Here is a 57,671-nt window from a genome sequence, read left to right on the forward strand (position 1 = left end):
CGACGCCGACGCGCAGCGGCCGCATGATCGCTGAGACGTCGCGCCACGACTCGATGCGCTGCAGTCGCGCCGACTCCGGCACCCGCACGCGGTCGAGCACGATGTGGGAGTTCTGCATGGGGCGCAGGGCGATCTTGCCGCGCAGCACCTCCTGGCGCACGCCCTCCGCTTCGCGCGGCACGAGGAAGCACTTCACCTCGCCGTCGGAGGTGTCGCGGGCGAAGACGGCGAGCACGTCGGCGCCGATCGCCCCGCCGATCCAGCGCTTGGCTCCGGTGATCACCCACTCCTCGCCCTCGCGGCTCGCGGTGGTGGCCATTCCGCCGGCGATGTCGGAGCCGTGATCGGGCTCGGTCAGGGCGAAGGCGCCGCGGTAGGCGAAGCTGCGGATCCGCGGGTCGAGCGCTGCCGCCTGCTCGGGTGAGCCGCCCATGAGCACCGTGGAGCGGAACAGCCCCGACTGCGCGTTGTACAGCGTCACCACCGAGGCGTCCGTGCGGGCGAGCACGAAGTTGCGGAAGCCGCTGAACATGGTGGAGCCCGCTTCCGCGGAGGAGACCCCGTCGGGCTCCATGAGGCGCAGCGGGGCGAGGGCGTCGAGCACCGCACCCGGCATCGTCGCGGTCTCCCACGCCTCGTCCACGAGCGGCCGGATCCTGCGGTCCAGCACGTCCTGCAGCTGCCGCAGCGCGGCGATCGCTGCGGGGCTGAGGTGGGTGCGTGCGAAGTCGAAGGGGTCGATGCCGAAGACGGCGTCGGGCGCGAACTCGGGCTCGCGGGGCGGCTTCTGGGGAGCGCTCACGGTGTTCCTCCGGTGTTCGGCTCGGCTCGGGGTCAGCGGCCGAGGCCGAGCAGGCGGATCGCGTTGCCCTTCAGGATGCCGGGCAGGGCCTCCGGCTTGAGGCTCGTGCGACTCACGTCATCGAGCCAGCGGTCGGGGCTGATCATGGGGTAGTCGCTGCCGAAGAGCACGCGATCCTTCAGGTAGCTGCCGGCCGCGCGCACCAGGGCCTCGGGGAAGTACTTCGGGCTCCATCCCGAGAGGTCGATCCAGGTGTTGTGCTTGTGCGTGGCGACGGAGAGCGCCTCGTCCTGCCACGGCACCGAGGGGTGGGCCATCACGATCTGCAGATCGCCGAACTCGGCGGCCACCTCGTCGAGCAGCATCGGGTTCGACAGCGCCAGGCGCAGCCCGCGGCCGCCCTTCATGCCTGCGCCGATCCCGGTCTGCCCCGTGTGGAAGAGCGCGATCACCCCCGCTTCCTCGAGCGCGGCGAACAAGGGGAAGAAGCGCTCCTCGCTCGGGTCGAAGCCCTGCACGGTCGGGTGGAACTTGAAACCGCGCACCCCGTGCTCCTCGATGAGCCGGCGGGCCGCGTCGACGGCCTGCTGGCCCTGCCGCGGGTCGACGGAGGCGAAGGGGATCAGCACGTCGTTGTTGCGGGCGGCGCCCTGGGCGATGTCGGCGCTCGACACGGGAGTGTGCTGGAGCTGCGTGCTCGCGTCGACGGTGAAGACCACCGCGGCCATGTCGCGCTCGCGGTAGTAGGCGGCGATCGCGTCGAGCTCGGGCTGCAGGCCGCCGTTCTTGAAGTAGGCGGCCGCTGCGGCTGCGAGGTCGTCCGGCAGCGAGTTGTGGCCGTGCGCGTCCATCTCGACGTGCACGTGGAAGTCGATCGCCGTGATGCGATCGAGGTCGATCGCCGGTTCGTAGCGGGTCATTGCTGCGTCCTTCCGGGGGGCGTCGCCGCTGCGGTGCGGCGGCTCGCTGGGTACGGTACCGGGGACCTCCGACATGCCGCGATTCGGGGTCCCCGGGGGCGGGGGCGGATCAGGCCTGGGGCGGCTGCAGCTCCTCGGGGAGCGGCGGGGACTTCTCACCCACCGACTGCAGATTGGCGGCGATCACGGGGCCGGCCTCCGCGATCAGCGCCTCGGCGTCCCAGCCGCCCTCGTGGAAGAGGCTCTCGACGGGCTCCGGGTGCGACCACAGCTGGAGGCGGTCCCCGCCGACGCCGATGGCCTGGCCGCTGATGCCCGCGGCCTCCTCGGAGGCGAGGTAGGCGATGAGCGGCGCCACGTCGGCCGCGGTGCCGAAGCCGAGCCCCGAGCGGAAGAACTCGGGCATGGGCTCGCCCTTCGCGTCGGCCTCGACGGCGGCGTGGAAGTAGGGCACGGTCGCGGTCATGGCGGTGGCGGCGACGGGGATCACGGCGTTGGCGGTGATGCCGGCCTTCTTGAGTTCGAGGGCCCAGGTGCGGACCATGCCGACGATGCCGGCCTTGGCGGCGGCGTAGTTGGTCTGGCCGAAGTTGCCGCGCTGGCCGGTGGGGGAGCCGATGCAGATGATGCGGCCGCCCTCGCCCTGCTCGCGCATGCGGATCGCGGCCTCGCGCACGCAGGTGAAGGTGCCGCGCAGGTGCACGTTGATGACGGTGTCGAAGTCGTCGTCGCTCATCTTCCAGAGCACGGTGTCGCGCAGCACGCCGGCGTTGGTGACGAGGATGTCGAGGCGGCCGTAGGCGTCGAAGGCGGCGTCGACGAGCTGCTTGGCGGTCTCGCTCGGGCCGACGGGGGCGACGACGGCGGTGGCCTGGCCCCCGGCGTCGGTGATGCTCGCGACGGCCTCGGCGGCGGTCGCCTCGTCCACGTCGTTGATCACGACGGACGCGCCCTGGCGTGCGAGCTCCTGCGCGTAGGCGAGTCCCAGGCCGCGGCCCGACCCCGTGACGATGGCGACTTTCCCTGCAAGTGACATGGCAACTCCTTCGTGGTGGCTGCCCCCAGTAGAGCACCATTTCATTGAGAAAGTCAACTATACACTTTCCCATCGTTTGCTACGCTGGCTGCATGACGGACTCCGAGGCGCAGGACACGGCTGCATCGTGGCAGCTGAACTCCGTCACCGAAGACCCCAGCTTCCTGCTGGCGCGCGCCAACGCCCTCTCGCTCGGAGCGGGCAACGCCGCGCTGCGCCCGCTCGGGCTCAAGGTCCGCTCCTATTCGGTGCTCGCCCTCGTCTGCGATGGCCTGTATCCGACGCAGCGCGAGCTCGCCGACTATCTGCGTCTCGATCCGAGCCAGGTGGTCTCGCTGATCGACGACCTGGAGAGCCGCGACCTCGTCGAGCGCCGCACCGACGAGCGTGACCGCCGCTCGAAGGTGATCGCCCCCACCGGGGAGGGGCAGCGCGTCCGCGCCGAGGCCCGCGAGCGGGTGCGTGCGGCCGAGGAAGCGCCGCTGGCGGTGCTCAGCCCCGAAGAGCGCGACACCTTCTCCGCCCTGCTCGCCCGCGTCGCCTTCCCCCCGCAGCGCTAGTCAGCGTGCGGTGTACGGCTATGCCGGAGCTCGGAGCGGCCGGTTCGCGGGGGCGGGTAGCCTAGGGGCATGAGTGAGACGGTTCCGGATCCCGCGAGCGGCTGGGAGGCCATCGATGCCTCCGCGGTCGCCGCACTGCTCGCCGGCGTGCCCGTGCGCTGGTGGCTCTCGGGAGGGGCCGCGCTCGACCGCTGGCTCGGCGAGCCGATCCGCGAGCGGGCCAACACCGATGTGAGCGTCGTGCGGGCCGATCTGCCCGCCTTCGTCGACGCGCTGCCGGCGGGAATCGAGGCCTGGGCGCAGCTGGACGAGGACGAGGATCCCGTGCCGTTCGACGCGGCCCCCGCGGACGAGGAGGTGCAGCCGGTGCTGCTGCGCGACGCCGCCTCCGGTCGCTGGCTGCTGCGCGTGAACGTGGAGGACGGTGCCCCCCGCGCCTGGGTCTACAAGCGGGATCCGCGGCTCACGCTGCCGTGGGAGCGCGCCGTGCTCGACCTCGACGGCGTGCCCACGGGCGCCCCCGAGGTGCAGCTCGTGTGGAAGGCCCTGCGGCCCCGCCCCGAGGACGACGTGGACATGCACGCCGTCGTGCCGAAGCTCTCCGAGGAGGCCCGCGCCTGGTACGAGAAGTGCATCCTCTCCATCCACCCGCACTCCTCCTGGTCGATCCACGTGCGCAGCCCGCTCACCCCCGCCAAGGCGAGCTGGAACCGGGGTCGCGGCTGAGCGCTGCACCCAGAGCCCGCTGAGTTCGCAGAGCCCGCTGAGTTCGCAGAGCGCGCTGAGTTCGCAGAGCCCGCGCCGCGCTCAGGGCCGCGTCGCCTCCAGCACGAGGGTGCGGAACCAGCGCTGCGCCTGCGTCAGGCTGCCCTCCCGGCGGGTGTAGAGCGACACCGGGGTGCTCTGCGCCGGCCACGGCAGCTCGGCCACCCGCAGCGCCGGATACCAGCCGCAGAACACCTCGGCGACGTGCCGGGGCAGCAGGACGACGAGGTCGGTCGTCTCGAGCACCGCGGGCACGGTGGCGTACTCCTCGACCGTCAGCGCGACCTGCGGCATGAGCCCGTGCTCGGTCAGCGCCTGCAGCGGGTAGACGTGCCCGCCGCGGGCGGAGACCCGCAGGAAGCGCCGCCCCGCGAACATCCCGGGCCCGGTGGGCGGCAGGGGGTGCCGCTCGCCGGTGAGCGCGACGTACTCGACCGCGCGCACGTGCGAGCGCCACACGCGCGGGCTCCCGATCATCGAGACGGTCATCGCGAGGTCGATGGTGCCCCGCGCGAGCCCCTCCTCCACCTGGTCGGAGTCGAGCCGCTCGACGCGCAGCTGCGGCCGAGAGGCCTCGCGCTCCAGCGCGGCGAGGATCGGCGGCAGGAAGGTCTGCTCGCCGATCGAGGTGAGGCCCAGCATCAGCTCGCCGCTGAAGCTCGCGGGATCGAACAGCTCCGAGTCCTCCACGGTCGCGTCGATCTGGGCGAGCGCCTCCTGCAGCGGGCCGAACAGCCGGGTCGCCCGCGCCGTGGGCACCATGTCGTTGCCCTCCCGGCGGAACAGCTCGTCGCCGAAGCGCTCGCGCAGGCGGCGCAGGGTGTAGCTGACGGTCGGCTGGGTGACGTGCAGGCGCTCGGCGGCGGCGGTGACGCTGCGCGCCTCGTAGAGCACCACGAAGGTGCGCAGCTGGTTGAGATCGGTGAGGGCCACGCATAGAGAGTATCGATGCACCGACGATCCCGCATCTATTCGACTTAATGTGCCCCGCGACCTACCATCGGAGGAGATCAACCGCCGAATGACAAGGACGACATCCGTTGATTATCGACATCCACGGCCACTACACCACGGCCCCCGCTCAGCTGGGCGCCTGGCGCGATCTGCAGATCGCCTTCGCCGAGGGGAAGGGCGAGGCGCCGGATCCCGCAGAGCTCTCGATCTCCGACGACGAGATCCGCGAGACGATCGAGGCCAATCAGCTCCGCCTCATGAACGACCGCGGCAGCGACATCACCGTCTTCAGCCCGCGCGCCTCCTTCATGGCGCACCACATCGGCGACTTCGCGGTCAGCGAGACCTGGGCGCGCATCTGCAACGACCTCTGCGCGCGCGTGAGCGAGCTGTTCCCCGACCGCTTCCTCATGGGCGCCATGCTGCCGCAGTCGCCGGGCGTGGACCCCGCGAGCACCGTCGCGGAGCTCACCCGGGCCGTCGAGGAGCTCGGCGCGGTCACCGTGAACCTCAACCCCGATCCCTCCGGCGGCAAGTGGAGCGCCCCGGCCCTCACCGACCGCTCCTGGTACCCGGTCTACGAGAAGCTCGTCGAGTACGAGATCCCGGCGATGGTCCACGTCAGCACCTCGTGCAAGCCCGTCTTCCACACCACCGGCGACCACTACCTCAATGCGGACACGACCGCCTTCATGCAGCTGCTCAAGGGCGACCTCTTCCGCGACTTCCCCGAGCTGAAGCTCGTGATCCCGCACGGCGGCGGCGCGGTGCCCTACCACTGGGGCCGCTTCCGCGGGCTCGCGATGGCCCTCGGCAAGCCCGAGCTCGAAGAGCACCTGCTCGGCAACGTCTTCTTCGACACCTGCGTCTACCACCAGCCGGGCATCGACCTGCTCACCCGGATCGTGCCCACGGACAACATCCTCTTCGCGAGCGAGATGATCGGCGCCGTGCGCGACGTCGACCCCCGCACCGGCCACTACTTCGACGACACGAAGCGCTACGTCGACGCAACGCCGAACCTCAGCGACGCCGAGCGCGCTCAGGTCTTCGAGGGCAACGCCCGCCGCGTCTACCCCCGCCTCGACCGCGCCCTCACCGCCCGCGGGCTCTGATCCCGAACCGACCGCAGAAAGAACCCACCATGCGCCTGAACAACCTCGGCCTCGTCCGCACCCGGATCGAGCGGCCGGATCCCGCGGACGTCGACCGCCTCTCGCAGTTCGGGGTGGCCACCATCCACGAGGCGATGGGCCGCGTCGGCCTCATGCGCCCCTACATCCGCCCCGCCTACCACGGCGCGAAGCTGTGCGGCCCCGCCATCACCGTGCTCCTGCAGCCCGGCGACAACTGGATGCTCCACGTCGCCGCCGAGCAGGTGCAGGCGGGCGACGTGCTCGTCGCCGGCTGCACCACCGAGAGCGAGGACGGCTTCTTCGGCGAGCTGCTCGCCACCTCGCTCACCGCCCGCGGCTGCAAGGGCCTCGTCATCGACGGCGGCGTCCGCGACGTCGCGGATCTCGAGGAGATGGACTTCCCCGTGTTCTCCCGCGCGATCAACGCCAAGGGCACCGTGAAGGCGACGCTCGGCTCCGTGAACGTGCCCGTGGTCGTGGCGAACGCGCTCGTGAGCCCGGGCGACGTGGTCGTGGCCGACGTCGACGGCGTGGTCGTGGTGCCGCGCGAGCACGTCGCGGCGGTCGCCGACGCCAGCCAGAAGCGCGAGGACAACGAGGAGGCTAAGCGCCAGCAGTTCCGCGAGGGCGTGCTCGGCCTCGACATCTACGGCATGCGCGACCCGCTCGCCGCCGCCGGCCTCGAATACGTGGAGGACTGAGCATGGCGCACGGCGACACCTCGGGCGGCTTCGAGAAGACCCCCGGCTGGCTGGACTGGTACGACGGGCCCTCGAAGCCCGCGTTCCGGCTGCCCGCGGGTGCCGTCGACGCGCACTGCCACGTCTTCGGCCCCGGCGCGCAGTTCCCCTACGCGCCCGAGCGCAAGTACACCCCGTGCGACGCCTCGGCGGAGCAGCTCTTCGCGCTGCGCGACCACCTCGGCTTCGACCGCAACGTGATCGTGCAGGCCACCTGCCACGGCGCCGACAACCGCGCCCTCGTCGATGCGCTGCGCCGCAGCGACGGCCGGGCCCGCGGCGTCGCCACCGTGCGCCGCGACGTCACCCCCGAGCAGCTCGCCGAGCTGCACGAGGCGGGCGTGCGCGGCGTGCGCTTCAACTTCGTGAAGCGGCTCGTGGACCGGGTGCCCACGGACTCGCTCGCGGAGATCGTCGAGAAGATCCGGCCGCTCGGCTGGCACGTCGTCATCTACTTCGAGGCCGAGGACCTGCCCGAGCTCTACGACTTCTTCTCGCAGATCCCCACCGACGTGGTGGTCGACCACATGGGTCGGCCGGACGTCACGAAGGACCCCGACGGCCCCGAGTTCGGGCTGTTCCTGCGCTTCATGCGCGAGAACCCGAACGTCTGGACCAAGGTCTCCTGCCCCGAGCGCCTGAGCGTCTCGGGTCCCCGCGCGCTGAACGGCGAGCGACACGCCTACACCGACGTGGTCCCGTTCGCCCGTCGCGTGGTCGAGGAGTTCCCCGACCGCGTGCTGTGGGGCACCGACTGGCCCCATCCCAACCTCAAGGACCACATGCCCGACGATGGGCTGCTGGTCGACTACATCCCGCAGATTGCGACGACGGACGAACTGCAGCGCAAGCTGCTCGTCGACAATCCCGCACGCCTCTACTGGCCCGAAGGAGCATAGTCATGGCACTCGACAAGCCCTACAAGCAGGTACCCGGAACGATCATCTTCGACGCGGAGATGGCGCGGAAGGGCTACCACCTCAATCAATTCTCGATGTCCCTCATGAAGCCCGAGAACCGCGAGCGCTACCTCGCCGACCGCGAGGCATACCTCGACGAGTGGCCGCTCACACCGGCGCAGCGCCAGGCGGTGCTCGACATGGACCTCAACGCCATGATGGCCGAGGGCGGCAACATCTACTTCCTCAGCAAGATCGGCGCGACCCACGGCCTGAGCTTCCAGCAGATGGCCGGCTCGATGACCGGGATGTCCGAGGCAGCCTACCGCGACATGATGATCGCCGGCGGCCGCAGCCCGGAGGGGGTGCGCGCCAAGGACCTCGACGGCTGGGTGCCGCCGAAGCCCGGCGAGAAGTCCGAGGTGATGCGCGAGAACGCCCCCGCATGCTACACCTCGGCCCTCTTCACCTCGCACGTGCCCGCGATCGGCGCCGCGATGGATCTCGGCAAGACCGAGGAGCCCTACTGGAAGAAGGTGTTCGCGGGCTACGAGTGGACGCGCAAGTGGGCGAAGGAGCACACGCCCGACGTCGTGATCCTCGTCTACAACGACCACGCGACCGCCTTCGACTCCTCGATCATCCCGACCTTCGTGCTCGGCACCGGCATCGAGTACCCCGTCGCGGACGAGGGCTACGGCCCCCGTCCCGTGCCCGATGTGCAGGGCTATCCGGAGTTCGCCGCGCACCTCGCGCAGTCGATCATCCAGGACGACTTCGACCTGACGCTCGTGAACGAGATGGTGGTGGACCACGGCCTCACCGTGCCGCTCTCGCTCGTCTTCGGCGACGTGGAGGAGTGGCCCTGCAAGGTGATCCCGCTCGCCGTCAACGTGGTGCAGTACCCGGTGCCCTCGGGGCGCCGCTGCTACGAGCTGGGCAAGGCGCTGCGCCGCGCCCTCGACAAGTGGGACGGCCCGGAGCTGAACGTGCAGATCTGGGGCACCGGCGGCATGAGCCACCAGCTGCAGGGTCCGCGGGCCGGCCTCATCAACCAGGAGTGGGACAACGCCTTCCTCGACCACCTCATCAACGATCCGCTGGGCCTCACCGAGTGGCCGCACATGGAGTACGTCGACGAGGCGGGTTCCGAGGGCATCGAGCTGGTCGACTGGCTGATCGCCCGCGGCGCCATGGACGACCAGTTCGGCGGCGAGGCCCCCACGGTCGATCATCGCTTCTACCACGTCCCCGCGTCGAACACCGCGGTCGGCCACCTGGTCATCTCGAACCCGGTCGCCCCGCACCTCGCGAAGGCCGCGGCGGCCGAGCGCCCCGCAGACACCGAAACCGCAGCCCAGCCCCTTGAGGAGGTCCCCGTTTGAGTGACAAGACCCGCATCGCCGTCGTCGGAGCCGCAGGCGCCTTCGGCATGAAGCACCTGGACGGTCTCGCCAACATCCCCGACGCCGAGGTGACGGTGGTGGCCGGCACCCGGCCCGAGCCGACGCAGGCGGTCGCCGAGAAGTACGGCGTGCCCAACGCGGTCGTCGGCTTCGAGGAGGTGCTGCGGCGCGACGACGTCGATGCGGTCATCCTCGCGACACCCACGCAGCAGCACGCGGCCCAGACCCGGGCCGCTCTCGCCGCGGGCAAGCACGTGCAGGTGGAGATCCCGCTCGCCGACTCGCTCGCCGAGGCCCAGGAGACGCTCGCGGCCGCCGAGGCGTCGAGCCTCGTGTCGATGGTGGGCCACACGCGCCGCTTCAACCCCTCGCACCAGTTCGTCCACAACCGGATCCAGGCGGGCGAGTTCGCGGTGCAGCAGATGGACGTGCAGACATACTTCTTCCGCCGCACGAACACGAACGCGAAGGGCGAGCCGCGCTCGTGGACGGATCACCTGCTGTGGCATCACGCCGCCCACACGGTCGACCTGTTCGCCTACCAGGCGGGCAGGATCGTGCAGGCGAACGCCATCCAGGGGCCGATCCATCCGGAGCTGGGGATCGCGATGGACATGTCCATCCAGCTGAAGAGCGAGACGGGCGCGATCTGCACGCTGTCGTTGTCGTTCAACAACAACGGTCCCTTCGGCACCTTCTTCCGCTACATCGGCGACTCGGAGACCTACATCGCCAACTACGACGATCTGGTGACGGGCCGAGGCGATGAGATCGACGTGTCGCAGGTCGCGGTGAGCATGAACGGCATCGAGCTGCAGGATCGCGAGTTCGTCGCCGCGATCCGCGAGGGCCGCGAGCCGCTGACCTCGGTGCGCCGCGTGTTCGACTGCTACCGCGTGCTCGGAGAGCTCGAGGAGCAGCTGGCGTGATCCTGCCCCGCATCGGCCTCGGCTGCATGTCGCTGAGCCACGCCTACGGCGTGCCGCCCTCGGAGGAGGACGGCCTGGCGATGCTGCGCGCGGCGCTCGACGAGGGCGCCGGGATGCTCGACACCGCCACCCTCTACGGCGGCGGCCGCAACGAGGAGCTGGTGGGCCGGGCGATCGCGGGCCGCCGCGACGAGGTGGTGCTGGCGAGCAAGTGCGGCATGGCGATGGTCGACGGGGTGAAGACGATCGACGGCCGGCCCGAGACGCTGCGCGCGCAGCTGGACGCCTCGCTGCAGCGTCTCGGGGTCGAGCACATCGACCTGTACTATCTGCACCGCTGGGACAAGCGGGTGCCCATCGGCGAGAGCGTCGGCGCGCTCGCCGAGGCGCAGCGGGCGGGCAAGATCGGCGCGATCGGGCTTTCCGAGGTGTCGGTCGCGCGGCTGCGCGAGGCGCAGGCGGTGGCCCCGATCGACGCGGTGCAGAACGAGTACTCGCTGTGGAGCCGCAACCCCGAGCTCGGCATGCTGGAGGCGACGCGCGAGAGCGGTGTGGCGCTCGTGGCGTTCTCGCCGCTGGCCCGCGGCTTCCTGAGCGAGGGGATCGCGGATCCGGCCGAGCTGGCGGAGAAGGACATCCGCCGGGGGATGCCGCGCTTCCAGCCGGAGCACTGGCCGGCGAATGCGGCGCTGCTGCCCGCCTGGCGTGCGCTCGCCGCAGAGGCGGGATGCACGCCGGGGCAGCTGGCGCTCGCCTGGGTGCTCTCGCGCGGCGAGCACGTGGTGGCGATCCCCGGCACCACCTCGCTCGCGCACTTCCGCGAGAATCGCGCGGCCGCCGATCTGCTGATCGACCCGGCGCTGCTGGCGCGGGCCGGGGAGCTGATCGACACGGCCACCGTCTCGGGCCCGCGCTACAACCCGGCCTCCGAGGCGGAGGTCGACGCGGAGTCCTTCGCCGCGGCGGGGGAGGTGTAGGCGTGCGCGCGATCTCGTCGATGGCGACCCGCCAGGTGCTCGCGGATCTGGCGGAGGCGGCTGAGGCCGCCGGCCTGCCCCGGCTCGGCATCGAGTCGGTGGGCGGCGTGGACGCCGCGCGCCGGGTCGCGGATGGCGAGGCATTCGATCTGGTGTTCCTGGCGCGCGGCGCACTGGAGAAGCTGCGCGCCGGAGCGCACGTGGGCGCGGTGACGCCGCTCATGCGATCGCAGACGGCGGTCGCGGTGCCCTCGCGCGACGACGCCCCGGCGGTGTACGAGGCTGGCTCGGTGGCCTTCGCCGATGCGGCGGCGCTGCGCGAGGCGCTGCGCGGTGCGGACCGCATCGGCTATTCGACCGGGCCGAGCGGGGTCGCGCTCGTCGAGATGATCGAGCGCTGGGGCCTCGCCGCGGAGCTGGGCGAGCGCCTGGTGCAGGCGCGTCCGGGGATCCCGGTGGCCCGCTCCCTCGCGGAGGGGGAGGTGGATCTCGGCTTCCAGCAGCTGAGCGAGCTGGTCGGCCAGCCCGGGGTGCGCATTCTCGGCGTGCTGCCGCAGGACTGCGCCATCGACACGGTCTTCTCGGGCGCCGTGGCGGAGACGGCCGAGGATCCCGAGGCCGCTGCCGAGGTCCTGCGCTTCTTCGCATCGGACCGCGCGGCCCCCCTCATCGCCGCCCGCTCCTTCGGCCCAGCGGGCTCCTGAGCCGCCCGCACCTTCGGCCCGCGGCTGCCACTCGCCGCCGGCCCCTTCCCGGGCGGGCTGCCGCTGACAGGACCGCGCGCGCCACAGCGGGCGCGCACGGTAGCTCGTTTCCTCGCACCGGTCAAGAGCCCCTCGCTGGGCCGCGGCACCTCTCGACAGAAGCGCGGAGCGGACGTATATTCAGAATTAGTTCTTAATTTCTCGGAATCGCCGCAACGGAGGGCACCATGGTCACGAATACGCGCCGCGCACAACGTCACGCAAGCGAGCCGGACACGGTCGAGCTCAACCCGATCTTCGCCAGGCCGGGCGAGGCCACCGCGGTGCCGAAGTTCCGCTTCCCCGACGACGAGTCGCTCCAGCAGACCGCATACCAGATCGTCCACGATGAGGCGATGCTCGACGGCAACGCCCGGCTCAACCTCGCCACCTTCGTCGGTACCTGGATGGACGAGTACGCGGGCCGCCTCGCCCTCGAAGCCGCCGACAAGAACATGATCGACAAGGACGAGTACCCGCAGACCGCCGCGATCGAGACGCGCTGCTGGACCATGCTCGCCGACCTCTGGCACGCGCCCGACCCGGAGCACACGATCGGCACCTCGACCATCGGCTCCTCCGAGGCGGCCATGCTCGGCGGGCTCGCGCTGAAGCGCCGCTGGCAGCAGCGCCGCCGCGCCGCCGGGCAGTCCACGGAGCGCCCCAATCTCGTGATGTCGAGCGCCGTGCAGGTGTGCTGGGAGAAGTTCTGCAACTACTTCGAGGTCGAGGCGCGGTACGTGCCCATCTCCGAGGAGCACAAGGTGCTCGACGGGCACGACCTCGAGTCGTACGTCGACGAGAACACCATCGGCGTCGTCGCGATCCTCGGCGTCACCTACACCGGCATGTACGAGCCGGTGGCGCAGATCGCGCAGGCCCTCGACCGGATCCAGGAGTCCACCGGGCTCGACGTGCCGATCCACGTGGACGGCGCCTCCGGGGCCATGATCGCGCCGTTCATCCAGCCCGATCTGGAGTGGGACTTCCGGGTGAAGCGGGTCGCCTCCATCAACACCTCCGGCCACAAGTACGGCCTCGTGTATCCCGGCCTCGGCTGGGTCGTGTGGCGGGACCTCGACGCCCTCCCCGAGGACCTCATCTTCCGGGTCTCGTACCTCGGCGGCGATATGCCGACCTTCGCGCTGAACTTCTCGCGCCCGGGGGCGCAGGTGCTCCTGCAGTACTACGTCTTCCTGCGGCTCGGCCGCGCCGGCTTCGAGGCGGTGCAGGGCACCTCCCGCGACGTGGCCCTCTACCTGTCCGGGGAGATCGCGAAGATGCCGGCCTTCGAGCTGTGGAACGACGGATCCGACATCCCGGTCTTCGCCTGGCGGCTGCGCGCGGGGCACTCCGAGAACTGGAACCTCTACCACCTCTCGGATCGGCTGCGCACCAAGGGCTGGCTCGTGCCCGCCTACCCCATGCCGGACGATCTCGCCGATCTCACGGTGCAGCGGATCGTGGTGCGCAATGGCTTCAGCCACGACCTGGCCTCGGCGTTCCTCGCGGATCTCGCCGAGGAGGTCGACTACCTCGACTCGCTGTCGGGGCCCATGCCGATGCCGAAGCGCGGCAGCGGCTTCCACCACTGAGCACGGACCAACAACACGCAGGGGGGCGGGACAATGGCAATGCAAGGCACACCGTCGGAAGGGGCCCCGGCGCCGCGCACCGGGGGGACCGGTCGCAGGGGAGACGCCGGCGGAACGCGGAACGGCGGCGGAACGAGAAGATTCCTCCGAGCAGACGGCACGCACGCGCCGTCGCCCGAGCACGTGGCACCGCATCCCTACGGGGATCCCGGGAACCGCAATCCACCCGAGCACACCGGCCCGGCCATCGGGGCGCCGGCCGCCAGTGCCAGGGTCGCCATGTCGGTCGCGCAGCTGGCGATGCTCACGGTCGTCGTCGTCGCCTCGCTGCGCTCGCTGCCCGCGATGGCGCTCTACGGCCTCGGGGCGGTGACGCTCTTCATCGTGCCGGCGATCCTCTTCCTGATCCCGACCGCGCTCGTGGCCGCCGAGCTGGCGACCGGGTGGAAGGGCGGCATCTTCACCTGGGTGCGGGAGGCCTTCGGCGCGCGAGCCGGTTTCGTGGCGATCTGGCTGCAGTGGATCCAGAACGTCGTCTGGTATCCCACGCAGATCGCCTTCATCGCGGCCAGCCTGTCGTTCGTGATCGGCGATCAGGGGCTCGCGCAGAACGGCGTCTACACGGCGGTCGTGATCCTCGTCCTGTACTGGGGATCGACGCTCATCACGCTCGCCGGAGGCAACCTGTTCGCGAAGGTCGGCTCGTGGAGCGGCATCTTCGGCACGCTCCTGCCGGCGGCGCTGCTCATCGTGCTGGGCGCGATCTGGCTCGGCACCGGCGAGCGCTCGGAGACGCCGCTCGAAGCCTCCGCCGTGATCCCGCCGTGGACGGGCATCGCCTCGATCGTGCTGATCGTGTCGAATGTGCTCGCCTACGCGGGCATGGAGGTGAACGCCGTGCACGCGAACGATCTGAAGAACCCGGGGCGGGGATTCCCGCGCTCCATCGTGATGGCGACCGTGCTGATCCTCGCGGTCTTCATCCTGCCGACGCTCGCCATCGCCGTCGCGGTGCCGAAGGACAAGCTGGGGCTCACGACCGGGATCAACCTCGCGTTCCAGGAGTTCTTCGAGCACTGGGGCGTGGGGTGGGGCACCCCGGTGATCTCGCTGCTCATCGCCCTCGGCGCCTTCGCCTCGGTGGTGACGTGGATCGCCGGCCCCTCGCGCGGCCTCCTCGCCGCCGCACGCACCGGGCTGCTGCCGCCGGTGCTGCAGCGCCGCAACAAGGCGGGCGTGCAGGTCGGGATCCTGGCGGTGCAGGGCGTGATCGTGACCCTGCTGGCGCTGCTGTTCGTGCTGCTGCCGAACGGCAACACCGCCTTCATCGCGCTCGTCGACATGGCTGCGGCGCTCTACCTCATCATGTACATGATGATGTTCGCGGCGGCGATCCGGCTGCGCAAGACCCAGCCGAAGGTGGTGCGCACATACCGCACGCCCGCGATGGCCTTCGTCGCCGGGCTCGGCTTCGTGGCCTGCGCGGTGGCGTTCGTGCTCGCCTTCGTGCGCCCGTCCGGGTTCACCGGGCTGTCGGAGGGGGCGTACCCGCTCGTCGTGCTGGCGGTGGTGGTCGTGCTGGGAGCTCCGCCGCTGCTGTTCTACGCCCTGCGCCGGCCCCAGTGGGATCGCCGCTCCCCGGAGGAGCAGGCGACCGCCGAGACCGTGCTCGTCAACCCGCCGCAGGAGCCGCCGGTCAGCGGTTCCGGCCGCTCGGCGACGCCCTCACCGGGGTCGACGCCGGCCGCCCCCGACCCCGGGGCGCCCGCGGCTTAGGCGACGTAGCGGGGAGGGCGCGCCGGAGGGTGCCAGGGGCATCAGCCGGCGCGCTTCTCCGCGGAGATGGGGTCCGGGCCCGGGGAGCCCGCGTTCGCGCCGCGGGGCCGCGTGGCACGGAACCAGCCCGCGAAGAGCAGCACGATCAGGATGACGTCGACGGCGTCTCCGCCGTAGTACATGAGCTCCGCGCCGACGCGCCCGTCCGCCGGCTCCACGCCGGCGGGCGGATGCGCCCAGAGCCACTTGGCGAGGATGGAGTGGGCGGCGATGAAGACGATCAGCACGCCCGCCCGCAGGCGGAAGGAGGCGCGGTGCGGATCGGGATCCACCCCCACCAGCGAGGCCGTGAAGAGGTATCCCGCGAGCAGCAGGTGCAGGTGCACGAGCGCGAAGACCGCGGCGGACCGGTGCATCGCCCCGTACAGTTCCGTGGCGTAGAGCAGCCAGAGACCGCCCGCGTTGAGCGCGCCCGCCACGACGGGATGGGTCAGCCACCGCACCACGGGGTGCCGCAGCACCCGGCTGAGCGCGCGCGCCCGTGGTTGCGGCAGCGCGCGCAGCGCCAGCGCGATCGGGGAGCCCAGCACGAGCAGCAGCGGGGCGAGCATTCCGAGCAGCAGGTGACCGGCCATGTGCGCCGTGAAGCTCTCACGCGCCGCCGCTGCGACCGGGCCGAGCACGCCGAGCCCGGCGCAGAACAGCCCGGCGGCCCAGGCGGCCGTGCGCCGCCGCGGCCAGGGGCTGCGATGCCGGGATGCCCACAGCGCTGCGGCGTAGGCGGTCGCGGCGAGGAGCAGCGCGGTGAGCGCGAGGGCGTCGACGACCGCCCAGTCGAGCGCGCCGGAGCCGTGCGCGCCGTGGTGGTCGTGCGCGCCGTGACCTCCGTGACCTTCCATCCTCAGTTCCCGGTGGTCCCGGGCGTCCCGGTGGTTCCTGGCGTCTCGGCGGCCCCGGTGGTCTCGGCGGCCCCGGTGGTCTCGGCGGCCCCGGTGGTCTCGGTGGCCCCCGGCTGGCGGTCGCTCCCGGCGGTCGCCCGGACGTCCCGGCGCCGGGAGCTGCGCCAGAGGATCGCCGCCCCGATCACGAGCAGGATCAGCGCCGAGCCGATCCACACCGTGTCATAGGGCAGCAGATCCACCTCGTAGCGGATCTGGTGGATCCGCAGCAGCTTGTGGTTGACGATCCCGTCGAAGAGCTGGAAGAAGCCGACGCCGACGGTCACCGCGCCGGCCCAGCGCGTCCACGAGATGCTCCCGCGCCGGCGCGCGTCGGCGAGCAGGAAGAGGCCCCACACGGTGATGAACCAGCCGAAGGCGTGGAAGAAGCCGTCGGAGACGAGCGCGACGCTCGTGGTCGACAGATCGTAGAAGTGATGCCAGTGCAGCGCCAGGTGGAAGATGAACAGGTCGATCACGGAGGCCGCGATCCCGCAGCCGAAGAGGAAGCCCGAGAGCACGGTGCGTCGATCCTGGTGGGTCGTCGGGCTGCGCCGGGCGCGCCCCTTGCGGTGTGCGTGCATGCCTCGATTCTGGGCGCGGGGTGGCGCGCGGGCAACGCACTTGACCCTCCCGTACCCGACCGGCTACGCACCTCTCGTGCCCCTCAGAATCGGGCCTGATGCGTCAGGGCACGGGTACGCGATACCGGGATGAAGGGGACAGATTCTGCGCCGGCAGCGGGGCGGGAACTTCCCAGGGGCAGGACGAGCCCGGTGGCGTCAGTGCTCGGCGCGGTCGTCGAGGATGCGGCGGAACCAGGCGAGGGTCGCCTCGGTCATGTCGTGCGGGGTGCCGAGGCGGCGCAGCTCGTCGAGCGCGTCGGAGACCTCGTGCTCGCGGCGCTCCGCGTGCGCGTGGGTGCCGGTCACGAGGCGGTCCACGAGCGCCGCGCCGTCGGGGCCGAGCTCCGCGGCGATCTGCACGGCGAGCCGCTCCCGCTGCCCCGAGGCTTCGGCCGCCGTGAGCGTCTCGATGATGAGCGTCGCGAGCCCCTTCATGAAGACGCTCCGCAGCAGCTTCAGCTGCGCGGCGTCGCCCATCTCCCCGCCGATCGCCTCGACGGGGGCGCCCAGGGGGCCGAGCAGTTCGGCGAGGCGCCCGGACGCCGGGCCGCTGACGATCAGCTCGGTGCGATGGGCGGCGCGCGGCACAGGCGCCATCACGGCGGCGTCGCAGGGCAGCAGCCCGGCGGCCTGGACGGCGGTGCCGACCGCCTGCTTCACCTCCGGGCCGGCAGTGTTGAGGTCGGCGAAGACGAGCGGGGAGCCCGCGGTCGATTCTGCGCCTCGCACGGCGGCGGCCGCCTGCTCCGCGACGGTGAGCGCGGCACGGGCGCCCACGAGGCTCAGCGCCACCGCACTGCCGTCGAGCGCCTCCGCGAGCGCGTCGTACTGCGTGATCGCCTCGCTCTCGACCGTGATGAAGGGATCGAAGCCGCGAACCTCGGCGCCGGCGCCGGCCAGCCCCTCGCCGTAGAGGCGTCCCGCCTCGCCGAGTCCGATCACGGTGATGACGGTCATGCTGGGGCGCTCCTTCGTCGGTCGCTGCGGGATGTCGTGCCCCCGCGCCTCCCTGACGGCGCGGCCGCACGTGCCCGCCATTCTATTCGGGGAGAGGCCCCGGCCCGAGCGGGGCCGGGGCGGCGACGCGGCGCGGGGGAAAGTCCCAGCGGGTTCGACGCCTCCGCGGTTAGGCTGTGCCCATGAGCAATGGGGGACTCGGGACGTTCGACGCGGGCGCGAGCGGCGGGAGCGGGCCGGGCGGCCGGAGCGAGCGGGCCGAGCGGGGTGCGCTGCGCGACCGGAACGCGCTGCGCGAGCGGGGCGCGCAAGACGACGGGGCCGGGGAGGGCGACGACGTCCAGGACGAGATCACGATCTCGGCCCGGGCGCTGCGCTCGCTGGGAGACCAGATGCAGCGTTTCCTGCTCGAGTACCGCTTCGCGATGGAGGAGGTCGAGACGAAGCTCTCCATCCTGCGCGAGGAGTACCTCCACATGCACGAGTACAACCCCATCGAGCACGTGTCGAGCCGCGTGAAGTCCGTCGACAGCCTGGTCGCCAAGCTGGAGCGGCTCGGGATCGGGAGCGACTTCGAGGAGATCCGGCGCGAGGTGCACGACATCGCCGGCGTGCGGGTGACGTGCGCCTTCATCCGCGATGTGTACCTGCTGTTCGACCTGCTCACGCAGCAGGACGACATCACGGTGCTCGAGGTAGAGGACTACATCGAGAAGCCGAAGCCGAACGGGTACAAGAGCCTGCACACCATCATCTCGGTGCCGGTGTACCTGTCGAGCGGGCGCGTGGACGTGCCCGTGGAGGTGCAGTTCCGCACGATCGCAATGGACTTCTGGGCGAGCCTGGAGCACAAGATCTACTACAAGTACGAGCGCCAGGTGCCGAGCACGCTGACGCGCGAGCTGAAGTTCGCGGCGGACATCGCCGCCGAGCTCGACACCCGCATGGAGCGGCTCCACGTGCAGCTGCACGGTGAGCCGCCCCCGCACACCGCGCCGCTCGAGCTGCGGGCCGTGGAGCAGCGGATCCACCCGGCGTAGGGCGCGACCCCGCGCGATCCCGCGATCCCGGGCCGCCGCCGCACGATCCGGGTAGGGTCGAAGGGTGGACACTGCTGAGCGCTTTGCCGGCGAGCATCTGCCCGGGGGCTCGGGCGGGGTGTGGCGCGTCGAGTCACCGGGAGGGGAGGTGCGCGTACACCGGCCCACCGGGCCGTGGACGCCCGCCGTGCACGAGCTGCTGCGCTTCCTCGCCGAGCGCGGCCTCGACGGGGTGCCGCGCGTGCACGGCCTCGACGCGGAGGGCCGCGAGGTGCTCGACTACCTCCCGGGAGACACGCTCGATCCCGAGCGCACGCAGGCGGACGACGCGGCGCTCGCCGCGGCGGCGTCCTGGCTGCGGCGCTTTCACGATGCGGTGCGCGAGTTCCGGCCCGGGCCGCGCGAGTGGCGCCAGGGTGTGCAGGATCTCGCCCCCGGCGAGGTGATCTGCCACAACGATCCCGGCCTCTACAACTGGGTGGTGGCGGAGGGGCGCTTCGCCGGCATGATCGACTGGGATCGCGCCGGCCCCGGTCGGCCGCTCGACGATCTCGCCTTCCTGTGCTGGTCGGGGGTGCCGCTGCTCCGCCCGATCCCGGCCGCAGACGCGGCTCGCCGGCTCGCGCTCGCCGCCGCGGCCTACGGCGGGGTGGGTCCGGCCGAGTTGCTCGACGCGGTGGACGCGCGCATGGAGCTCATCGCGCAGCGCTGGCGGGACGGGATCGAGCGCGGCGACCCGGGGACGATCGCCCTGCGCGAGGCCGGCATCATGGATCGTCATCTCGCTCGGGTGCGCGGCTTCGCCGGTCGGCGGGCGGAGATCCGGGCCGCGATCGCGGAGGACGCGGACGAACGGAGCGGCCGCGCGGCGGGCGCGCGGCCGGACGGAGAGGGGACGCGATGACGAGCGGTGCGGAGGCGGCGGGCGCCGCGGAGCGGGAGCGGCGGTGGGTGCTCGCGGATGGCGGCATCGAGACGGCGCTCGATGAGCGCCTCGGGCAAGTGCTGCCCGAGTTCGCGGCCTTCGTGCTGCTCGGCTCAGCGGAGGGCCGGGAGGCGCTGCGCGCCTACTACCGCCCCTTCGTGGAGCTGGCGCTGGAGCGGGGCCTGCCGCTGGTGCTCGACACGCCGACGTGGCGGGCGAACCCCGATTGGGCTGCGAAGCTCGGGGCCGAGGGCGAGGCGCTGGCCCGCGCGAACCGGGAGGCGGTGGCGCTCGTGCGCGCGGTCCTCGACGAGCCCGGCGCGCCCGCCGAGCTGCGCGGACGGTGGCTCGTCAACGGCTGCGTCGGGCCCCGCGAGGACGACTACGCCGCGGGCGCCCGCATGTCGCCCGAGGAGGCGGAGCGCTACCACGCACCCCAGATCCGCGCGCTCGCCGAGGCCGGCGCCGACCGCGTGACCTCGGTGACGACGCTCGACGCGGCCGAGGGCATCGGCGTGGTGCGCGCGGCGCAGCGCTGCGGCGTGCCGGCGGCGGTGTCGTTCACGGTGGACGCCGGCGGCCTTCTCGCCGACGGATCGACGCTCGCGGAGGCGATCGCCGCGGTCGACGCGGCGACGGACGGCGGGGCGCTCGGCTTCCTCATCAACTGCGCGCACCCCGCCGAGGCGGCCGGGGCGCTGCGCCGCTGCGCCGGAGCGGGGGAGCTGTCGCGGCTGCTCGGCTTCCGCCTGAACGCGGCACGGCACGGGGAGGATGGCCCGGGCGACGTCCCGGAGGCGTTCGCGGAGGGGGAGCTGGCGCTGCGCGAGCTCGCCCCGCGGGCGACGCTCTTCGGCGGATGCTGCGGCACGGATGTGCCGCACATCGCGGCGCTCGCGGCGGGGCTCGCGGCGTCCTGAGCGGCCGGGCGCCGCCGGCCCGCCCGGCCATCGCTCGCCGCCGGCCCGCCCGGCCGTCGCTCGCCGCCGTGCGGCAGAGACGAGGCGAGGCGGGCTACCGGGGTGAGGGGTGCGATGATGGTTTCAGCGACCCCAGGCGAAGTGGTTAGGGTAGGACCGTGAGCAGAGACCCCCTCGACGAACTCTTCGGCTCGACGGAGGAGCATCCGGAGCCGGTTCCCGCGCGACGTCGTCTCGCCCAGGAGCAGGCCGAGCGGGTGCGCACGGCTCAGCTGCCCGAGCAGCGCCGGGGCCGGGGCCGCGGCGATGCGTCCTCCGCGGTGCCGTGGATCGTGGTCGGCGTGATCGCGGTGATCGCGATCGTCGCGTCCATCGTCGTGGTGAATCTGGCGCGCGGGGCCGGCAGCGAGCCGGCCGCGACCTCGGGCCCGACGCGGACGAGCACCGAATCCCCGCGTCCGACGTCGCCGGAGCCGTCGTCTTCGCCGGACGCCGATGACGACGCCGAGGCCGAGAAGCCCGGCGACGAGGTGCCTCGGGTGGAGGTCGGGCCGACGATGGAGCTGGCGATCCCGCAGTGGGGCGTCACTTCGGAGCTGAGCTCCCGCTTCGGCTCGACGAGCTACGTGCTGGAGAACGGCAACACGGAGCTGTGGCTGTCGAGCGATCTCATCGCGCAGCTCCCCTGCGAGGGCAACTGGGGGGCGGTGCAGACGGCGGGCGGCAAGTACGAGGTGCTGCGGCCGGCGGAGCGCTGCGCTGCGGCGCCCGAGCTCTACGACGAACTGTGGGGCCTCACCGACGCCTTCGTGCAGACGATCCGCCCCGCGGGGTAGCGGCCTCTCAGGCGGTCCCGAAGAGGCCCGGCCAGAGTGCGAGCGCGAGGGGGAAGCCGGCGAAGCTGACGATGTCGAGGATCCAGTGCGCCACGATCAGGGGGAGCGAGCGCCCCCAGCGGTGGTAGGCCCAGCCGAAGAGGAGTCCCATCGCCACGTTCCCGATGAAACCGCCGAAGCCCTGGTAGAGGTGGTAGCTGCCGCGCAGCAGCGCGCTGCTGAGGATCGTGGCGAGCGGGCCGACCCCGAGCCGTCGCAGGCGGTCGAAGAGGTAGGCGACGACGATGAGCTCCTCGCCGAGGGCGGCGCGCAGCGCGAGCAGCACGAGCATCGGCACCGTCCACCAGTGCTCGTCGAGCGCGGTGGGCACGACGGTGAGGTTGATCCCGATGCCCTTGGCGAAGAGGTAGAAGCCGATGCCGGGGATGCCGACGGCCGCCGCCAGCGCGAAGCCGCCGCCGGTCTCCCGCAGCCAGCGCCAGGTGCCGCCGGCGGGCGCGCCCAGGCCGAGACGGCCGAGGTGCGGCTTGCCGGCCTGCCAGAGCAGGAAGGCGACGAGCGCGACGGGGGCGAGCCCGAAGGCGAAGCCGAGGAGCTGGTAGACGAGGTCGAAGGCCGGGCGCTCGGCGAGCGGGCGGTTGATCGTCACCGACTGGGAGGAGAGGGCGGTGTCGCGGCTCAGCCGTTCGACGATGTCGACGATCGCGTACACCCCTGAGGCGCCGAAGGAGAGGGCGAGCACGATCCCGATCTCCCAGCGCAGCCGTGCACGCCCCCGGCTTCCAAGCGATCCCGCTCCCGCACCCTGCTCCATGCCCTCAGCGTAGCGGCCGGGCGGAAGCCCGCCTGCCGCGCCGGGGCAACAGACTGCGTATGGAGCCCTCCAGAGTATGGGGGAACCGCACAGTGCCATATGGGATCCCCGTCCGGTTCTTGATCCTGTCCTACAGATCTCGGTCACGAAGGCGTCACGGGAGGCCGATGTGCTGTCAGACCGGTTGGAGGGTCGGTAGGCTGAAAGCGTTCTATCGGACCTTCCCGTGGGGGGACGGATCATCCGTCTGCTTCGGCGCGGGTGGAATTTTCAAGGAGGAATCCAGTGAGGCGATCACGAATCGGCCTGGGCTTCATCGCTCTGGCAGCTGCCGGCGCGCTGGCGCTGTCCGGCTGCTCGACGGGCGGGGGCAACGAGGGCGGCGGCAACGGCGGCACCGCGATCATCACCGCAAACGGCTCTGAGCCGGAGAGCGGCCTGATCCCCAGCGACACCAACGAGGTCGGCGGCGGCAAGATCCTCGATGCGATCTTCGCGGGACTCTTCTACTACGACGCGGACGGCAACCCCGTCAACGAGCTCGCCGAGTCCGTGGAGACGACCGACTCGAAGGTCTTCACCATCAAGATCAAGGGCGGCACGACCTTCACGAACGGCGAAGAGGTCACCTCGCAGTCCTTCGTGGACGCCTGGAACGACGCGGCCAAGCTCTCCAACGCGCGCAAGAACGCCTCCTGGTTCTCGAACATCGAGGGCTTCAGCGACACCGAGGACGCCCCGCTGAGCGGCCTCAAGGTCATCGACGACACGACCTTCGAGGTCACCCTCAAGTCGCCGCAGTCGGACTTCCCGCTGCAGCTCGGCTACAGCGCCTTCTACCCGCTTCCCGCCTCGGCCTTCGACGCCGACGGCAATGTGACCAAGGAGTTCGGCCAGAACCCGATCGGCAACGGCACCTACAAGGTCGCCGAGGACGGCTGGACCCACAAGGTCAAGATCGACCTCCTCAAGAACGAGGACTACGCCGGGACCCGCACCGTCGCCAACGACGGCGTCACCATCACGTTCTACGACGACGCTGCCGCGGCCTACGCCGATCTGCAGTCCGGCAACCTCGACGTGCTCGACCAGCTGCCCGACTCCGCGATCAGCACCTTCCAGGACGACCTGGGCGACCGGGCCGTGAACCAGCCGGCCGCGATCTTCCAGTCCTTCACCATCCCCGAGCGTCTCGAGCACTTCTCGGGCGAGGAGGGGCAGCTGCGCCGCGAGGCGATCTCGCTCGCGATCAACCGCGACCAGATCACCGACAAGATCTTCAACGACACCCGCACCACCGCCGTCGACTGGTCCTCGCCCGTCATCAACGGCTACTCGACCGACATCGAGGGCAACGACGTGCTGGACTACGACCCCGAGCGCGCGAAGGAGCTGTGGGCCCAGGCCGACGCCATCTCGCCGTGGTCGGGAACCTTCGAGATCGCCTACAACGCGGACGGCGGCCACCAGGGCTGGGTCGACGCGGTGTCCAACGACCTCAAGAACACGCTCGGGATCGACGCCGCGGGCGCACCGAACCCCCTGTTCGGCGACTTCCGCCAGACGATCACGGACCGCTCCATCCAGACCGCGTTCCGCTCGGGCTGGCAGGCCGACTACCCCGGCCTGTACAACTTCCTCGGCCCGCTCTACCAGACCGGCGCATCGTCCAACGACGGAGACTACTCCAGCGAAGAGGTCGACAAGCTGCTGAGCGAGGGCCTCAGCGCCTCCGACCTGGACGAGGCGAACGACAAGTTCCACCAGGCTGAGACCGTGCTGTTCACGGACCTGCCCGCGATCCCGCTCTGGTACCAGAACGCGGTCGGCGGCTACTCCGAGAACGTCGGCAACGTCACCTTCGGCTGGAACTCGGTGCCCCTCTACTACGAGATCACCAAGAACTGAGCCGCCTCGCCGAGGCCCCGGACCGCGCGTCCGGGGCCTTGACGGGTTCAGGGGAGGAGGCCTCGCGGGTCCCGGTGACGCAGCCGGAACCGGCGGGGCCTCCCTCGACCCCCCACTCCGAGACTTCGAGAGATAGCCCCACACACATGTCAATCCACTTCGCGCAGGGGAGGCGAGCCGCGTGCTGAGATACGTCGCCTTCCGCATCCTCCAGGTGATCCCCGTCCTGCTGGGCACCACCTTCCTCATCTACTTCATGGTCTTCGCGATGCCCGGCGATCCGGTGCTCGCGCTCTTCGGCGACAAGACGCCGAGCCCCGCCGTGCTCCAGCAGGTCACCGAGCAGTACAACCTCGACAAGCCCTTCATCGTGCAGTACCTGCTGTACCTGGGCGGCATCTTCCGGGGCGACCTCGGCATCACCTTCTCCGGTCAGCCCGTCTCCGAGGTCCTCGCGAGCACCTTCCCCGTGACCGTGCAGCTCGCGCTCATGGCGATCGTCATCGAACTCGTGCTCGCCATCTCCATCGGCCTGATCTCGGGCCTGCGCAAGGGCAAGCTCTTCGACAACGTGAACCTCATCATCGGCCTGATCCTGATGAGCGTCCCGATCTTCGTGATCGCCTTCGTCGCCCAGTACTTCCTCGGAATCAAGTGGGGTCTCTTCCGCACGACCGTCGGGCCCGGCGCGCCGCTGCAGGATCTCATCATGCCCGCGATCGTGCTCGGCGTCTCGCTGTACGCGACGAGCATGCGCCTCACCCGCGCCTCGGTGATCGACACCCTCAACCAGGACTTCGTGCGCACCGCCTACGCGAAGGGGCTCAGCCGCGGCCGAGTCATCCCCGTGCACGTGCTGCGCAACTCGCTCATCCCGACGGTGACGAACACCGCGACCAACTTCGGCGTGCTGATGGTCGGCGCGACGGTGACGGAGGGCATCTTCAACGTGCCCGGCGTCGGCAACACCCTGTTCAAGGCGATCCGCCTCGGCGAGAACACGACGGTGGTCTCCTTCGTGACGGTGATGGTGCTGATCTACCTCTTCGTCAACCTCGCAGTGGATCTGTTCTACGCCGTGCTCGACCCGAGGATCCGCTATGCCTGAGTCCCAGAACCGCAGATACGAGCACTTCGTCGCTCCCGTCTCCGAGGTGCCGATCGCCCCGGTGGACGCCGTCAAGATCGACTCCCGCCGATCCGGGCTGTGGATCGACGCGTGGCGCGACATCCGCAAGCGGCCCATGTTCTACATCTCGAGCCTGCTGCTGCTGATCGTGGTGGCCGCCGCCATCGCCCCCAGCCTCTTCACGACGGTGGACCCGCGCCAGTGCGACCTCGCCCTGAGCAACGCCGGCCCCGCGAGCGGGCACCCGCTGGGCTTCACCAAGCAGGGCTGCGATGTGTACGCCCGGATCGTGCACGGCACCTCCACCTCCGTGTCGGTCGGGCTCATCTCGACGCTGCTCGTCTTCGTGCTCGGCACGATCATGGGCGCCATCGCCGGCTTCTTCGGGGGCTGGGTGGACGCGGTGCTGTCGCGGATCGGCGACGTCTTCTTCTCGATCCCCTACATCCTCGCCGCCGTGATCGTCATGGGCATCTTCAAGGAGTTCCGCAACATCTGGACGATCTCCCTCGCCATCGGCCTCTTCGCCTGGGCGTCGAGCGCCCGCGTGCTGCGTGCCGAGGTGCTGCGGGTGCGGCCCGCCGACTATGTGACGGCCTCCCGCGCGCAGGGGCTCGGTCCGTGGCGCACGCTGCTGCGGCACGTGCTGCCGAACGCGATGGCCCCGATGATCGTCGTCTCGACGCTGACGCTCGCCGCGTCCATCGTGGCGGAGGCGACGCTCTCCTTCCTCGGCGTCGGCCTGCCGACCTCGATGATGTCGTGGGGTAATGACATCAGCGCCGCGCAGGGCGATCTGCGCACCGCCCCGCAGAACCTCATCTACCCGTCGATCGCGCTGACCGTCACCGTGCTGGCGTTCATCCTGCTCGGCGAGCTGCTGCGCGACGCGCTCGACCCGAAGGCGAGGGCCCAGCGATGACGCATCACGACGACACCGACGGACGGACCCAGTTGACGGAGCAGACCACCACCGAGCAGCCCGCGGCCGAGCGTGGCGCGTCCGCGCAGGGCGCCGCCGAGCAGCCGATCCTCAGCGTGCGCGACCTCAGGGTCGACTTCGGCACGAAGAAGAAGCGCACCGAGGTGCTGCACGGCATCGACCTCGACGTCTTCGCGGGGGAGACGGTCGCGATCGTCGGCGAGTCGGGCTCCGGCAAGTCGACGACGATGCACGCCGTCATCAACCTCCTGCCCGGCACCGGCAGGATCACCTCCGGCTCGGTGCTGTGGAACGGCCGCGATCTGGTGGGCGTGCCGCGCCGCGAGATGGAGTCGATCCGCGGCCGCGAGATCGGGCTCGTGCCGCAGGATCCGATGTCGAACCTCAACCCGGTGTGGTCGGTCGGCTTCCAGGTCGAGGAGGCCGTGCGCGCCAACGGGCTGGCCCGGGGCCGCCGCGAGGTGAAGCGGCGCGCCATCGAGGTGCTGGAGCAAGCGGGGCTGCAGAACGCCGAGCAGCGCATGAAGCAGTACCCGCATCAGTTCTCGGGAGGCATGAAGCAGCGCGCCCTGATCGGCATCGGCCTGGCCGCGCAGCCGCAGCTGCTCATCGCGGACGAGCCGACCTCCGCGCTCGACGTGACGGTGCAGCGCGTGGTGCTCGACCACCTGGAGCGGCTGACGAGCGAACTCGGCACGGCCGTCGTCTTCATCACCCACGATCTCGGCCTCGCCGCGGAGCGGGCCGAGAAGCTGGTGGTCATGTACCGCGGCAACATCGTCGAGTCGGGCCCGAGCCGCGCGATCCTGGAGAACCCGCAGCACCCGTACACGAAGCGCCTGGTCTCCGCGGCCCCGAGCCTCGCCTCCCGGCGCATCGGCTCCGACGCGGAACTGCCGGCCGCGCCGACGGAGTCCTTCGACCTGGCGGCGCTCGCCGAGGATCCGAAGCCGCAGCGGCGCAGCGGCGAGCCGATGATCGAGGTGCAGGGGCTCGGCAAGGTCTACAAGCTGCGCACGGGCAACTTCGGATCCGAGGACTTCCACGCCGTGCGCGATGCGACGTTCACGGTGAACCGGGGCGAGACGATGGCGCTGGTGGGCGAGTCCGGTTCGGGCAAGTCGACGATCGCGAAGATGGTGCTGCAGCTGGAGGAGCCGAGCTCGGGTTCGATCCGGATCGCCGGCGAGGAGACCGCCGGGCTCTCCGGCCGCAGGCTCTTCGATCTGCGGCGCACGCTGCAGCCCGTGTTCCAGGATCCCTACGGTTCGCTCGACCCGCTGGTGAACATCGGCAACACGATCATGGAGCCGCTGAACATCCACCGGGTGGGCGACGCGAAGAGCCGCCGCGAGCGCATGCTCGAGCTGCTCGATCAGGTGGCCCTGCCGCGGGAGCTGGCGACGCGCTACCCGAACGAGCTGTCGGGCGGTCAGCGGCAGCGCGTGGCGGTGGCGCGCGGGCTTGCGCTCAAGCCCGACATCCTGGTGCTCGACGAGGCGGTCTCCGCGCTCGACGTGCTGGTGCAGGCGCAGATCCTGGACCTGCTGGCGGAGCTGCAGCGCGAGCTGGGGCTGACGTACCTGTTCATCACGCACGACCTCGCGGTGGTGCGGCTCATCGCGGATCGCGTGTGCGTGATGCAGCAGGGGCGGATCGTGGAGCAGGCGACGACGGACGAGGTCTTCGAGAACCCGCAGCAGGAGTACACGAAGAACCTGCTCGCCGCGATTCCCGGCGCGCAGATTGAGCTCGGGGCCGGCTGACTCTCGCCCGGCGCGGTGAGTACGGGGGCGGATCTGCTGCGGCGGATCCGCCCCCGTACTCCATCCGGCCGCGGAGCACCGTGCGGGCGAGCACCAGCTCTCCCGCTCTCCGGCGATCCGCCTCGCCCTATGCCCGGCCGCGGAAGGCGAGCGCTCCGGCGAAGGCGAGGGCCGAGGCGGCGAGCACGAACAGCGCCATCGGAACGGCCGTGTGCTCGCCCCAGGCCCCGACGAGCGGCGAGGCGAGCCCGCCCACCGCGAACTGCGCTGCGCCGAGCAGTGCCGAGGCCGCGCCGCGGTGCGCACCGGCGCGCAGCAGCGCGAGGGCGCTCCCGTTCGACATGATCAGCCCGGCCCCGCCCGAGAGCACGAAGGCGCACGCGATGAAGAGCGGGGGAGAGAGCGCCCCGGTGACGCTGAGCGCGGAGAGCGCGATCCCGGCGCCCAGCACCAGGGCGCAGCCGATGAGCAGCATGCGCTTCGCCGGGACCCGGCCGGCCAGCTGCGCATTGAGCAGGTTCATCAGGATCAGCGCGGTCGCCCCGGCTGCGAAGCCGAGCGAGTAGTGCAGGGCGGACATGCCGAGCACGAGCTGCCCCACGAACGGGGAGGCCGAGATGTAGGCCATCATGCTGCCGAATCCGAGTGCGAAGATGCCCACGAGCGCCACGAAGCGGGCGTCGCGGAGCAGCACGCCGAAGCTGCGGAGCGTGGTGCGCATCCCCGCCTGAGTGCGCTGCTCGGGCGGCAGTGACTCGGGCACGAGCGCGGCGGCGAGGGCGAACATGGCGGTCGCCGCCGCGGCGAGCACGCCGAGCACCGCGCGCCAGTCGCCGAGGGTGAGGATCACGCCGCCCAGGGGCGGCGCGATCAGCGGTCCGAGGCTGGTGAGCATGACGAGCAGGCTGATCGCCCGGACCGCCGCGGCACCCTCGGCGAGGTCGACGACGATGGCGCGCGCGATCACCATTCCCGAGGCGCCCGCGATGCCCTGCACGGCGCGCAGCGCGATGAAGAGCTCGATGCCGGGCGTGAACGCGAGGGCGATGCTCGACGCGGCGAAGACGCCCATCGCGGTGACGAGCACGGGGCGCCGCCCGAGCTGGTCGGAGAGGGGCCCGAGCACGAGCTGGCCGACGCCGAGGCCGAGCAGGAAGGCGGTGAGGGTGAGCTGCACGGAGGCGGCGGGCGCGCCGAGCTCACTCGCGATGTCCGTGAAGGAGGCGAGGTAGAGGTCGGTGGCGAGCGGGCCGACGGCGCCGACGAAGGCGAGGGCGGCGAGCAGTCCGCGGGTGAGGCGAGGGCGGGCGGGCATACGCGGATCATATACGATCCTGCGCGGGATCCTGCCCGCTCCGGAGGCGAGCCGCGATCCGCCGCCTCCCAGCCGGATCAGATAGCATAGTGCGTCGGCTTCTTCGGCTCATCGGGTGACGCACCACGGTGGTGCCCGGCATCCCGCTGCGTCGGCACTCCGCTCGTCTCGTTAGGATTCACCCTCTATGGCTCTCGCCACTCGCGAAGACCTCCGCAACGTCGCCATCGTCGCCCACGTCGACCACGGCAAGACCACCCTCGTCGACGCCATGCTGCGTCAGACCAACTCCTTCGACGCGCACGCCGAGGTCGATGACCGGGTCATGGACTCGAACGACCTCGAGCGCGAGAAGGGCATCACGATCCTCGCGAAGAACACCGCCATCACCTACGAGGGCGCGCACGCGAAGAACGGCCCCATCGTCATCAACGTGGTCGACACGCCGGGCCACGCCGACTTCGGCGGCGAGGTGGAGCGCGCGCTGTCGATGGTCGACGGCGTGGTGCTGCTCGTCGACGCGAGCGAGGGCCCGCTGCCGCAGACCCGCTTCGTGCTGCGCAAGGCGCTCGAGGCGCACCTGCCGGTGATCCTCGCCGTCAACAAGACCGACCGCCCCGATGCGCGCATCGAGGAGGTCGAGGGGGAGGCGCAGGATCTGCTGCTCGGCCTCGCCTCCGACCTGTCCGAGGACAACCCCGACATCGACGTCGACGCCGTGCTCGACGTCCCCACCGTGTACCTCTCGGGCCGCGCCGGCGCCGCCTCGCACGCGCGCCCCGCCGACGGCGAGCTGCCCGACAACCCCGATCTCGAACCGCTGTTCGAGACGATCATCGAGCGGGTGCCCGCGCCGCAGTACGACGACGCGCACCCCCTGCAGGCGCACGTCACCAACCTCGACTCCTCGCCGTTCCTGGGCCGTATCGCCTTGCTGCGCATCCACCACGGCTGGATCAAGAAGGGCGAGACGGTCGCCTGGGTGAAGCACGACGGCACCGTCCAGAACGTGCGCATCACCGAGCTCATGCTCACGAAGGCGCTCACCCGCTACCCGGCCGAGCAGGCCGGCCCCGGCGACATCGTCGCGATCGCCGGCATCGAGGACATCACCATCGGCGAGACCATCGCCGACGCGGAGGACGTGCGCCCGCTGCCGACGATCACGGTCGACGAGCCGGCGATCTCGATGACGATCGGCGCCAACACCTCGCCCCTGGTGGGCAAGGTGAAGGGCCACAAGCTGACGGCCCGCATGATCAAGGACCGCCTCGACCGCGAGCTCATCGGCAATGTGTCACTGCGCGTGCTGCCCACCGAGCGCCCCGACGCGTGGGAGGTGCAGGGCCGCGGCGAGCTGGCGCTCGCGATCCTCGTCGAGAACATGCGCCGTGAGGGCTTCGAGCTGACCGTGGGCAAGCCCCAGGTGGTCACGAAGATGGTGGACGGCAAGAAGCACGAGCCCTACGAGCACCTGACCGTCGACACCCCGGAGGAGCACCTGGGCGCGATCACGCAGCTCCTCGCGGCGCGCAAGGGCCGCATGGAGAACATGGTGAACAACGGCACCGGCTGGGTGCGCATGGAGTTCATCGTGCCCTCGCGCGGCCTGATCGGCTTCCGCTCGGAGTTCATGACCATCACCCGCGGCACGGGCATCGCGAACGCGATCGCCCACGGCTACGACGAGTGGGCCGGCGTCATCACCACGCGCAACAACGGCTCGATCGTGGCCGACCGCGCCGGCGTGGCGACCCCGTTTGCGATCATGAACCTGCAGGAGCGCATGAGCTTCTTCGTGCAGCCCGCCGAGGAGGTGTACGAGGGCATGGTCATTGGCGAGAACTCGCGCTCCGAGGACATGGACGTGAACATCACCAAGGAGAAGAAGCTCACGAACATGCGCTCCTCCACGGCCGACACCTTCGAGTCGATGACGCCGCCGCGCAAGCTCACCCTCGAGGAGTGCCTGGAGTTCGCCCGCGAGGACGAGTGCGTCGAGGTGACCCCGGAGCACGTGCGCATCCGCAAGGTGGAGCTGGAGGCGTCGCTGCGCGCCCGTGCCGCCTCCCGCATCAAGAACCAGAAGTAGCGGCCGGATCGGGATCGGCGTTCGGAACGGGAACGGGATCGGGTGTCGGCTGTGGAGGGGCTGCGGATCGGGGGCGCGGATGCGCGACCGCCGTTCGAGCAGCTGCGCCTCGGCCTGATCGAGCGGATCATGCGCCGTGAGCTGCCCGCGGGGGAGAAGCTGCCCCCGGTGCGGGCGCTCGCGGCGCAGCTGGGTCTCGCGCCGAACACGGTGGCGCGCGCCTACCGGGAGCTGGAGGCGGAGGGCTACGTGGAGACGCGCGGCCGCGGCGGCACGGTGGTGGCGCCGGTCGCCGCGGTCGATTCCGAGTCGGCGCAGCGGGGCGCGGAGCTGGCCGCGGCGTATGTTCGCGGCATGCGCGAGCTGGGGTTCGGCCCTGAGGCGATCGTGGGCGAGGTGCGCCGCGCCCTGTGATCGAAGCGCCCGCGGCCTCGATTTCTTCCCGGCAGGGAAACGCGATAGAGTAATCCCTGCGTGAAAACGCGATCGGGATGTGGCGCAGCTTGGTAGCGCACGTCGTTCGGGACGACGGGGTCGCAGGTTCAAATCCTGTCATCCCGACCAGAACCCCCGGAACTCCCGCAGAACGCTGCGGAAGTTCCGGGGGTTTCTCGTTCTCCGAATCGAACGTGGGTGCGACTGGCAGGCGATGATGTTCGCCATGCGCGGGCTGGTGCCGATGGTGGAGATGTGCGCGCACGCAAGTTCAGAGTTGCCCGAGGGGTCCTCTGCTGTCTCCTGGCTAGAGGCTGAAACTCGCGCTCAAGCGGCTATGTGTCGAACCTTGTCCAGCCCAGTCCAGATGCGAGTTCTGCCACGTGCCGCTGGGACGCCCAAGGGTGGACGTGCCGCGAACCACGGCCCCTCGCGCGCGGGTCTCAGAAGCGATGTATCTGGGTGGTGGCGCGAAAACCGAATGGAAAGTACGTGTAGGCCAAGTCCGAGAAGGTGTCGGAGTGCTGCGTGCAAAAGTCCTCGGCTTCTGCTGCGCTGCCGCACTACGCCACGATTCTGTGTTCATCTGCGAAGTCGGATACCACGATCCAGACGCCGTCCTTGGGCGTGCCGGGGATCTCGTTCATTCGTGTAGGCGCTCCTTGCTTGACGGGTCCTCACGACTGACCTTACGCTCACGGGGCAGCTGATACGATCCGAGCGTGGGGAAGCGGATCGGGATGGTGATTGCGGGCGTCGCGCTGATCGCGGCCTTCCTGGCGTGGTTCTTGTTCAAGCTGGGGAAGCAGATCCTGATCGATATGCACGTGCCTCACATCACCACCTTTCCGCAGCGTGGCTGATTGTCCGCGAAGGCCCGCGCAGGGTCATGTCGCGCGCTGTAAGCATAAAAGAGACTCCCGGTTAGTGCTGAGTGGTCCGACTCGCCCGCTCCTTCGGCCGTCCCCGAGCTCCGGCCATGAAGCTAGCGCTGCGCATACGGCTTAGCAGGAGCGGGAATGACAAGTGGATGATCGAGAGCATGTCGAGCATCGATGAACGGCGCGGAAGGCGTTGTGCTGCCAGCTCTTATAGGTGCCGGAAGCACAGCGGGATGGGAACCTCGTGCCTGGCCAGGCATACATGGATAGGATCAGTCCATACACCTTTCGGACCATAGGAGCTTCAATGACGGTGGACATTGCGGAACGGCTTTCGAGCCTCTCGACAAAAATTGCTCAGCAACGGTCGACCATCGAGACAGAAGAGGCCACGAAGAACGCATTCGTAATGCCATTCATTTCGCTGGTGCTGGGCTATGACGTATTCAACCCGAATGAAGTTGTGCCCGAGTTCACCGCAGATGTCGGAACCAAGAGGGGTGAGAAGATTGACTATGCCATCGTCAAAGACGGTGACGTACAGATCCTCATTGAATGCAAGCACATCGGTGCACCCCTCAATATCAAGCATGCGTCGCAGCTGTTCCGTTATTTCTCCGCTGCCAACGCACGAATTGCAGTCCTGACGAACGGTGACGAGTATCAGTTCTTCACCGACCTGGACGCTCCGAACAAGATGGACGAGAAGCCCTTCCTGGTGATTCAGGTGTCCGATTTGGATAGTGCGCTGGTGCCGGAGCTTCGAAAGCTCACAAAGGAAGCTTTTGACCTCGACTCAATAATCAGCGCGGCTGAAGAACTTAAGTACGTTGGTGAACTCAAGCGGGTGCTCGCTGCGCAGTTTGCTTCACCGGACACTGATTGGGTGAAGTTCCTCACAACTCGCGTGTACGAGGGGGCTTTTACTCAGAGAGTTCGAGATCAGTTCACCGGTCTGGTCGAGAAAGCCGCAAAGCAGTTCCTCAACGATCGTGTGAATGATCGCTTGAAGGCCGCGCTCGGCGGACAGGCCGTTGTGGCTGACTCCACTTCGGTATCGTCGTCTGAAGCCAGCGCCCACGTAGCCGAAGCATCTGTCGAAAATGCCGAAAAGAACAACGGGATCGAGACGACCCTCGAAGAAATCGAAGCATTCCAGATTGTGCGCGCTATCGCATGCAGCGAAGTATCCCCGTCACGTATCGCTCAGCGCGATACGAAGACATACTTCGGAGTGCTCCTCGATGACAACAACCGTCGGCCCATTGCGCGCATGTGGTTCAATACATCGCAGAAGTACATTGGTCTCTTCGACGCAGAGAAGAACGAAACAAGGCATCCAATAGATACGCTTGATGAGATATATCGTTTCGCGGAGCAGATTCGGGCAACCGTTCACTACTACGACTAGGCCCGGCATTGCTGCGGGTCCGAGCGGTGCGGTTTGCTTAGAGATTCTACCGGAGCCTCCGAGGGGCAGAGTCCGCCGACGGCCGCCTTGCGCAGGGGCGGGGCGGAGGTTTCTGGGCTCCGCCGACGGCCGCCTTGCGCAGGGGCGGGGCGGAGGTTTCTGGGCGGGGCGGGCCGCTGATACGATCCGAGAGTGGGGAAGCGGATCGGGATGGTGGTTGCGGGTGTCGCGATGATCGCGGCGTTCCTGGCTTGGTTCTTGTTCAAAGGGCACGACCCGCTGCGGCAGTGGGTGGCCGAGAATCAGCTGCTCGCCTTCGGGGCGTGGGGCCTCGGCTGGCTCTGCGCTCTGGGCGGTGCCGCGCTGCTCGCCGGTGCCGCGTTCCGGCCGGGGCGATCGGCTGAAGAGGAGCACTGAGCGGGAGCAGCATCTGTCCGGAGTTCCCTCCCGGCGCCTGGCACTGTGAGGCGAGAAGCTGTCGTCGCCGGCCTGCGGAAGCGTTCTCCGCGTCGCCTCGGAACTCTTCAGGCGTCTTCGTGGGGCTCCGTGACAGCGGCCTCAGGCTTCAGGAAGCAGGATGGTTCGTACTGTGATAGCGCCCACCTCCCGGGTTCCCACTCCGTGGCCGTGCTCCCCTCGTCATCCACTCGAACCCAGCGCAGATCGGTGCGTTACATCGCGCCGTTGACGAATAGCTCGACGTCGGTGTGCGCGACTGCCGCAGCAACATGGCGTACGCGAAGGATTGTCCACGCCGACAGTTCAAGCTCCTCGTAGAGTTCTTTGGCGAGGACGGCGAGCTTCCCCCCTGCAGACTGGGGGCTACCAAGTTCCATGAAGTGCTTACCGACCAGCCCCCACCGCTGCTTCTCCCAGTTCTTCAGAAAATACCTAGAGGTCTGCCCGACTTCGGGCAGTTCCTCGGCATTAGGTTCGGGCTCGTGCTCGTAGGGCTCCCATTCCTCGATCCGTGACTCTCGCGCCTGGACGTCTTTCCATTGGCGCAATGACACGCGCGGTGGGGGCGTCGGGTCGACTGACTTAGCTCGACGCTCTCGCGAATCAGCCCAATCGGCGACGGCGAAGAGGCGATTCCAGGCTTTGGTAGCGACGACGTCGTTGTCGAAGTTGACCAAGGTGCCGTGCATGATGCCGTTGCGGAATAGCTCGGTAACTCTCGTCTCGTCGGTTTTGTAGAAGCCTTTGAGGAAGGACTGGTGGGCGTGGCTCAGGCCCAGATGGTGGCCGGCCACGCTGTCCCACGCCACCATGTCCTCTGCAGGGCGAGTGTGGAGTCCTTGACGGGTCGCCCTGTCCAGATCCTTCACGAATCCGTCCATCATTGAGAAAACCACGAGCGCGGTGCTGTAGTAGTGGCCACCCTCGTAGTCCGTGAGCGCCTTCTGGAGCAAGCGGAGGCGTGGTCGCATCGCTTCGAAACGATGTAGGCGTCGGAGCGTAAATGCGATTCGGTTGTCTTCCTGCTAGTAGCTGATGAGATGTGCCTCAGCTGTGCCATGATCATCGGTGTCAACGATGCGCTCAACCGCGGGTAGGTTCATGTCGCCGGTGAAGTCCCAGTTCCGTGCTCCGAGGAGCCCATAGAACGAGTCGACGATGCCCGTGATGCGTTTGTGTTCGGGGGTCTAGTTCCTGAAGCTGCTTCCGTTGAGCTTCCGGCAGCAGGATTCCGAGCGCCTTGAATACGGCGAGCTGCTGTTCCATATCCTGAACCGAAGGCAGGTCTCGCGCGGAACCATAGGGGAGGCAGCTCAGAATCGACAGCCATGGTCATGAGCGTAATGAATGGTTATCGTCGATGGTCTCCTTGGACTCAATTTCAGCCCGAGATCGTCTTCTGAAGGTGTCTTGAGGAACGAACTCGCTTCGCGCTGTAGCAGGATGACCATGCGGCTCACTGCGGGGTGGGTTGCCTGGGGCGCCGAGGCTTGCGGGGTTTTGCTCGGCCGGCTCGGTCGGTAGCATCCGGGATGAGCTGGACGGTTATTGGGATCCTCATCGCTTTCAGTGCAATGAGCACACGACGTAGGGAGATGCGTGAGAATACGGGGAGGTTCGCGGACTTCTTCTCGGGAGTTTGCTTGTGGCTCACGATCGCGATGGACACCGAGTATGCGTTACTTTCGAGGGCGTCCGCAACATGGCGGGCGGTCCTGGCGCCTGCTTTATCCTCCACGAGACGCAGTAGCTTTCGTGCCGCCTCCTCGCTTGTTCGGAGGAGGTGCACTGAGTTTGCTGCTTGGTTGAAGAGATGGCTGAGTGTTGCTGAACTCGTGCCGATCTTGACGTGGACGAACTCGATACTCTGTTCTCCGATGCGGAGGATGTCGCATGGCTCAACCTGGGTTTGCCCCGACGGGCTCATGCTGGTCTGGTCGAGGCAGACGCTTCCAGTTGCGGCACTCACTTCTGAGTTGTACTCGGCCTCACTCGTCCACGTGTGCGGTGGCAACGTCGCGTCTACCCAGTACGGATCAAGAAATTCTTGGAGTGATTCCAGGAGTCCTGTCGCCACTTGGAACCAAGCTCCATCGCTGAAGTGGTAACTGTACCCTTCGTCTTCCTGCGTCTCAAAGACGAGCGAGCGGAAGATGCTCCAACGTTGTCTCACTTCGTAATTACCATCGAGCAGAAGTAACTCGTCGTGCTTGAGATCGTCGACGGTAAAGGACTGGGCAGTGGCGCCTTTGCCCTCAACGTATTCTCTATAGTGCTTAATATAAACGTCGTCGAACATTTCGCTTAGTCCACGACCTGAGAACTGGACATAGGCCTCGTCGTGATAGTCCAGGACGTCTGGAACCGTGAGGACTATTGGCGCAGTGAGGTCGAAGACCGCCGCGGCGAGTTGCTCGTTGAGTGGGTCGACTATTGCGGGATCTGTGACAGGGCGGACTTGTGCAATATCAGGAAATGTTCTGCGGAAATCCTTTGATTTATACAACGTATGCAGGCGCTTCAACAAAAGCGCGAGATCTCCTGGTTCTGTCGGAGTCGTCACCCTGAGGCTCGCGGCCCCCGTTACGCTGCGAACGAGGTCACTGTACTCGGCTTTGGCTTTACCGGTCAGGCTTTTGAGGACAGAGCTGTCACTCGTGAAGCTCAGTAAGGCGAGGTCTCCGTCATAGGGAATCTGGGTTCTGCGCCGTTGTGAAGACTCGGGGTCGAGCGTATCGGTGCTTTTGAGCTTGTTCGGGTCCACGGCATTGAGCACGACCCTTGTTCCGAAGTCATGCACAAAAGCGTCCTCCTTGAGCAGATGATGCCCTGCGCCAAAGGCCAGCGCAAATACTCGTTTTCCTCTCTGGACAAATGCCATAGCGGAGTTCGACTGCTGGGAGAGTGTGCTCTCTACGCCCAGGTACGTCTTCCACCAGGGCTGCTTTGGATTTCCCGGCTTGAGGAATACGCGAAGGTTAGGAATGACGCTGCTCGGTGCTTCCACCTCTTGATAACCGCGATTATCCTTGATGGATTCCTCGACAGTTATGCCGGGCTTCAGCAGGTAGATCGACATCGATCTCGTGGCCACCGCGGACCTCCTCGGGTAACTTGATGCGGAAACCCACTAGGCATCTTTGGTGAGCTCCTGGGGTTTCTAGGTTCATAGTACGTCTTCGTTGATCAATGAGTCACCGAATTGACGAGCTGATTCAAAAGGGATCTCGCAGCTTCGTCACGCCCACCCTCTTCGGCGTCGTGCGCGTCATCAGCAGGACGTGACGCCCGGGAGTCCCGCTCTCTCGTGAACCCCGTATAAGAGGGATACCTAGTGTCGGCTGATGAGTGAGGGCTGCGAGGGTGGTAGGCCCCCTTTTAAGGGGCTTTGGGTACTCGATTGGGTCGTGACGATACTCAATGCGGAAGTGGGAGGGGCCTAGGTGCTGAGCGGGGGCAGGAAACTTCAAGGGTGAGGCCGGATCTCTTCCGGCCCTTCGTGGTTTACGAGCCTTGGGAGTTCAAGTATGCGCAGGGTGACTCGGCGCGGTGGTGCTGCGGGTGTGACGCGTGTTCGGAGAGGTGCGGGGGTGCTGCTTCGCGGGCGTGTGCCCGCGGTGGTGGCCGGTGTCGCCGTGGCCGCCCTGGTGGTGGGCCTGCTGCCCGCGCTCTCCGGCACGGGTGTGACCTCCGCGGCGGACGGGGCGGATCCGGCGGCCAGCTGGCAGCCGGGCGACAGTGCCGCCGTTGGTGCGCTGGCCAGTGCGACGCTGCCCGGGGTGGCGTCCCCTGTGGAGTACGCCTACGGCCTGGACTACGCGGGCGAGGCGGGCGCGGAGCCGGGTGCGGCGATCACGGGAAGCGCCCCCGCGGAGAATACCGAGGAGGCGGGCGCGCAGGACGGTGTGATCCGGGTGCTGCAGGGCGACACGCTCACGGGTTCCGCGGCAGCCTGGGGTGAGCCCGCGGAGGCGCCGGCTGCAGAGAACGCGGAGAACACTGGGACCGAAGAGCCCGCTGAAGGCGCGGGCGTGGCACCCGCGGAGGATCCGGCCGGCGAGGCGGCACCCGTCGAGGCTGCTGCGGCGGAGGCGCCGTCCGCGCCGTCGGTCGTGGTGCAGCCGGTGCCCGGTCAGGCGCCGGAGACGCTGGCTGAAGCGCTCACGGTGCAGCGGCAGGCTCCCGCCGCCAATGGTGCGGTGCAGGCGCGGTGGCAGATCGTGCAGGCGGATGCCGCACAAGTGAACCAGCAGACCGACGCGGGGCAGGAGCCCGCTGCGATCGAGGCGGGCGCGGAGGGAGGTCCGGCCGCACGCGCGAGCGTGTTCGTGGTGAACCCCGCGATCGAGGCGGTGCTGGAGGCCTCCACGGACGGCGGCACAACGTGGGCGAGCGAGGCGACGGCTCCCGCGGGGGCCGAGGTGGTGTGGCGGGTGACGGCCACGAACACCGGCAATGTGGACCTCGCGGACGTCAAGGTCGCGACCGCGACGGCCAACGAGACGGACACCCTGGATGCTGGGGTGGGTGCCGAGATCGGTGCGCTGCCGGTGGGTGCGACGGGGTCAGCGACGTTCACGACCGAGGCGGGCGATATCGCCGCGGGTGTGAGCGTGTCGGGGGTGTTCGATGCGGAGGGCCCGGATGGTGCGCCGCTCGTGGATCGCTTCACGGATGCGGCGGGCACCGTGGGGCGGGTGCCGTCGGGCGTGGCGACAGCCGAGGTGGCGGTGGCGCCCGCGGGTGACGAGGAGCCCGCGGAGAGCGGCAGCCCCGATAAGGCGGCCCAGTGGGATTCGGGTTCGACGGACGAGGGTGTTGCGGCCGAGGACGCAGAGCCCGCTCCCGGCGCGACCGCGGAGGGTGACGTCACTGGTGAGCCTGAGGGGGGCGAGGAGGCCGAGGAAGTGACCGTTCCGGCTACCGCGGAGGTGCCGCTCCTGGCCAACCCGCTGCTCGTGGGCGTGTCGATGGCTGCGCTCACGCTTGATGACTATGAAGCGATGGCCGTGCCCAAGTTCGAGTATGTTCATGATACCGAGGCAATTGTTCCCAGTGGTGTTTCAAACGTACCGAGCGGTTGGGGATTGAATCCCGGCAATGGGTCTACCCTTAATGTCCCCTACACCACGTGCACTACTGTACCTGGTGGGTGTGACAGGTATCTAGATCAACAGTACTTCTATGTGTACGTTTATCCCGGTGAATCTATTAACGTCCGATTGACCGCCTCTCACGCGTACTTTAGCAACTCCGCCAGCAATGACAACCTCAGGGTGCAAGTGAGGCGGCCTGGCGGAAACAACACCGGATACCCTGGTGATCCCTCGGGCCCCTATGGTACTCATACCTTCACAGGCCCCAATACGGAAGTCCTGTACGACTCTGCATATGCAAACTCGTTCGGGCAGAGGTTTGATGGCACCTGGTCTGAGAGAATCTTAAGTAATGCCAACGCGGGTGTATGGGAGATTGTTCTTCAACGTTTCACTTCCAGTGGGAAGACCACGACTCCATATGGCAGCCAGTGGGAAGTCGGTGTCACTCAGGGGCCTTCAGACCAGTTGGTCCCGGGCCGGGCTTGGACGGATGAACTTGGCCTTCTCCAGCGCCAGTTGCGCGGTGGCGAGGTCGATGCGTCCCCCGCAGATCCCTTCTCTCTCTATGTCGTCTCCCCGACAGGTGCACGATGGAAGACCGATTTCCTGGGCTACAACGGTATTAACTCCATCATCTCTTTTGGTTCATTGGGGAACGTGCGTTCTGATTCGTGTGTTAATGCGTATGCCTCATATGACTCCGGCGGGGATGTTGGGGTAGGCGGTAACCCGAGCAATCTTCGCCGAGGGGGTCAGGCCTGCCCGAGCACGAGGTATCACATTTTCTTCAATCCGCCGGCGGCTGACCTTCCCGAGGACTGGTACGACATCTGGATCGCACCGAAGCCGAAGAATCCGGGAACACCGGAACTGACGTACCAGCAGACTGGTGCGGGCGGTGTGCCGGCGGCCGGGGATTTCGTGGTGAACACGTTTGATTTCCTGGGGACGTATCGTTTGCAGATCGATGCGGACGGGAATGGGGTGTACACGGATCCGGCGGATGTTGATGTGCAGCACAGCGCTGGGGATGCTGATTCGACCTTCACTTATTCCTGGGATGGGAAGGACGGGCTTGGTGCTCCGGTTTCCGGGGTGGATGGGGTGAAAGCGCGGGTGGTGCTGGAGCACGCCGACGAGATCCATCTGGTCACCGTGGATACCGAGGTAAACAGCGGCGGGTTCTCTTGGACGAAAACCGCGGGCTTCGGTGCGAATGGACTGGTGCCGTTGATGTGGGACGACAGCCAGATGAACGCTGCGAGCGCGGATATCTCGGTTCCTGCGGTACAGCTCTCCGGAGACGCTACTCCGGGTGCGCGGTCCTTTCAGACTGTGGTGAATGACTCCAAGATTATGGACACGTGGGGGTACTCGGAAAGTGATATCGAGGTGGAGATTCCCCTTTCGGATCTGTCGTTGGAGAAGCAGGGTGCACTGACGAAGGGTGGTTCCGCTGCGGTGGCCGGTGACACGGTCACGTACACCTTCACGGTTACGAACAGTGGTGATCAGGCGTTGACCAATGTGGTGATTACTGATCCGTTGCTGGGTGGGCCCGTGAGCATGTCGGGAGCGGTGTGGTCCCCGAACACGCCGGGTACGCTGGCGCCGGGCGGCACCGTGACGGTGACGGCTACCTACCCGCTCACGGCTGATGATATTGCGGCGGGGCACGTGGACAACACGGCCACGGTGACCACCCAGGTCCAGGGCGGAGGCGACGGCCCGTCCGCGACTGACTCGGCGACGGTGAGCTTCGACGCGCCCACGCCTCCGGAGCCGGAGTCTGGGACGGTGCTGGTGAAGAAGGAGGCTGAGAACAGTGGCGGCGTGTGGGCCGGCATGGCGGGTTCGCAGTGGGCGATCTGGTCGGATGCGTCGGGGACGGTGTTCCCGGGGGCGGTGGTGACGCCGGTCGCGGCTGGCGGGTGCACGGTGGATGCGGCGTGCGTGTTCCAGGTGACCGGGCTTGAGGTTCCGGGTGAGTACTGGCTGGTGGAGACGCATGCGCCGGCGGGGTTCAGTCTGCTGGCGCAGCCGGTGAAGTTCTCGCTTGCTGCGGGCGGGGTGGTGACGCTGGGTTCGGGTGCCGGCGCGAATGTGAGTGTCGCGAAGGCTACGGAGGCGCCGTTCACGGATCTGTATCAGATCAGGGTGCGGGATGTGCCGACGACGGTGCTCCCGGAGGCTGGTGGCCCTGGCACGTGGTGGGTGTGGTTGCTGGGTTGCGGGGTGATCCTTGCGGGGTTCGCGGTCGCGTATGGGCCTGGTGGTGTGCGGCGCCGCCGGTATGGGATCGCTGGAGGGGGTGGGGGTATGTGAGCCCGGTGAGGGTCTGCCTGGTGGTGAGGGCTGCCGGGCGGGCCCGTGGTAGGGGGGGCGCACAGTTTCACGAATGCGTTACAAGACTTCCGGCCCGTGGGGCTGGGGGACCTACACACAGATAAAGGAGCTCATTCTGATGAGTGCTATTGAGCGGCGTGAGCCGCATACGACAGGGCGGAAGCGTGGGCGGTCTCGCCTGAGTGTGGCCGCGTTGGTGGGTGCCGTGGTGGCGGCGCTGGTGCTGCCGGTGTCGCCGGCGTTGGCGGCGCCGACGATTCCGACCGGGGGCACCGGTTCGCTCACGATCCACAAGTTCGAGACCCCGGACAGTGGTGTGACCGTGGGCACGGGTGAGGCGCTGCCGTCGGCGACGACGGATGCGTGGACGCCGGTTCCGGGTGTCACGTTTCGGGTGCGGCAGGTGAACACGATCGACCTGACCACGAACGCGGGCTGGGATGCGGCCGCGGCCCTCGCGGACCGGTTCAATGCGGCCGGCGGTGACGTGAACTCGATCACGAGCGGTTCGCCGGCGTACACGCTGGGGGCTGCGAAGGCCCCGGACGCCGCGGTTACCGACGGGGACGGCATCCAGAAGTTCAGTGCGCTGCCGATCGGCCTGTACCTGGTCGAAGAGGTCGGGGTGCCCACCCAGATCGACGGGGAGAATGTGGGTGTGACGCCTGCGGCCCCGTTCCTCGTGACCGTGCCGATCACGAACCAGGCCGGCAACGAGTGGCTGTATGAGGTGCACGCGTACCCGAAGAACGCGGTCATCTCCCAGCCGGAGAAGACCGTCACCGACTCGGGTGTCGTGCAGGTCGGCGATCAGACGAAGTGGACGGTCTCGGCGGAGATTCAGGGCACTCCGGCGGATCTGGACGGCAATGGCGTGATCGAGGGCAACCAGGAGAAGTACCACTTTGACTTTTTCGCCATGGTTGATGATCTGGACCCGCGGCTCAAGCCTCTAACTGGGGGAGATTACAATTTGACGCATTTCGAAGTCAAACTCTCCGGCGGCGTCACCAGCGACGAAGTGATCGTCCTCAGGGATTACTACTCAGTTGGCTACACTGCGGCTACGAATCAGTTGCGTATGGTTTTGCGAGCTGACGCTCTGGCTATGCTCCCGGATCACCACGGTGGGACGATCACGTTTACCTTCTACACCACCGCGTTGGAGTCTGGCACGATTTCCAACACAGCGGACGTTTATACGCATCAGTACCGCGCCGAGAGTGGTTCGGTAGTGAGGCCCGAGCCTGGTACGCCGGGTGGGCCGGCGACGACGACGACGGCGACGCAGAAGTTCGGTGGTATTCGTGTCCTGAAGACGGATGATGCGAATCAGGCGCTGGCGGGTGCGGAGTTCGAGGTGTACACGGGGCTGCTGCCCTCGGGTGCCCCGGATCCCGCGAAGAAGGTGACCGTGTCTCCGACCGGTGGCACTGCGGTGGCGACGTGGACGAGTGACGCGAATGGTGAGCTCGTCATCGATGGTCTGCGGTATTCGGACTGGGCTGATGGTGAGGACATCGATCTGGACGACAGCGACGTGGTCGGTGACGCGGACGGTGAGGATGCGGCGAATGCGTCGAAGTTCATCACCTACTACCTGGTCGAGGTGAAGGCTCCGGAGGGGTACTCGCTGCTGGGTGCGCCGGTGAAGTTCACGGTCCGCGATCAGGCCGCTGAGACGGGCGAGTCCGATCTCGATGTGGTGAACGTGCCGGTGAACGCGGGCTTCCAGCTGCCGCTGACCGGTGGTACGGGGACGACGCTGCTGTTCACCGTGGGTGGCCTGCTGGTTGCCGGTGGCGTGGTGTACCTGCTGGCGGCGCGTCGTCGTCGCGGGCAGGCCGCCGCGGACACCACCTCTACGCTCGCGCTGCAGTAGGCGAGCTGGGTGCCCCTTTCCCGGGGGCCGGGTTCCGCGCTGGCGGGCCCGGCCCCCGGGCGGGGTTCGGGACAGGAATGGTGTGACTGAGGGAGGTGGTGTGTCGTGAACGGCACGGTGGCGGTGGTGGCCCGTCCGGGGGATTCCGGGGGTCGGCCCTTTTAACCCTCTGACGCTGCCGCCGAGATGCAGGGGGGTGAGGCGGGGGGGGCGCGGGGCCTTCTCAAAAACCGCCCCCGCACCGGCTACCGCCCCAGCGCGCCAGGCGGATCCCGCTCCCGCGCAGGCTACGGCCCCGGCCCGGCAGGCCGATCCCGCAGCCGCACCCGTGCAGGCGGCCGGCCAGGGTGTGCCGCCGTCCGAGCAGCATGACCGTGAGCCCCGGCCCGAGAAAGACGCGCATATGAGCAGCAGTGTTCCGACATCCCCGACCGCCGTGCAGGGGGCCCGCCCGGCGCAAGCCGTGCCGGGAGCAGCCCCCGCCGCAACCCCCGCGCCCGCTGCGACGCCCGCGCCCGCTGCGGCGCCCGCGTCTGCTGCGGCGCCCGCGTCTGCTGCGGCGCCCGCGCCTGCTGCGGCGCCCGCGTCTGCTGCGGCGCCCGCGCCTGCTGCGGCGCCCGCGCCCGGTGCGGCGCCCGCGCCTGCTGCGGCGCCCGCGCCCGGTGCGGCGTTCGGGCCCGCCGGGGTGGTGCTCGCCTTCCAGTCCGTGCAGCAGTTCGGCACCGAAGAGAACACCCCCGCCCAGCCCGGCACCCCTGCCCCGGGGGAGCGGCCCGTCTCGCAGCAGGAGCCGCGTGCGGAGGCGGCCCCGGCCGCTGCGCTGGCAGTGGTGCCGGAGGCTGCGGCCCCGTCGCCCGCGGACCCGGAGGCTCCGGCCGTGCTCGCGGCGTCCGCACCGGCCGCCGCTGCAACTGGGGCGGTGGACGCGGCAGTGACTGCGGCTGCGGGGGTGGTGAGCGGTTCCATGGTTCCCGCACTCGCTCCCGGCTCCCTCGTGATCAACGAGGGCGTCGACACGGCCCGGGTGTGCGACACGATCGGGCCGGGGGACGTGGTCACGTACACGATGAACGGGGCCGGGCAGGTCACCCACCGGGTCACCGAGATCCTGCCCGCCACCGACCGGGAAGGGCCCGCGTGCCGGCTCACGGTGCAGGGCGATGCGAACGCGCAACCCGATGCTGCGGTCGCCCCGGAGCAGCTGCGCGGGGTGATGCTGTACGCGGTGCCGGTGCTGGGCTGGCTGTGGGCGGGTTTCGGGCCGGTCGGGGCGGCCGCGCTGATGCTGCTGCCCGCGATCGCGCTCGCCTGCACCGGGTGGCTCCTCGGGCGCCGCCGCGACGACCCCGCCCAGATCGACTGGGCCGCCGAACGCGACAGCACCCCCGCCCCGGCTCCCCGGCCTCGGCGCGTGCCCCGCGCAGCCCGGGACGCCGGCCGCCCAGCCGCCGAAACGGTGACGGTGCGAGACGAGGAGACGGAAGCGGCCGTTTCCCGGAAGCCGCGCGTGCACGCCCACGCCGCACCCAGCCGAACCACCCCCCGGCGCACCCTGGGCCCCGTGTCCGTGCCGGGGTGCGGCGGGTGCTGGTGATCGTGCTGGTGCTCGCCGGGGTGGGGGTGTTGACGTATCCGGCGGCGGGGAACTGGTTCAGTGACCGGCAGCACGCCGCCCAGTTGCGCAGCTACACGGAGCAGGTGGAGCGCACGCCCGGCCGGGAGCTGCAATCCATGCTGGATGCGGCCCATGCCTACAATGCGGAGCTGCCCAACGGGCCCTTGCGGGATCCGTACGCGATCGACGCGGCCGGGAAGCCGATCCCGATCGGGCAGGGCAAAGACGCCTACGAGCAGACCTTGAACGTGGACGGTGACGGGACGATGGGGCGGCTCGTGATCCCGAAGATCGGGGTGTCATTGCCGATCTTCCACGACACGGGGAAGAAGTCCCTGGATGCGGGGGTGGGGCACCTGTACGGTTCCGGCCTCCCGGTCGGCGGGACCGGGGTGCACAGTGTGCTCACCGCGCACTCCGGGGTGGTCGGGGCGCACCTGTTCACGAACCTCGACAAGCTTGAGAAAGGGGACGTGTTCTGGGTGGATGTCGCCGGGGAGAAGATCGCGTACAAGGTCGACCAGATCACGGTCGTGCTGCCCACGGAACTCGACGCGCTGCGGCAGATCCCCGGCGGCGACTACCTCACCCTGGTGACCTGCACCCCGACCGGGGTGAACACGCACCGGCTCCTGGTGCGCGGGAAGCGCACCACCCTCGATGATCCGAAGGTCGCCGAGGAACTGGAAGCCGAGCAGGATCCTGGGCCGGGGTTCCCGTGGTGGACGCTGCCCGTCCCGGCCGCCCTGGGGCTCTTGATCCCCGTCACCCGCGACCTGGGTGGGAAGGCGCCCGTGCGGGGTGCGGGGGAGGGGCCGCAGCTGCGTCTCGCGTATCGTGCGGCGGGCAGCCGGGAACTGGCACGGTGGCGGGCGTTCCGGGCGCGAGTGCCCGCAGGCTCGGTCCCGGACCCCATTGATGCGGAACTGCGGGGGCGCCTCACGGATGATGACGCGGTCACCCTGCACCTGGCGCGGGGTGCGGGCGGGGTGCACACCTGGGGGTTGTACGTGGGCGGGGCGCAGCTCGCGGTCTCCGCGTGCGCGTTCACGCATCCGCGGGCCGCTCTCGATGACGCCCGCACCATCGCCGGGGGCAGCCTGCTGGCCGGGGTGCACCCGTGGCCGGGGTGGCGTCGGCGTTACGGGTGGGTCCTCGGCCTGGACCGGGAGCCCGCGCTCATGGCCCCTGCCCCCCTCCGAAGCGCGGAGCTGGCGCGTGCGGAGGCGTGGCGGGTCGCCCGGCTCCTCGCAGGCGCCTCCCACCCCCCGGCCGGCACCACCGCACCCGGAAGCACCGGGCAGGACGACGCCACCGGGCAGGACGCCGCCCGGCGGGATGGTGCCGCTGGGCGGGATGCCGCTGGGGACGATCCTGCCGGGCGGGATGCGACGCCTGAGAGGGGCCGGTCGTGAGGGTCCGCAGGAGTATCGGGTGGGTGTGCTGGGCGGTGGCGGCCACCCTGCTCGTGCTGCTCGCCGGGACCGCGGGGGTGGCTGCGGTGCGGGGCATTATGGGTGTTGGTAGGGAAAGAGGTTGATTTTTTTGTATACGTAAGCGGTCGACGATAAAGAGATAACCACTGCATATGGGCGGCAGCGTCAGGGGTGAATAAGGAACAGGGGCTGGACCGAGCTGCAGCTGGCGGCCCTTGCCCGCCGTGAGGAGGTCCTGGCGGAGCGCAAGCGGGTGCTCGCCGCACGCGAGGCGGAGGCGCAGTCCGAACTGCAGGCCTTGTCCGAGCGGTCCGCGCAGCTGGGGCAGCGCCTGCACCTCGTAACCGAGTGGGAGGAGCGCTTGCACGCGCGCGAGAGCGCTCTGGCCGATCGTGAGGGGGAACTCGCGCAGGCCGAACAGGATCTGGCGCGCCGGCGGGGCCTGGTCGAGGCGGCCGAGGAGGACGTGGCCGGGGAGATGGTGAAGCTCGCCCACGAGCAGGAAGCGTTCGCGGCGGAGCGGGCGAGCCTCGTCTCGGAGCGGGCGGAGCTTGCCGCGTGGCAGGAGCGTTTGGGGGTGCTGCGGCAGGAGGTCCTCGATTTCCAGGGCGTGCACGAATCCCGGGCTGCGGAACTCCAGGAGCGGGAGGCACAGCTGGCACGCCGGGCGGAGGAGCTGGCTGCTTTGGAGATCGCGATCACCGGACGCGAGACCGGGTTCGCCCAGCAGGAAGAGGAGCTGCGGCAGCGGGAGCGGGCGGTCATGGAGCGGGAGCAGGATGTGCTCGCCCGCACCGAGCAGTTGTGGGAGGAGCGGGCGCAGCTGGCGGTGCTGGCCTCCGAGCAGCGCGTGCAGGGGGCTGCGGTGGAGCGGGAGCGTGACGCGCTGGAGGGGCGCGCCCGCGATCTGGAGGCCCGCGCCCGGGAGCTCGAGTCGCGTGCGCGGCTCGTGGACGAGCGCACCCGCGGCCTGGACGAGCGCGAACGCGCCCTCGACGGGCTGCTGCGCGCGGCCGAAGGACGCCCGTACCGTGCTGACACGACCCCCGTCGGCCCCGTGCCCGCCTCGGCGGCGGCTCCAAGCCCGTGGCGCCCGTTCGAGGGGCGGAACCTCTCCGTGGATCCGCCGGCGGAGCGAGCCTATTCCCGGGCGGAAGCCCCCGCACAGCCAGCCGCCCGGGGCGGGTCCGTCGCGCCGGCGGGGGCGGAGCGTGCCACCTTCGAGGCGTCGCTGAGGAAGATGGAGGAGTCGTTCCGCCTGCACGAGGCAGCCTTCGCGCGGAACGCGGACCGCAGCGGGCCCGCCTGGCAGCGCCCCGCCGCAGACGCGGCCGGGGATCCGGCCACAGGGATCCCTGCTGGTCCCGTCCCGCCGTCCCTGGCGGCGGTGCTGCCACCGGAAGCGGACACCCAGCCCGGTGCTCCGGGCCGGTGGAGCGCCGCCAGCTAGGGCCCCGCCCCGGCCGAACCCGGAATGGACACCATAGGCGGGCAAGCCTCCCGCGGGGGCTGCACCGGCCCGGCAGGGGCCGCACAGACACACGACACACGACCCAGCTATCAGGAAAGAGACAGTACGCATGAGTTCGGATACGGCAGACACCAGCAACGTGATCGAGTTCCGCCGCAAGTTCGGCGGCTACGACCCGATCGACGTGGAACGGATCGTCGCCGAGCTGAGAGACCGGCTGAGCCGCGCCGAGGACCGCATCAGCCGCGCCGAGGAAGGCAAGAGCCGCGCCGAGGAAGAACGCTTCGAAGCGCAGCGCCTCGCCCAGAAGATGGCGCGCGATCTCGCCGAAGCCAAAGAACGGGCCGCGGCCGTCAAACCCAACTTCGCGGAACTCGGCGAAGCGTTCGAGGAAACCCTCCGCGTCGCCGAGGCGCAGGCCGCACGGATGGTGCAGGACGCCACCGAAGAAGCCCGCGAACTCCTCCAGCAGGCCCGCCAGGAGGCGTTCACGCTGCGTGAGACCGCGACCCGGGAAGCGCAGCACGCGACCGAGAGCGCGACCCGTGTCGCCGAGCAGACCCGCATGGACGCCGAAGCCCACGCTGCCCGCGTGGTGCAGGAAGCCGAAGAGCAGCTCGCCCGCGCCCAGGACGTCGAAGAACGCGCGCAGCGGCAGGCCGCGCAGATTCTCGCGGAAGTCGAGAAAGAAGCCGCGGACGTGCGCGCTGAAGCGAGCCGTGCCGCGGAACAGATCCGGCGCATGGCCGAGGAAGTCCTGCACCAGGCACAAGAACGACAGGTCAGCGTGGAAGCGGAACTCAGCCGCCTCACCGAGGAAGCCGAACGCGAGCGGGCCCGCAGCCAGGCCGAAGCCGAACAGTACGCGAACGAAGCGTACGAGAAAGCCGACGCGCACGTGGCCGCGGGCAGCCGGCGCGCTGCGGAACTCGTCGAGGAAGCCGAACAGGTCCTCGCCCGGATGCGCGCCACCGGGGAACAGGAGCTGGCACAAGCTCAGGCCCAGGCCGAACAGCTGACCGCGCAGGCCATGGTCTGGGCGAGCACCCTCACCCGCGACACGGACGACCTGCTCTCCACCATGACCCTGGATGTGGAAACCCAGTTGGAGGATCTGAGCCGGCAGCGCAAAGTCCTCACCAAGTTCCTCGAGAAAACCCAGCAGCACACCCAAGCCCGCGAGAACACCGGCATGCTCTCCCTCGGCGCCATCACCCCCGCACCCGCACACGACACCCGAAACCCCGAACGACCCGACCGCAGCAACACCAGCGCGTAACCCCCGCAGACAGGCCCACCGTGAGGAGGTGACGCGATGATGCGTCCCGGCGAGACGACCGTGCAGAGCGCCCCGGAGACCACGCCCGCACCGGGGCCGGCGATCCCCCCGCGGGAGCCCGGCCCCGAGGCCAGGGTGCAGCTCGTGGCCCTGATCCGCGAGCGGATCACGAATCTCCAGGCGCTCCTCGGGAGGGACACGACCGCCCTCGACCTGGAACACGACGCCGACGACCACGGCCTCCTCGGCCAGGTCGCCGAGCGGCTGCTCGCGCAGCTGCAGCACCCCGAGGAGCGGTCCCGCCGCCTCATCGGGGAGCGGATCGTCGCCGGCCTCGCCCCGAACGTGCGAGACCCGCGCTTCTTCCGCACCGAACTCGGAGTGCTGCTCGCGCAGGCGGGCGCGGGGATCGACCAGGCGGGCGTTGTGTCGCTGCGAGACGCCGCCGCGAGCCTTGGCGTGGACACCCGCACCGTCGCCGGCATGATCGCCGACGGCCGCCTCCACACGCTCGGCGACGGCGTCGCCGCAGCATCCGTCCACGCCCTCGCCGCCCGCACCGCGCACTCGGGCGCGCAGCCCGGTCACCGCTCCGAGATCGAGCCGTACCACCCCGCCGGCCGCCCCGGCACCGAGTCCATCACCGACGGGGAGCCGCACCCCGTCTTCGGGGAGTACGGCCGCCTGGCCGACACGGGGGAGCTCGTGCAGTGCCACGCCTGCGGAGGCTGGTTCTCCACCCTCCCCTCCCACCTGCGCGTCCACCGCCTCAGCTCCGCCGCATACCGCGAACGCTACGGCCTGAGCCCCGACACCCCGCTCGCCGCGCGCACCGTGCGGGAGCGGCTCTCCGCCAAGGGCCGCCGGGCGCCCGCGCACGAACTCGTCTCACCCGTATTCCGGGCGCGGGTGGAGGAGTGCGCCGCATTCTGCGACAGCCACCAGGGGCGCCTGCCCGGGCGCGGCACCCTGGCCGAACCCGCCGAGCGCGCCCTCGGCGAGTGGCTGCGCAGCGTCACCCTGCTCATCCAGCGCCGCCCCGCCGAGAAGGCCTACCTCGACGAGGGGCGGATCGCGCTCCTCGACGAGCGCCTCCCCGGGTGGCGCAGCCTCACCACCGCCCTCGCCGTCACCACCGCGCACCCGCAGTGGGCGGGCGAACTCCGCGCCGGGGCTGGGAATCCACCGGCGGACGCCCAGAATGCAGCTTCGGGCATGGGTGCGCCGATAGCGTGAGGAACAGCGATCGGCACCAGCCCATGGCTTCACCGGATCGCTCCGCGGTTCACAACCGGAACAGGTGCCGCGTATGACGAGCTCCACCCTCCCCGCCCTCGACGGGCTCGGGCCCCTCCGCCCCACCCGGGCGAAGGCCTCAGACTTCCCGCCCATCGCGAAGGCCTACACGCGCGTCTCCGAGGTGGTGCGCGAGTCCGGCCTGCTGCGCCGGGCGCCCGTGTTCTACGCCTTCACCGGCGCGATGATCCTGCTCGCCCTCGGAGGCGCCGTCACCGGCTTCGTCCTGCTCGGCGACAGCTGGTTCCAGCTCCTCATCGCCGCCGCCACCGGCCTGATCTTCACCCAGATCGCCTTCCTCGCGCACGAGGCAGCGCACCGGCAGATCCTGAAGCTCGGCCCCGCGAACGACCGGCTCGCGCGCATCCTCGCCGGCTCCATCGGGATGAGCTACTCCTGGTGGGACTCCAAGCACAGCCGCCACCACTCGAACCCCAACCGGGTGGGCAAGGATCCCGACATCGAAGTCGACACGATCTCCTTCATCGAGGAGGACGCCGCCCAGGCCACCGGGCTGCGGCGCCTGCTCACGCGCAAGCAGGGCTGGCTGTTCTTCCCCCTCCTCACCCTCGAAGGCCTCAACCTCCACTTCCACAGCCTCAGGCACCTGCTCAGCCGGGAACCCGTGAAGGGGCGCTGGACGGAGCTGTCCATCATCGCCGCGCGGTTCGTCCTCTGCTACGCCCCCGTCTTCCTCTTCCTCCCCCTGGGCATGGCGTTCGCCTTCATCGGGGTGCAGCTCGCCGTGTTCGGCGTGTACATGGGCGCCTCCTTCGCCCCCAACCACAAGGGCATGCCCGTCATCGCGCACGACGCGAAGCTCGACTTCTTCACGAAGCAGGTGCGCACCTCGCGCAACATCCGCGGCGGCTGGTGGGCCACGATCCTCATGGGCGGCCTGAACTACCAGGTGGAGCACCACCTCTTCCCGAGCATGGCCCGCCCCCACCTCGCGAAGGCACGCGAAATCGTGCGCGAGCACTGCCGCACCCTCGACGTGCCCTACACCGAGACCTCGCTCTTCCGCTCCTACGCGATCGTGATCGACTACCTCAACCGGGTCGGCCTCGCCGCGCGCGACCCCTTCGAGTGCCCCATCACCGCGCAGGACTGTCTCTTATACCCACCTGACGCTGCCGGCGGCATCCCCTCCCGCGGCGATCCCTCCAGCGGCGATCGGCCCCGACTTGTCGCCCGTGCGCGCGTGGAGTACCTTGGGAAGGTCGTCTATGTCGTGCGGGGAGTGCGCGGCAGAGGCGACTTTCGTGCGTCTGGGGAGTGACGCGACTCAAGTCAGTCATGCCTTCAGGAGGATGCCCTATGCGTGTGGGATCGGAACGTCGTCTGGGAGCGCGGGGCGGGGCGATCGTCGCCTCGCTGCTGGCCGCCCTGCTGATACTCATGGGATTCACCCCGCCCGCCAGTGCCGCGAACAACGTGGTCACCGTGACCTTGCCCCAGGCGGCATCGCAGCACAACGGCAAGCCGGTGTACGAGTCCGGCGCGCCGCTGCGGGTCGAGCTCGGCTACGGCCGGATGGACGACGGCAAGGCCGTGACCATCGAGCTTCCCGCGCAGCTGCGCGTGCAGGGTGAGCTCGACGTCGACCTCACGGGGAACGACGCCATCGAGAGCGTCACCACCGACGCCGACGGCAACCTCGTCGTGCAGTTCGCCGATCCCTTCCCCGCCGATGTGAACCAGGGCGTGCTCTTCCTCGACCTCGACCTCGAGCCCTGGGAGACCTCCTCCGAGGAGGAGCTCGTGTGGACCGTCGACGGGCAGCCGAGCCGCTTCGAGGTCGTCGTCACGAGCCCCGGCGACCAGCCGAAGAACGTCACGCCCGCCGAGCGCAAGAGCGCCGGCTCGGCGGACTGGCCGGCGGTCACCGTGCAGGACGGCGTCGTGCAGCTCGGCGCGGACTTCCTGGGCCGCACCATCCCCTTCACCGTCACCGTGCACACCGACGCGGGCGGGGACTTCGAGATCGCCGACGCGCTCGACCCCGGCCTGAGCTACGTGCCCGGAAGCTTCGCCGAGACGCTCACCACCTGGGACGCGCAGGGACTCAACCGGAACGGCCCCGAGCGCCGCGAGATCGCCGGCTACGACGGGACCGCCTTCACCCACCCGGTGACGCTCGCCCCCAACAGCGAGTACACGCTGAGCTACGCGGCCCGCATCACCGACGAGGCCGCCCTCGCCGCCGTGCAGGCCAAGCTGCAGGAGGCGTACGACGCAGCCGCCGCGGCCGCCGAGGAGGACGCAGGCTTCACCTTCGAGACGATCCTCGGCAACAGCGCGACGGTCACCGGCGGCCTCGACCGCGGCGAACTGCGCGGCGAGAGCGCCATCCGCGGCAGCGTGAGCGCCGCACCCAGCCCCGGCCTCGGCGCCGCCTTCCAGAAGCAGGGCACCCCCGCCGAGGCCACCATCGAGCCGAACGACGACGGCACGCTCCCCGAGCCGATCCCCGCAAGCTACACCCTGCGCGCCGACCTCACCCCGTTCGCCGGCTTCGAGGGCACCCGCCACGAGCTGACGCGCAACGTCGTGATCGCGGACGAGCTGCCCGCCCAGATCGACTGGCTGAGCGAGGCCGGTGACTTCCTCACCGCGGAGGGCATCGAGCTGCGGCCCGCCCCCGTCGAGGCCGGCGCCGCGCCCACCGCCGAGGAGTTCGCGGCCGACGCCTACGTCGGCAGCTACCTCGTCTCGGGCAAGACCCTGCTCATCAACGTCGGCAAGGACGTCAGCACGGACGCGCGGATCACCGTCCGGGCCGAGATCACGGACGTCGAGGGACTGAGCCCGAGCACCGAGGGGCTCCGCCCCGCGGAGGCCGCCGCCTACCAGCTGCGCAACCGCGCCGTCTTCCACTACGGCACCGCCGGCGGCGAGGGATCCTCCACCGCCGAGCGCGACGCGGATCACCGTCTCGTCGTGCCGAAGGACCCCTCCCAGGGGATCGTGGATCCGCAGCGCTTCGCGAAGACCGCGCAGGGCGGCGAGATCAGCGTGCGCCCCGGCGAGCCGGCCCTGATCGACTTCACCTTCACCGTCGGCTCCGGAGTGGGCGACGCCCGCCAGGCCACCATCGTCGACCGCATCGACCACGCCGTGTTCGACGTCAGCGAGGAGACGCTGCCGCAGATCCGCGAGTCGCTGCGCGGCGCCTACGACTACAACTACCCGCTCGACGGCGACACCTTCGAGGTGTCGCTGAACGCGGACGGGGATCTCGTCATCGCGCCGGGCGCCGCCTTCCCCAAGGCCGCGCCCTGGGGCGCCGCCGCACCCGACGCCGAGGGCCGCTACACCCAGGGCTACACCGTCACGGTGTCGATCCCGACCCACCCGATCGCCGGGAAGCAGACCCTCGACATCGCCAACTCTGCGAGCTACACCGGCACCGACCACGTGACCCGCTACGACTCCGGCACCACGGCCCGCGCCACCTCGTACGGCAATGAGATGGAGGTGCGCAAGCGGCTCTACGACGCGCAGAACGACCGCTACACCGCGAATCTGCGCGTGAAGCTCGGTGAGGACGGCGCGCCCGTGCAGGACGAGTTCGTCTACCGGGTCGAGCTGATCCCGCACGGCCTGTTCACCAACATGGTGCAGGAGGTCGACGACGTGCTGCCGGAGGGCGTCGAGTTCCTCGGCTTCCTGAGCGAGTGGCAGATGCAGCACGAGCCCGAGGCCACGCCGGTCCCCGGCCCGATGCCGCTCACGAACTCGCAGGCCGTCGCCGGCTACGACGCGGCCGAGAACACCGTCACCATCGAGCGCGGCAGGCTGACCCCCGGCCAGAACTCCACGCTCTACTTCAAGGTGCGGCTCGCGGAGGTCACCCCCGATGTGGGCGTGACCAACACGATCGGCTCCACCGACGCGACCATCGTGCCCACCAACGAATACCCGCTCAACCTCGCCAAGACCGACGCGAGCGACCCCGAGAAGCGGATCACCGACACCGGGGCGATCTTCCGCGTGAAGCAGGGCGACACCGTGATCGCCGACCGGGTCTTCGTGTACGAGGGCAAGCTGCGCGTGGCGGGGGAGACCCCGGGCACCCACCGCGTCGTCGCCGTGCCCGAGCCCGGCAGCTACACCGTGGAAGAGGTGCGCGCCCCCGCGGGGTATCAGCGCACCGACGAGGTGTTCTCCTTCACCGTCGACGAGAACGGGGTGCAGAGCCCCGCCGAGGTGCGCATCGAGAACGAGCGCACAACGGGCGGCGAGGAGCCCGGCGGCCGGGAGGAGCCCGAAGAGCCCGGCCAGCCCGGCGGGTCCGATGGGCCCGAGGGGCCGGATGTGCCCGGCAGCGGGGACGACGACGCCGGGAGCGGCGGATCCGAGAGGCCCGGTGACGGCGGATCCGGCGCCGGCGGGGCCTGGGATTCCGGCGCGGAAGCGGACGCCGCGGCCGGTGCGGACGCCGGAGCGCGTGCGGACGGCGCCGCGGGGGCGAGCGGCAACGGGCACGCGGACGCCGCCGGCGCGACGGGCGGCGGACTCGCCGTCACCGGCGGCGGGCCGATGAGCGCGTGGATCGGCGGTGCCGCGCTGCTGCTGCTCGGCGGGGCCGCGCTGCTGCTGCGCGAGCGCCGCGCGCGCCGCGGCTGAGCGCGGAGCCTTCCGGGGGCTGCTTCAGCGGAGCGGGGGTCCGGGCGTCGTTCCGGGCCCCCGCTCAGTCCGCGGCGAAGGGCGGGTGGATGAGCAGATCCACCCGCTCGGAGAGGAACGCGGCGAGGCTCGGGGCGCCCGACAGCGGAGCGCCCCGGCGCCAGCGCACCCGGAACTCGCCCTCGGCGTAGCCGACGGGCAGCTCCGGCGCGGGATCCGGTCCGCGATCCTCGGCCGTGCCCGCCTCGCCGAGCGGGATCCGCACCGCATCGTAGTTCACCGGCGTTCCCGCGGGGTAGCCGCCGCGCAGCGCCGCCGCCGCGATCTCCCGCCGCTCCTCGCGGGAGAGCGACTGATAGCCCGGGCGGCCGCGCTCCGCGGCACGGGTCGCGTGGCCGAGCGCGTACAGCTCGCCCTCCGCCCCGAGCAGCAGCGTGCCGACCCGCCACACCTCGCCGAGCGGCTCCATGGTCGCGGGCTTCGTCCACAGCAGCACGCGCCGCGGCGCCACGTAGCGCGCCAGCGCCTCCGTGCCGATCCCGGCCCCGCGGAGGCGCCCGGCCGCGGCGGCGCAGGCCTCCCGCGCCCGCAGGGCCGCCGCGCTCCGATCCTCCGCCATGCGGCCAGTGTAACGGCGGTAGAGTGAGCCGGATGACCTCCTCCCTCGCGCGCTCCGCCTCACGTCGCGCCACCGTCCGCGCCATGCTGCTCGTGCTCACGGGGGCCATCGGCGTGCAGGCCTCGGCGGCCATCGCCATCGGCCTGTTCGATCAGCTCGGGGTGCTCGGCACGAGCTCCGTGCGCATGGCGTTCGCGGCGGTGCTGCTGCTGATCGTGTTCCGGCCGCGCCTGCGGGGGCGCAGCCGCGGCGACTGGCTCGGGATCGTGCTCTACGGCGCCGCGATGGCCGCCATGAACGCCTTCCTCTACCTCGCCTTCGCGCGGCTGCCCATCGGCATCGCCACCACCATCGACTTCCTCGGCCCGTGCCTCGTCGCGCTCGCCGCCTCGCGCCGGCCGCGCGAGGGCCTGCTGGCGCTCGCCGCGATCCTCGGCGTCGGAATGATCGCGGGCCTGGGCGGGCCCTTCGATCCGCTCGGGATCCTCTTCGCTGCGCTCGCCGGGGCCTCCTTCGGCGGCTACACGCTGCTCGCTGCGCGCGTCGGCCAGTCGGAGGGCGGGCTGTCGAGCATGTCGCTGTCGGTGGTGGTCGCCGCGATCCTGACCCTCCCCTTCTCCGTGCCCGCCGTGCCGCTGCTGCGCCCCGAGCACCTGCTGACGCTGCTGCTCTCGGCGCTGCTCGGCACGGCGCTCGCCTTCACAGTCGACACGATGGCGGGGCGGCTCACCTCGGCGCGGGTGCTGGGCGTGTTCTTCGCCTTCGACCCGGTGGTCGGCACGGTGATCGGCGCGGTGTTCCTGGGACAGCTGCTCCCGCCGGTCGCGGTGCTGGGGGTCGTGCTCGTGGTCGCCGCGGGGGCGGGGATCTGGCTCCTATACACATCTGACGCTGCCGACGATATGCAGTGGGGGGGACACGGGGGGCGTGGGGTCAGGGGCGGGGATCGTGTGGTCGGCGGGGGACCGGGGCCGGGGCGCCGATCCCGATCCTGGCCCGGATCCCGATCCCGGCCCGGATCCCGATCCTCGCCCCGATCCCGGGTCCTATGCTGGGACGGTGAGCGAACACGAGGGATCCGGCTCGGGGGCGCGGGAGTCGCTGGAGATCGAGCGCAAGTACGAGGCGCGGCTCGGCGCGGAGCTGCCCACCGCCGGGCGGCTGCGGGAGGCCGGCTTCGCCGCCGATGCCCCGCTGAGCTTCAGCCTGCGGGCGCAGTACCTCGACACCCCGGGCGAGGATCTCGCTGCGCAGGGCGTCGCGGTGCGCGAGCGGCACGGCGGCTCCGACGCGGGCTGGCACCTGAAGCAGCGCGGGCCCGAGGGGGTGCGCGAGCTCCACTGGCCCGCCGCCGAGCGCATGC

Annotated in this window: 45 protein-coding genes, 1 tRNA gene and 2 pseudogenes (1 of these 48 running past the window's edge); 36 read left to right on the plus strand and 12 right to left on the minus strand. The window is 69.7% G+C overall.

Annotated features, from left to right (window positions below):
- The 3 genes from B4915_RS05400 to B4915_RS05410 all read right to left on the minus strand — a co-directional run.
- On the minus strand, positions 1 to 802 hold an 802-nt coding region (locus tag B4915_RS05400; protein WP_181158464.1), incomplete at its 3' end, for an acyl-CoA dehydrogenase family protein.
- A gap of 32 nt (positions 803 to 834) precedes the next feature.
- The gene (locus B4915_RS05405) at positions 835 to 1,722 is read right to left on the minus strand and encodes an amidohydrolase family protein (RefSeq protein ID WP_105804830.1); all 888 of its coding nucleotides are present in this window, start codon (positions 1,720 to 1,722) and stop codon (positions 835 to 837) included.
- 109 nt (positions 1,723 to 1,831) lie between these two features.
- On the minus strand, positions 1,832 to 2,758 hold the full coding sequence (locus B4915_RS05410; protein ID WP_105804831.1) for an SDR family NAD(P)-dependent oxidoreductase: 927 nt from the start codon (positions 2,756 to 2,758) through the stop codon (positions 1,832 to 1,834).
- 92 nt (positions 2,759 to 2,850) lie between these two features.
- On the opposite strand from B4915_RS05410, the gene B4915_RS05415 reads away from it, so the two are divergent.
- Complete coding sequence (locus B4915_RS05415; RefSeq protein ID WP_105804832.1) at positions 2,851 to 3,318, plus strand: MarR family winged helix-turn-helix transcriptional regulator; 468 nt, start codon at positions 2,851 to 2,853, stop codon at positions 3,316 to 3,318.
- Positions 3,319 to 3,387: 69 nt separating this feature from the next.
- Entirely contained in the window at positions 3,388 to 4,044 is a 657-nt protein-coding gene (locus B4915_RS05420) for a hypothetical protein (protein WP_105804833.1), read from the plus strand.
- Between the two features lie 81 nt (positions 4,045 to 4,125).
- Here the strand turns inward: B4915_RS05420 and B4915_RS05425 are convergent, their stop codons facing one another.
- Positions 4,126 to 5,016, minus strand: a complete 891-nt coding sequence (locus B4915_RS05425; RefSeq protein WP_105804834.1) for a LysR family transcriptional regulator — start codon at positions 5,014 to 5,016, stop codon at positions 4,126 to 4,128.
- A 107-nt stretch (positions 5,017 to 5,123) separates the two neighbouring features.
- Here B4915_RS05425 and B4915_RS05430 point away from each other — a divergent pair, with 107 nt between their 5' ends.
- The 9 genes from B4915_RS05430 to gadC all read left to right on the plus strand — a co-directional run bounded on the left by B4915_RS05430 (position 5,124) and on the right by gadC (position 15,238).
- Complete coding sequence (locus B4915_RS05430) at positions 5,124 to 6,152, plus strand: amidohydrolase family protein (RefSeq protein ID WP_105804835.1); 1,029 nt, start codon at positions 5,124 to 5,126, stop codon at positions 6,150 to 6,152.
- A 29-nt stretch (positions 6,153 to 6,181) separates the two neighbouring features.
- Positions 6,182 to 6,874: a 4-carboxy-4-hydroxy-2-oxoadipate aldolase/oxaloacetate decarboxylase gene (gene ligK, locus B4915_RS05435; protein ID WP_105804836.1), complete on the plus strand. Its 693-nt coding sequence runs from the start codon at positions 6,182 to 6,184 to the stop codon at positions 6,872 to 6,874.
- Between the two features lie 2 nt (positions 6,875 to 6,876).
- Positions 6,877 to 7,812: an amidohydrolase family protein gene (locus B4915_RS05440; RefSeq protein ID WP_105804837.1), complete on the plus strand. Its 936-nt coding sequence runs from the start codon at positions 6,877 to 6,879 to the stop codon at positions 7,810 to 7,812.
- A gap of 2 nt (positions 7,813 to 7,814) precedes the next feature.
- Positions 7,815 to 9,197 carry a protocatechuate 4,5-dioxygenase subunit alpha/beta gene (locus B4915_RS05445; RefSeq protein WP_105804838.1) on the plus strand — a complete coding sequence of 461 codons (1,383 nt, stop codon included), beginning with the start codon at positions 7,815 to 7,817 and terminating at the stop codon, positions 9,195 to 9,197.
- On the plus strand, positions 9,194 to 10,147 hold the full coding sequence (locus tag B4915_RS05450; RefSeq protein WP_105804839.1) for a Gfo/Idh/MocA family oxidoreductase: 954 nt from the start codon (positions 9,194 to 9,196) through the stop codon (positions 10,145 to 10,147). Before B4915_RS05445 ends, B4915_RS05450 begins: the two co-directional genes overlap by 4 nt.
- Positions 10,144 to 11,124: an aldo/keto reductase gene (locus tag B4915_RS05455; RefSeq protein ID WP_105804840.1), complete on the plus strand. Its 981-nt coding sequence runs from the start codon at positions 10,144 to 10,146 to the stop codon at positions 11,122 to 11,124. The genes B4915_RS05450 and B4915_RS05455 overlap by 4 nt, the downstream gene beginning before the upstream one ends.
- A gap of 2 nt (positions 11,125 to 11,126) precedes the next feature.
- On the plus strand, positions 11,127 to 11,828 hold the full coding sequence (locus B4915_RS05460; protein ID WP_105804841.1) for a substrate-binding domain-containing protein: 702 nt from the start codon (positions 11,127 to 11,129) through the stop codon (positions 11,826 to 11,828).
- Between the two features lie 227 nt (positions 11,829 to 12,055).
- The gene (gad, locus tag B4915_RS05465; RefSeq protein WP_105804842.1) at positions 12,056 to 13,462 is read left to right on the plus strand and encodes a glutamate decarboxylase; all 1,407 of its coding nucleotides are present in this window, start codon (positions 12,056 to 12,058) and stop codon (positions 13,460 to 13,462) included.
- 183 nt (positions 13,463 to 13,645) lie between these two features.
- Positions 13,646 to 15,238, plus strand: coding sequence for a glutamate/gamma-aminobutyrate antiporter GadC (gene gadC, locus B4915_RS05470; protein WP_245907354.1), 1,593 nt, complete (start codon positions 13,646 to 13,648; stop codon positions 15,236 to 15,238).
- Between the two features lie 41 nt (positions 15,239 to 15,279).
- Here gadC and B4915_RS05475 read toward each other — a convergent pair whose 3' ends face one another.
- From B4915_RS05475 to B4915_RS05485, 3 genes and pseudogenes are all read right to left on the minus strand, one after another.
- Entirely contained in the window at positions 15,280 to 16,137 is an 858-nt protein-coding gene (locus B4915_RS05475; RefSeq protein WP_105804844.1) for a cytochrome c oxidase assembly protein, read from the minus strand.
- A 158-nt stretch (positions 16,138 to 16,295) separates the two neighbouring features.
- Positions 16,296 to 16,760 (minus strand): annotated as a pseudogene (locus tag B4915_RS05480) (DUF2243 domain-containing protein); the annotation flags it as partial.
- 198 nt (positions 16,761 to 16,958) lie between these two features.
- Positions 16,959 to 17,759, minus strand: coding sequence for a DUF1932 domain-containing protein (locus B4915_RS05485; RefSeq protein WP_181158465.1), 801 nt, complete (start codon positions 17,757 to 17,759; stop codon positions 16,959 to 16,961).
- Between the two features lie 392 nt (positions 17,760 to 18,151).
- On the opposite strand from B4915_RS05485, the gene B4915_RS05490 reads away from it, so the two are divergent.
- From B4915_RS05490 to B4915_RS05505, 4 genes are all read left to right on the plus strand, one after another.
- Positions 18,152 to 18,799, plus strand: coding sequence for a GTP pyrophosphokinase (locus tag B4915_RS05490; protein ID WP_105804919.1), 648 nt, complete (start codon positions 18,152 to 18,154; stop codon positions 18,797 to 18,799).
- Between the two features lie 64 nt (positions 18,800 to 18,863).
- Positions 18,864 to 19,703, plus strand: coding sequence for a phosphotransferase (locus tag B4915_RS05495; RefSeq protein ID WP_105804847.1), 840 nt, complete (start codon positions 18,864 to 18,866; stop codon positions 19,701 to 19,703).
- Positions 19,700 to 20,644, plus strand: a complete 945-nt coding sequence (locus B4915_RS05500) for a homocysteine S-methyltransferase family protein (protein WP_105804848.1) — start codon at positions 19,700 to 19,702, stop codon at positions 20,642 to 20,644. The genes B4915_RS05495 and B4915_RS05500 overlap by 4 nt, the downstream gene beginning before the upstream one ends.
- 158 nt (positions 20,645 to 20,802) lie before the next feature.
- Positions 20,803 to 21,480: a hypothetical protein gene (locus B4915_RS05505; protein ID WP_105804849.1), complete on the plus strand. Its 678-nt coding sequence runs from the start codon at positions 20,803 to 20,805 to the stop codon at positions 21,478 to 21,480.
- Positions 21,481 to 21,487: 7 nt separating this feature from the next.
- Here the strand turns inward: B4915_RS05505 and B4915_RS05510 are convergent, their stop codons facing one another.
- Positions 21,488 to 22,294: a CPBP family intramembrane glutamic endopeptidase gene (locus tag B4915_RS05510; RefSeq protein ID WP_105804850.1), complete on the minus strand. Its 807-nt coding sequence runs from the start codon at positions 22,292 to 22,294 to the stop codon at positions 21,488 to 21,490.
- Positions 22,295 to 22,579: 285 nt separating this feature from the next.
- Between B4915_RS05510 and B4915_RS05515 the strand changes: the two genes are divergently transcribed.
- The 4 genes from B4915_RS05515 (at position 22,580) to B4915_RS05530 (ending at position 28,040) form a co-directional block, all read left to right on the plus strand.
- Positions 22,580 to 24,202: a peptide ABC transporter substrate-binding protein gene (locus B4915_RS05515; RefSeq protein WP_105804851.1), complete on the plus strand. Its 1,623-nt coding sequence runs from the start codon at positions 22,580 to 22,582 to the stop codon at positions 24,200 to 24,202.
- Between the two features lie 181 nt (positions 24,203 to 24,383).
- Complete coding sequence (locus B4915_RS05520; RefSeq protein WP_105804852.1) at positions 24,384 to 25,310, plus strand: ABC transporter permease; 927 nt, start codon at positions 24,384 to 24,386, stop codon at positions 25,308 to 25,310.
- Positions 25,303 to 26,253, plus strand: coding sequence for an ABC transporter permease (locus B4915_RS05525; RefSeq protein WP_105804853.1), 951 nt, complete (start codon positions 25,303 to 25,305; stop codon positions 26,251 to 26,253). The genes B4915_RS05520 and B4915_RS05525 overlap by 8 nt, the downstream gene beginning before the upstream one ends.
- On the plus strand, positions 26,250 to 28,040 hold the full coding sequence (locus B4915_RS05530; RefSeq protein WP_105804854.1) for a dipeptide ABC transporter ATP-binding protein: 1,791 nt from the start codon (positions 26,250 to 26,252) through the stop codon (positions 28,038 to 28,040). The genes B4915_RS05525 and B4915_RS05530 overlap by 4 nt, the downstream gene beginning before the upstream one ends.
- 127 nt (positions 28,041 to 28,167) lie before the next feature.
- On the opposite strand, the gene B4915_RS05535 is transcribed toward B4915_RS05530, so the two are convergent.
- The gene (locus B4915_RS05535; protein WP_105804855.1) at positions 28,168 to 29,355 is read right to left on the minus strand and encodes a multidrug effflux MFS transporter; all 1,188 of its coding nucleotides are present in this window, start codon (positions 29,353 to 29,355) and stop codon (positions 28,168 to 28,170) included.
- Between the two features lie 187 nt (positions 29,356 to 29,542).
- Here B4915_RS05535 and typA point away from each other — a divergent pair, with 187 nt between their 5' ends.
- From typA to B4915_RS05560, 6 genes are all read left to right on the plus strand, one after another.
- Positions 29,543 to 31,447 carry a translational GTPase TypA gene (gene typA / locus B4915_RS05540; protein ID WP_105804856.1) on the plus strand — a complete coding sequence of 635 codons (1,905 nt, stop codon included), beginning with the start codon at positions 29,543 to 29,545 and terminating at the stop codon, positions 31,445 to 31,447.
- A gap of 42 nt (positions 31,448 to 31,489) precedes the next feature.
- Entirely contained in the window at positions 31,490 to 31,861 is a 372-nt protein-coding gene (locus B4915_RS05545) for a GntR family transcriptional regulator (RefSeq protein ID WP_281258197.1), read from the plus strand.
- A gap of 73 nt (positions 31,862 to 31,934) precedes the next feature.
- Positions 31,935 to 32,011 (plus strand) — tRNA-Pro (locus B4915_RS05550).
- A gap of 593 nt (positions 32,012 to 32,604) precedes the next feature.
- Complete coding sequence (locus B4915_RS14630) at positions 32,605 to 32,745, plus strand: hypothetical protein (protein WP_181158466.1); 141 nt, start codon at positions 32,605 to 32,607, stop codon at positions 32,743 to 32,745.
- A 331-nt stretch (positions 32,746 to 33,076) separates the two neighbouring features.
- Complete coding sequence (locus tag B4915_RS05555) at positions 33,077 to 34,174, plus strand: type I restriction endonuclease (RefSeq protein ID WP_105804921.1); 1,098 nt, start codon at positions 33,077 to 33,079, stop codon at positions 34,172 to 34,174.
- 192 nt (positions 34,175 to 34,366) lie between these two features.
- Entirely contained in the window at positions 34,367 to 34,591 is a 225-nt protein-coding gene (locus tag B4915_RS05560) for a hypothetical protein (RefSeq protein ID WP_105804857.1), read from the plus strand.
- Between the two features lie 254 nt (positions 34,592 to 34,845).
- On the opposite strand, the gene B4915_RS05565 is transcribed toward B4915_RS05560, so the two are convergent.
- Positions 34,846 to 35,586, minus strand: a complete 741-nt coding sequence (locus tag B4915_RS05565) for a hypothetical protein (RefSeq protein ID WP_146120025.1) — start codon at positions 35,584 to 35,586, stop codon at positions 34,846 to 34,848.
- A gap of 503 nt (positions 35,587 to 36,089) precedes the next feature.
- Positions 36,090 to 37,727, minus strand: a complete 1,638-nt coding sequence (locus B4915_RS05570) for a DUF6119 family protein (protein WP_105804859.1) — start codon at positions 37,725 to 37,727, stop codon at positions 36,090 to 36,092.
- Between the two features lie 496 nt (positions 37,728 to 38,223).
- Between B4915_RS05570 and B4915_RS14765 the strand changes: the two genes are divergently transcribed.
- The 9 genes from B4915_RS14765 to B4915_RS05615 all read left to right on the plus strand — a co-directional run bounded on the left by B4915_RS14765 (position 38,224) and on the right by B4915_RS05615 (position 55,689).
- Positions 38,224 to 42,057 carry a DUF7507 domain-containing protein gene (locus B4915_RS14765; RefSeq protein ID WP_219845088.1) on the plus strand — a complete coding sequence of 1,278 codons (3,834 nt, stop codon included), beginning with the start codon at positions 38,224 to 38,226 and terminating at the stop codon, positions 42,055 to 42,057.
- Between the two features lie 139 nt (positions 42,058 to 42,196).
- Positions 42,197 to 43,960, plus strand: coding sequence for a SpaH/EbpB family LPXTG-anchored major pilin (locus tag B4915_RS05580; protein WP_146120026.1), 1,764 nt, complete (start codon positions 42,197 to 42,199; stop codon positions 43,958 to 43,960).
- 403 nt (positions 43,961 to 44,363) lie between these two features.
- On the plus strand, positions 44,364 to 45,554 hold the full coding sequence (locus tag B4915_RS14900) for a signal peptidase I (RefSeq protein WP_245907355.1): 1,191 nt from the start codon (positions 44,364 to 44,366) through the stop codon (positions 45,552 to 45,554).
- Entirely contained in the window at positions 45,545 to 46,990 is a 1,446-nt protein-coding gene (locus B4915_RS14770; RefSeq protein WP_245907356.1) for a class C sortase, read from the plus strand. Before B4915_RS14900 ends, B4915_RS14770 begins: the two co-directional genes overlap by 10 nt.
- Before the next feature lie 274 nt (positions 46,991 to 47,264).
- The gene (locus B4915_RS05595; protein WP_105804861.1) at positions 47,265 to 48,461 is read left to right on the plus strand and encodes a coiled-coil domain-containing protein; all 1,197 of its coding nucleotides are present in this window, start codon (positions 47,265 to 47,267) and stop codon (positions 48,459 to 48,461) included.
- Positions 48,462 to 48,591: 130 nt separating this feature from the next.
- Positions 48,592 to 49,761 carry a coiled-coil domain-containing protein gene (locus tag B4915_RS05600; RefSeq protein ID WP_105804862.1) on the plus strand — a complete coding sequence of 390 codons (1,170 nt, stop codon included), beginning with the start codon at positions 48,592 to 48,594 and terminating at the stop codon, positions 49,759 to 49,761.
- A 36-nt stretch (positions 49,762 to 49,797) separates the two neighbouring features.
- Positions 49,798 to 50,997: a MucR family transcriptional regulator gene (locus B4915_RS05605; protein ID WP_105804863.1), complete on the plus strand. Its 1,200-nt coding sequence runs from the start codon at positions 49,798 to 49,800 to the stop codon at positions 50,995 to 50,997.
- A 73-nt stretch (positions 50,998 to 51,070) separates the two neighbouring features.
- Positions 51,071 to 52,339, plus strand: coding sequence for a fatty acid desaturase family protein (locus B4915_RS05610; protein ID WP_105804864.1), 1,269 nt, complete (start codon positions 51,071 to 51,073; stop codon positions 52,337 to 52,339).
- Positions 52,340 to 52,377: 38 nt separating this feature from the next.
- The gene (locus tag B4915_RS05615; RefSeq protein WP_105804865.1) at positions 52,378 to 55,689 is read left to right on the plus strand and encodes a prealbumin-like fold domain-containing protein; all 3,312 of its coding nucleotides are present in this window, start codon (positions 52,378 to 52,380) and stop codon (positions 55,687 to 55,689) included.
- A 64-nt stretch (positions 55,690 to 55,753) separates the two neighbouring features.
- On the opposite strand, the gene B4915_RS05620 is transcribed toward B4915_RS05615, so the two are convergent.
- Entirely contained in the window at positions 55,754 to 56,308 is a 555-nt protein-coding gene (locus tag B4915_RS05620) for a hypothetical protein (protein ID WP_105804866.1), read from the minus strand.
- A gap of 443 nt (positions 56,309 to 56,751) precedes the next feature.
- Here B4915_RS05620 and B4915_RS14905 point away from each other — a divergent pair.
- Both B4915_RS14905 and B4915_RS14635 read left to right on the plus strand, forming a co-directional pair.
- Positions 56,752 to 57,105, plus strand: a pseudogene (locus B4915_RS14905) (EamA family transporter); the annotation flags it as partial.
- Between the two features lie 262 nt (positions 57,106 to 57,367).
- A protein-coding gene (locus tag B4915_RS14635; protein WP_181158467.1) for a CYTH domain-containing protein crosses the window boundary here: on the plus strand, positions 57,368 to 57,671 show its 5' portion. It continues 419 nt past the right edge of the window; the window shows 304 of its 723 coding nt (coding positions 1-304); its start codon is at positions 57,368 to 57,370; the stop codon falls past the right edge of the window.

Origin of the sequence: Leucobacter massiliensis (assembly GCF_002982315.1) — a bacterium.
In the GTDB taxonomy this organism is placed as follows: Bacteria; Actinomycetota; Actinomycetes; order Actinomycetales; family Microbacteriaceae; genus Leucobacter; species Leucobacter massiliensis.

Excerpts from the sequence above, each read along its gene's own strand:
- B4915_RS05405 (WP_105804830.1), bottom strand. The coding sequence starts at position 1,722 with ATGACCCGCTACGAACCGGCGATCGACCTCGATCGCATCACGGCGATC.
- B4915_RS05410 (WP_105804831.1), bottom strand. The coding sequence starts at position 2,758 with ATGTCACTTGCAGGGAAAGTCGCCATCGTCACGGGGTCGGGCCGCGGC.
- B4915_RS05415 (WP_105804832.1), top strand. The coding sequence starts at position 2,851 with ATGACGGACTCCGAGGCGCAGGACACGGCTGCATCGTGGCAGCTGAAC.
- B4915_RS05420 (WP_105804833.1), top strand. The coding sequence starts at position 3,388 with ATGAGTGAGACGGTTCCGGATCCCGCGAGCGGCTGGGAGGCCATCGAT.
- ligK (WP_105804836.1), top strand. The coding sequence starts at position 6,182 with ATGCGCCTGAACAACCTCGGCCTCGTCCGCACCCGGATCGAGCGGCCG.
- B4915_RS05440 (WP_105804837.1), top strand. The coding sequence starts at position 6,877 with ATGGCGCACGGCGACACCTCGGGCGGCTTCGAGAAGACCCCCGGCTGG.
- B4915_RS05445 (WP_105804838.1), top strand. The coding sequence starts at position 7,815 with ATGGCACTCGACAAGCCCTACAAGCAGGTACCCGGAACGATCATCTTC.
- gad (WP_105804842.1), top strand. The coding sequence starts at position 12,056 with ATGGTCACGAATACGCGCCGCGCACAACGTCACGCAAGCGAGCCGGAC.
- B4915_RS05475 (WP_105804844.1), bottom strand. The coding sequence starts at position 16,137 with ATGGAAGGTCACGGAGGTCACGGCGCGCACGACCACCACGGCGCGCAC.
- B4915_RS05485 (WP_181158465.1), bottom strand. The coding sequence starts at position 17,759 with ATGACCGTCATCACCGTGATCGGACTCGGCGAGGCGGGACGCCTCTAC.
- B4915_RS05490 (WP_105804919.1), top strand. The coding sequence starts at position 18,152 with ATGCAGCGTTTCCTGCTCGAGTACCGCTTCGCGATGGAGGAGGTCGAG.
- B4915_RS05500 (WP_105804848.1), top strand. The coding sequence starts at position 19,700 with ATGACGAGCGGTGCGGAGGCGGCGGGCGCCGCGGAGCGGGAGCGGCGG.
- B4915_RS05510 (WP_105804850.1), bottom strand. The coding sequence starts at position 22,294 with ATGGAGCAGGGTGCGGGAGCGGGATCGCTTGGAAGCCGGGGGCGTGCA.
- B4915_RS05525 (WP_105804853.1), top strand. The coding sequence starts at position 25,303 with ATGCCTGAGTCCCAGAACCGCAGATACGAGCACTTCGTCGCTCCCGTC.
- B4915_RS05530 (WP_105804854.1), top strand. The coding sequence starts at position 26,250 with ATGACGCATCACGACGACACCGACGGACGGACCCAGTTGACGGAGCAG.
- B4915_RS05535 (WP_105804855.1), bottom strand. The coding sequence starts at position 29,355 with ATGCCCGCCCGCCCTCGCCTCACCCGCGGACTGCTCGCCGCCCTCGCC.
- typA (WP_105804856.1), top strand. The coding sequence starts at position 29,543 with ATGGCTCTCGCCACTCGCGAAGACCTCCGCAACGTCGCCATCGTCGCC.
- B4915_RS05580 (WP_146120026.1), top strand. The coding sequence starts at position 42,197 with ATGAGTGCTATTGAGCGGCGTGAGCCGCATACGACAGGGCGGAAGCGT.
- B4915_RS14900 (WP_245907355.1), top strand. The coding sequence starts at position 44,364 with ATGAGCAGCAGTGTTCCGACATCCCCGACCGCCGTGCAGGGGGCCCGC.
- B4915_RS05600 (WP_105804862.1), top strand. The coding sequence starts at position 48,592 with ATGAGTTCGGATACGGCAGACACCAGCAACGTGATCGAGTTCCGCCGC.
- B4915_RS05605 (WP_105804863.1), top strand. The coding sequence starts at position 49,798 with ATGATGCGTCCCGGCGAGACGACCGTGCAGAGCGCCCCGGAGACCACG.
- B4915_RS05610 (WP_105804864.1), top strand. The coding sequence starts at position 51,071 with ATGACGAGCTCCACCCTCCCCGCCCTCGACGGGCTCGGGCCCCTCCGC.
- B4915_RS05615 (WP_105804865.1), top strand. The coding sequence starts at position 52,378 with ATGCGTGTGGGATCGGAACGTCGTCTGGGAGCGCGGGGCGGGGCGATC.
- B4915_RS05620 (WP_105804866.1), bottom strand. The coding sequence starts at position 56,308 with ATGGCGGAGGATCGGAGCGCGGCGGCCCTGCGGGCGCGGGAGGCCTGC.